A 56,925-nucleotide genomic window follows, 5' to 3' on the forward strand; every position below is an offset into this window, starting at 1 on the left:
GCGCAGGCCCGCACCCTCAGCCCGTCCGGTGTTTGAGGACGAGCCCTTCGGGCGAGGGCGGGGGTCCAGGGGGCGCAGCGCCCCTGGCGGGGGTCCGGGGGCGGAGCCCCAGGGAGGCCGAGGTCCAGCCCCCGCCCGGCACCTGAACCCCACCCCCCTGCCCAGACCCAGTGTCAACGCCCCCGTTTGGCCTCCATGGCCGCCCTCCCCTCCGCCCCCTTCCGCTTCCAGTCGCGCCGGATCTCCGCCCGCAACCGCGCGTCGGTCTTGGCGACGATGCGCTGGTTCTCCCGCAGGAGCTTGCGGTAGCTGTCGAGGCGTCGCTCGGGCAGGGCGCCGGACTCGACGGCGGTGAGCACGGCGCAGCCGGGCTCCGCGACGTGGGCGCAGTCGTGGAAACGGCAGTCCGCGGCGAGCTCCTCGATCTCCGAGAAAACCTGCCCGACCCCGGACTCGGCGTCCCAGAGGCCGACGCCGCGCAGACCGGGTGTGTCGATGAGGACGCCGCCGCCGGGGAGGGCGAGGAGGTTGCGGGTCGTCGTGGTGTGGCGACCCTTGCCGTCCACGTCACGCGCGGCCCGCACGTCCATCACGTCCTCGCCGATCAGGACGTTGGCGAGGGTCGACTTGCCCGCGCCGGACTGTCCGAGGAGCACGGTCGTGCCGCCGGAGAGGACGGCCGCCAGCACGTCGAGCCCGTCCCCCGTCTCGGCACTCACCGGGAGTACGGCGACCCCCGGCGCGGTGGTCTCGACGTCCTGGACGAGGTGACCGAGGGTGACACGGTCCGGTACCAGGTCGGCCTTGGTGAGGACGACGACCGGTTGCGCGCCGGACTCCCAGGCCAGCGCGAGGAAGCGTTCGATGCGGCCGAGTTCGAGTTCCACGGCGAGCGACACGGCGACGACGGCGTAGTCGACGTTCGCGGCGAGGATCTGTCCCTCGGAGCGCTTGGAGGAGGTGGAGCGCACGAAGGCGGTACGGCGCGGCAGATACGTGCGTACGTAGCGCGGGGTGCCCGCGGGTTCGACGGCGACCCAGTCACCGGTGCACACGACCCGCAACGGGTCGTGCGGGGTCACGAACGCGGTGTCCGCACGCACGACACCGTCGGCGGTGGCCACGTCGCACTGCCCGCGGTCGACGCGGACGACCCGGCCGGCCAGGAGCCCTTCGGCGTCGTACGGAGCGAACTCGTCCGCCCAGGCGTCGTCCCAGCCGTACGACTGGAGAGGGTGTGCGGAAGACAAAGCGGAGGAAGTCAAGGGAGACCCTTCACAAGGGTGGCCCCGGCACGCGCACTCGGGCGCGAAGAAGGTGGAAGGTCAGCCGGCGGCCACGGAGGTGGACTTGATGAACTTCTGGATGCGGGCAGCGCCCATCTCAGTGACAGCCATCGGTCACACCTCCTTCATCGCTCAGCCGGTGACGGCGGCCGACGGCCACCGCGTGAAGCGATCTTCACCCTACAAAGACCGGGTGCACCGGCGCCACCGGTTTTTCCGCTCCCGCGAAACCGGTCCCGGCCGGCGCACCGGCCCGCCACCCCGCGTCGGACGTCCGTCGCCCCGACCACCGCCGGACCGGTCGCCGCCGGACCGGTCGCCGCCGGCTCAACTGCCGTCGTCGCACCTGGCGTTGTTCAGGGTGAAGCCGTGCGGGGCCGAGTTGGCGCCGCCCCACGAGCCGAGGAAGCCGAAGGCGACGGTGCCGTGCGCGGCGACGGACCTGTTGTAGTCGGCGGCGGTGGCCGTGACCCTGGCGTCGTCCTGGGCGAAGGTGCCGTCCCACATCTGACCGACCCGCTGGCCGTCGTCGAAGGTCCAGCCGAGCCGCCAGCCGTCCAGGGCCCGGGCCGAGGTCACGGTGACGGTGGCCTGGAAGCCGTCCGGCCACTCGTTGACGATCTCGTACTTCACCTCGCAGGCCGCCGGGGCGCTCTTGGTGACGTCCGCCGGTCGCTCCGACTTGTTCGCGGGCTCGGAGGACTCTCCCTGGGCCTCCGGATCGGAGCTGACCTCCGGCCGTCTCGTCGAGGCCGCGGTCGCGGGCGAACCCGACGCGAGCACCGGGAGGGAGGGCACGGGCTCCGCCACCGGCTGCCGTTCGTCCGGCGCGCCGCTCGGGGGCGTACCCGCACCGCCGTCGTGGGAACCGCCGAAGGGCATCAGGGAGACCATGAGCGCCAGCGCCGACACGACGACGGCCGCCACCAGGATCCCGGTCCGGCCGATCCGGGGCCGGACCTGCCTGCCCTCGGCCAGGCCCGTGTCCACGGCCGCGTCCGTACGTCCGCCGGTCAGTCCCGCCTCCGCGGCGCGGCGCCGCCGTTCCAGATACGCGAGGCCGCCCCAGCCGATCACGCCGCCCGAGATCGCCGCGGGCAGCCCGCCGCCGTGCAGCCGCAGACAGGCGGCCGCCTCCGCGCACTGCACGCAGCGCGCGAGGTGGTGCGAGAGGTCCTCGGGGGTCTCGGCGCCGGGCGAGCGGGTGACCGCGTCCAGGAGCCGCGCGTAGCTGCGGCAGTCGGCGGCCATGGGCGTGTCGAGGTGGTTGCGATGGCAACGGTCCCGGAACAGCGCCCGCACCTGGGCGAGTTCGGTGGCCACGGCCGCCGGGTCCAGGCCCAGCCGCCGGGCCACGGCGGGCAGCGGCAGCGACTCGACCTCGGCCAGCCAGAGCAGGGCGGCGTCCGGCTCCTGCATGTCCTGCAGGCCGCGCAGCGCGACGGGACGGTTCAGCGGCGGCCCGGTGTAGCGCGCGGCCTTCTCGGAGTTGAGCCACAGCCGCAGATCGGGGTCGAGCCGGTGGCCCAGGCCGCCCGCCTCCCAGGCGGCGGCCGCGGCCCGGACCGAGCTCAGCAGCAGGGGGATGCGGGGCAGCCTGAGCGCTCTGCGCCCGGTGCCGGTGTTCTTCGACGCCGCGGTGGCGGCCCGCAGTTCGGTGATGCCGTGCGTGAAGGCCTCGGTCGCCAGTTGCGTGGCCGCGGCCGAACCGGACGTGCACAGATCGGCGTACGACAGGACCGCGTCCCAGCACTCCGAGAGCAGCGCGGCCTCGGCGGCGTCCTGAGGGGTCGGCAGGTCGGGCATGGGGGGCTCCTGCATCAACTGCTTCCATGTGCTACGTCAAAGAACGCAAATGCCAACTCGTCTTATGTACGGGAGAGTTGGTGACCATCTCAACGACGGGGCCCGAGCCTTTCACGGTTTCGACACAACTGACAAGCGAGGCATTCAATTCATCCGGCAAGCGGTTGCGGCGTCGCCGGGGCACGGCTCGGGGCACGGCTGGGGACACCACTCGGGACACCGGTCCCGGACGGCGGAAGGCCTCCCTCCCGTAGTACGGAAGGGAGGCCGGGACGTCTCGGTCTCAGCCGGCTCTCACGAGACCGCCGGGCCGCCCGCGTCCGCGACCGCGGGTTCCAGCGCCGGAAGGCTGTCCATGAAGGAGCTGACCGAGAAGACCGCGTTGCCCGGGCCGGGCGGGCCGTATCCGGGCGGGGAGGCCAGCCCGAAGTCGTCCATCGTGGAGCGGTACGCCTCCAGGAGGCGGATGTGGTACTCCAGCGGCGCGCCCTGCGGGTTGGCCTTGCCCAGGGGGGTCGTCGGCTCCGGGCACCAGGTGGTGAAGCGGGGCGTGATGCCGTGCGACATGAAGAAGCGCAGCCCCTCGGTGGTGGAGGCGATGGCCTCGTCGACCGTGGTGAAACCGAACGGCTCGGCCATCTCCACGCCCGCCACGAAGTTGGGGATGACGTTGCGCGCGCCGAAGATCTCCGCCGAGTCGAGGATCCGCCGGTGCCACTCGTCGCGGCCGACGTAACGCTCCTTGCCGGGGCAGTACAGCTCGAACAGACGGCGGTCCCACACCTCGTAGTTGGGGTGGTAGATCTGCACCCCGTGGTCCTTGAACCGCTGTACGTCGTCGCGCGGCAGCGCCTGCGCGACGACCTTGCCGATCCACCGCCCGGGGAAGCGCTCCTCGATGGCCTTGGCGTAGTGCCCGTAGAAGTCGGCCTCGTCGCGGCCGGCGACCTGCGAGGTGATGGCGCCGCCGGTGAGGGTGTACGCGGTGGACGCCTTGGCGGTGTCGTACCGGTCGATGATCTCCAGCGCCTCCAGGACCTCCTCCACGTCCTTGACACCGGTGTACGGGCGCCCGGCCGCCTTGTGCTGGCGCCAGTTGTGGTTGATGTCGCAGTACTGGCACTCCTCCTTGGCGCCGAAGTACTGGCAGACGCGGAAGACGGTGAGGTAGATCAGGTAGCCCCACTGGATGGTGGGGGCCACCTCCATCACGGACTTCCCGTTGGAGAGGGTGTGCCGGTAGTACTCGGGCATCGGCGGCACGCCGACGTCGGAGATCCGCTTCCCGTCGAGGTACAGCCCGAGCATCCCGTCCTCGTCGGCGGCCACCCGGTACGGCGAGGAGGGGTTGACGCGCACGGACACCACCGTGCGCCGCAGGTCGTACGGGCCGCCGGTGAGGATGATCTCCTCGGGCGGACGCCTCAGGGCCGCCTCGCCCAGTTCGGGCAGGGTGCCGTGGTCGAAGGAGAAGATGAAGTAGGACTTCGGCTTGACGTCACCGGCCGCCTCGTTGGTGGTGTCGCTCAGCGCCGAGGCGTCGAAGGCCACACCCCCGCGGAGCAGGTCCTCCTTGAAGACGGCTTCCCGTGGTACGTGCGGGAACCGCTCCATCAGATCCTCGACCAGCGCGGTGCGGCTGTCGCCCATCCCGTCCTCCTCGCTCCCGGCTCGTGCCGAGCCCTGTGGCTCGACTCCTCACGGTATGCCCCTGGTCGCGCGTCAGCCGTGCCGGGTCCCCTCGCGTCGCGCGACGTGCGCGGGCGGGGCCTGCCCGGGCGGCAGCAGGGGGTCGGGGGCGGGCGCGCCCCAGACCGCGGTGAGCGGCAGCGTCCCGGCCCAGAGCCCGAGCGCCGCGTCCGGGCCGTCCCCGTCGTCCGGGGCGCCCGTACGGATCTTCACCGAGGCCTCCTCCAGGGGAAGGGCGAGGAGGGTGGTCGCGGCCAGCTCCTTGCGGCTGGGGCGGCGGGCGTAGGCCCACTGGCCCGGCGCGGCGTGCTCGGTGAGCAGCCTCAGCCCTTCCGTCTTCTCCGCCGGGTCGGTCACCGTCCGCGGTACGCCGTGGATCATGGCGCTGCGGTAGTTCACCCCGTGCTCGAACACGGACCGCGCCAGGACGAGCCCGTCGACGTGGGTGACGGTCACACAGACCGGCGTCCCCGCCGCCAGGCTGCGGCTGGCGACGGACCCGTGCACGTACAGGGACTCCTCGCCCCGTCCGTAGACCGTCGGCACGACCATGGGCCTGCCCGCCACGACCACTCCCAGGTGGCAGACGAATCCCGCGTCGAGGATGGCGTGGAGCTCACCCCTGTCCAGGGAGCCCTGCTCACGCAGGCGGCGGTGGCGGGTGAGGTCGGTCTCGGGGAGCGGATGGTGGACCATGAGGCCGGATACTACTGATAGCGCAGCCGTTCAGCCAGCTTTCGACCGAATCAGCACCCTAGTGAGTCGATACCGACGAAATCCGTCGCGACTCGCTGATCCGTCACCGGCGTCGGCGGGAGACCCCGCCGCCGCGCACGCCGTCCGTCACGCCATCCGCCCGAGCTCCCGTTCGTCCACGCGGAACTCCGGCTCCCGGCCGGAGACCAGTCGCTCGGCCTCCCCGACCACCACCAGGCCGAGCCGGGCGAGTTCGTTGCCCTGGGAGCCCGCGAGGTGCGGGGTGACGAAGACGTTCGGAAGGTCGTACAGCGGGGAGTCCGCCGGGAGCGGCTCGGGCTCGGTCACGTCGAGAATCGCCCCGAGCCGTCCCGCCCGCAGTTCGTCGGTGAGCGCCTCGTGGTCGACGAGCGAGCCACGCGCGGTGTTGACGAGCACCGATCCGTCCGGCATCAGGGCGAGTTCGCGGCGCCCGAGCAGATGCCGCGTCTCGGCGGTCTGCGGTGCGTGCACGCTGACGATGTCGCTGCCGCCGAGCAGGGCGTCGAGCGGCAGCAGCGCGACCCCGAGCTCGGCGGCCCCCGCCTCGTCGACGTACGGGTCGGCCAGGCTCACCCGCAGATCGAAGGGGCGCAGCAGTTCGATGAGGCGACGCCCGGTGCGGGAGGCGCCGATGACGCCGACGCGGCGGCCGAAGTTGCCGATGCCGGGGAGGACCCCTCGATGGGGGAAGACCCGTTCGGCGCGCAGGCGGTCGCGGTACGTGAGGACGTCCTTGCCGGCGAGCAGGATCATGGCGAGCGTGTACTCGGCGACGGGCAGCGCGTTGGCCCCGGCCGCCGACGACACGACGAGCCCCCGCTCCCACACCGCGGGGGTCACGAAACCCTTCACGGAGCCCGCGGCGTGCAGCACCGCGCGCAGTTTCGGCGCCGCTTCCAGCACGGCCGCGTCCAGCGGCGGGCAACCCCAGCCACTGATGAGGATCTCCGTGTCGGCCAGCGCCTCCCGGACGGCGGGCCGGGTGAAGTCCTCGGCGGCCAGGACGGGATCGATGTCGACGAGGTCCCGCAGCCGGGCCAGCACCCCGGGCGGGAAGATCCGCGGCACGTTCCGCGCGGTCATGGCGAACAGGGCGACGGGGCGCTCGGACAAGGAGTCGGCCTTCCGGCTCGGCGACCTCGGGGGAAAGCGTTCTCTACGTTAGGCGTCGCCTCGTGAGAGGGTCAATGGACGGGCCGCTGGGACGCCCGGGACGACGAGGTAGTTTCCAGCAGTGGCCACCGCGCACCGCACGGCCACGCACGGCGACTTCCGTGGAGGGACGACAGGGATGACCAAGCCCCTGACCAACTGGGCCGGCAACATCACGTACACCGCCGGGGAACTGCACCGGCCACGGTCGGCCGACGCGCTCGCGGCCCTGGTCGCGCAGAGCGACCGGGTACGCGTGCTGGGCAGCGGGCACTCCTTCAACAAGATCGCCGACCCGGACCGCGGCGGCGTTCTGCTCTCGCTGTCCGAGCTGCCCCCGGTCGTGGACGTCGACACGACGGCCCGTACGGTCAGGGTCGCGGGCGGCGTCCGGTACGCGGAGCTGGCGCGCCGGGTCCACGAGCACGGACTCGCCCTGCACAACATGGCCTCGCTGCCGCACATCTCGGTGGCGGGGTCCGTGGCGACCGGCACGCACGGCTCGGGCACCGGCAACGGTTCGCTCGCCTCGGCCGTCCGCGAGGTGGAGCTGATCACGGCCGACGGTTCGGCCCTGACGATCGGCCGCGAGGACCCGGGCTTCGACGGGGCGGTGACCTCCCTCGGCGCGCTCGGTGTCGTCACCGCGCTCACCCTCGACCTGGAACCGGACTTCGAGGTGAGCCAGTACGTCTTCACCGAACTCCCCGAGGACGGGCTGGACTTCGAGACGGTGGCGGCGACGGCGTACAGCGTGAGTCTGTTCACCGACTGGGGACGGCCGGGCTTCCGGCAGGCGTGGCTCAAGCGGCGCACCGACCAGCCGCTGCCGGACTTCCCGTGGGGCACGCCCGCCACCGAGGCGACGCACCCGGTCCCTGGCATGCCCGCCGTGAACTGCACCCGGCAGTTCGGTGTCCCCGGCCCGTGGCACGAGCGACTGCCGCACTTCCGGGCGGAGTTCACCCCGAGCAGCGGGTCCGAGCTGCAGTCCGAGTACCTGCTGCCGCGCCGGGACGCGGCCCAGGCGCTGCGCGCACTCGACTCGATCCGCGGGAGCGTCGCCCCGCTGCTCCAGATCTGCGAGGTCCGCACGGTCGCCGCCGACCGGCAGTGGCTGAGCCCCGCCTACGGACGGGACACCGTGGCCCTGCACTTCACCTGGGTCGACGACACCGAGGCCGTGCTGCCGGTGGTAGGACTGGTCGAGGCGGCGCTGGAGCCGTTCGATCCGCGGCCGCACTGGGGCAAGGTGTTCACCGTGCCGCCGGAGGTGCTGCGCGGGCGCTATCCGCGCCTCGCCGACTTCCGGGCACTGGCCGGTGCGACGGACCCGGCGGGAAAGTTCGCCAACGCCTTCGTGTCGGACTTTCTCCACCCCCTTTCCTAACCCCTTGTCGAACGTCCTTCCCCGGCCGTAGCCTTGCTGCGCGCCGGGGCCCGCGGGACCCCGCCCGTGGTTCGGAGGACCGAGGTGGCAAGACCCGTGAAGCGCACGTCACGCGACATCCGCACCGCGAACCGCTACGAGGTGCTGCGCCAGATCATCGCCCGGTCCCCCACCTCCCGGCAGGAGTTGGCGACGGCCACCGGGCTGAGTCTGGCCACGGTCGCCACGCTCGTCGGTGAACTGCTCGACCTCGGGATGCTGACCGAGGTCGGGTTCGAGGACTCCGCGGGGGGCCGCCCGCGGGGTCTGGTGGCGGTCGACGCCTCGGGGGGCGCGCTGATCGGCGTCGACATCGCGGAGACCTACGTCCGTGTGGAGTTGTTCGACCTCGCGCTGAACGTGGTCGCCCGCGCCGCCGAGGACATGCGGCCCGGAGAGAGCCGCCCGGAACAGGTCGTCGGGCATGTCGCCTCGGCCGTCGACTCGGTGGTGGCGCGGGCCGGCCCCGGGGGCACCCGTGTCCTCGGCGTCGGGGTGAGCGTGCCAGGTCAGGTGGACCGCGACACCGGGATCGCGGAGTACGCCCCGAACTGGGACTGGCACGACGTCCCGCTGCTCGACCTGCTCTCCGAGCGCCTCGCCCACCCGCTCCACCTCGACAATCCCCTGCGCGCCTGCGCGGTGGCCGAGTTGTGGTTCGGTGCGGCCCGGGGGCGCGGGGACGCGGTCGTGGTCAATCTCGGCACCGGGGTCGGCGCCGGACTCGCGCTCGGCGGCGGACTGCACCGCGGGGTCAGCAACAGCGCGGGCGAGTGGGGCCACACGACGCTGGTCCTGGACGGACGGCCCTGCCACTGCGGCAATCGCGGCTGTGTGGAGACGTACGTCGGGGCGCCCGGCATCATGCTCAACCTGCGGGAGTCGCACCCGGACAGCCCGCTGTTGCGCCCCAGGGACCAGACCGCCACGATCGACGCGATCGCGCGCGGGGTCGCCGCAGGTGATCCGGTGGCGGTCGGGGTCGTCCGGGACACGGCCCGTTACCTCGGCGCGGGCATCGCGGTCCTCGTCAACCTGCTGAACCCGGAAGTCGTGGTGCTCAGCAGCTGGGTCGCCGCCGCGCTCGGTGAGCCGCTGCTGCGCGAGGTACGTGAGGCCGTCGCCCGGCACGCGCTCAGGCGGCCGCTGGCCGCCACCGAGATCGTCCTCTCCCCCGTTCCCGGCGACCCGGTCTGTCTGGGCGCCGCCGCCTTCGCCCTCGAAGGGGCACTGGACACCGTGGGGCTCAGGCCCCTGCCCGGGAGGACGGCCGTGCGCCGCCCGGTCCCCACGCGGCCGGTCCCCACGCCGGTCCCCGCGCGTTCCGCCCCTGCGGAATCCGTCCCCGAGGAATCCGCCCCTGCGAAGGGCCGTACCGCGCCGCTGTCATGACGCCGGAAGGGAGGCTCCCGCCGCACCGCACCGTCCGTCCCGCCCCTGGTGACCGTCGTCCGTGTGTCTCCGCCCACAGCACCAGCGGGTGCGCGGGCTCGCGCGAAACGGCGCCCAGGGCCGAACGAGGAGACTCATGTCCTTCCGTACCCCGCCCAGGCCCCCGGCCGCCCCCGGCCCGGAGGAGCTTCCGTCCACCGCCGACTACGTCGAGGACGTCACACCCAGCGGCGAAGCACTGCCGCCGCGCGCCCGGTACACGTCCTCCGACGCCATGACCCTCTCCCTGAACGGCAGTTGGCGCTTCCGCCTGTCCCCCACCGCCGACGCGCAGGACGACTCCTTCGCGGCGCGGGGCTACGACGCCGGCGACTGGGACCGGGTGGCCGTGCCCGGTCACTGGGTGCTTCAGGGACACGGCGCGCCGATCTACACCAACCACCGCTACCCGTTCCCGGTCGACCCGCCGCGTGTGCCGACCGAGAATCCGACCGGCGACCATCTGCACACCTTCGACCTGCCGTCCGGGTGGCCCTCCGACGGCGGGGCGGTGCTGCGCTTCGACGGCGTCGAGTCCTGCGCCCGGGTCTGGCTGAACGGCACGGACGTAGGGGAGTTCAAGGGCTCACGGCTGCCGCACGAGTTCGCGGTGGGCCCGCTGCTGGAACCCACGGGCAACGTGCTGGCCGTCCGGGTCCACCAGTGGTCGGCGGGCTCGTACCTGGAGGACCAGGACCAGTGGTGGCTGCCCGGCGTCTTCCGTGACGTCACGCTGCTGCACCGTCCGGCGGGCGCGGTGCTCGACTTCTTCGTGCACGCCTCGTACGACCACGCCACCGGCGCCGGGACCCTGCGCGTCGACTCCGACGTGGACGGGCGGGTGACCGTGCCCGCCCTCGGCATCGACATGGCGACCGGCGGGTCCGTGACCGTGCCGGTCCGGCCGTGGACCGCCGAGACACCCCGGTTGTACGACGGGGTGCTGGCGACCGAGGGCGAGCGCGTCCGGCTGCGGATCGGCTTCCGCACGGTGGCGCTGGAGGACGGCCTGATCAAGGTCAACGGCAGGGCGATCCTCTTCAAGGGCGTCAACCGGCACGAGTGGCATCCGGAGCGGGGCCGGGCCCTGGACCTGGAGACCATGCGCGCGGACGTGCTGCTCATGAAGCGGCACAACATCAACGCCGTCCGCACCTCGCACTACCCGCCGCACCCCGCCTTCCTCGACCTGTGCGACGAGTTGGGCCTGTGGGTGATCGACGAGTGCGACCTGGAGACCCACGGTTTCGGCGCGCAGGCCTGGCGCGGCAACCCGGCGGACGACGACCGCTGGACCCCGGCGCTGCTCGACCGCGCGGCCCGCATGGTCGAGCGGGACAAGAACCACCCCTGCGTCGTCGTCTGGTCGCTCGGCAACGAGGCGGGCACCGGACGTGGGCTCTCCGCGATGGCCGGGTGGATCCGCGGCCGGGACCGCTCGCGGCTCATCCACTACGAGGGCGACCACGACTGCCGTGACACGGACGTGTATTCACGGATGTACACCGTCCACGACGAGGTCGAGCGGATCGGCCGCGGCCAGGACGGCGGACCGCCCGAACGGCGCGGACTCCCGTTCATCCTCTGCGAGTACGGCCACGCCATGGGCAACGGCCCCGGCGGACTGGCCGACTACCAGCGCCTGTTCACCTCCCACGACCGCGTCCAGGGCGGCTTCGTCTGGGAGTGGATCGACCACGGCGTCAAGGACGAGCGGTACGGGTTCGCGTACGGTGGCGACTTCGGCGAGGAAATGCACGACGGGAACTTCGTCTGCGACGGGCTGGTCTTCCCGGACCGGACGCCCTCGCCCGGACTGGTCGAGTACAAGAAGGTGATCGAGCCGGTCCTGATCGACGGCCGCGCCGCGGACGGCACCGTACGGATCACCAACGCCCACGACTTCGCGGACCTCTCCGCGCTGGCCTTCACCTGGTCGTTCCAGGTCGACGGCGAGACCGTCGGGGCCGGCCCGCTGGCCGTGCCCGCCCTGGCCCCGGGCGAGTCGGCCGTGCTGGGACTGCCGGAGCCGCCCGTCGGCGGAGGAGGCGCCGAGACGGGGTGGACGGTACGGGCGCTGCTGGCCGCGGACACGGCGTGGGGACCGAAGGACCACGAGGTGGCCTGGGCCCAGATCCCGGTCGCCGCGCGTACGCCGATCGCCATGACCCCCGGCGCTCGGCCCGTTCCCGGCGACGGCCTGATCGCCCTCGGCCCGGCCGTCTTCGACGCCCGTACGGGAGCGCTGCGTTCGGTCGGCGGGGTCGGCGTCACGGGCCCGCGTCTGAACGTGTGGCGTGCGCCGACCGACAACGACGACGGCGCCTCCTGGCAGGCCGATCCGCGCCTCGGCCCGCTCTGGCGGAAACTGGGTCTGCACCGGATGCGGCACCGTCTGGAGGCGGTGGAGCGGGGCGACGACGCGCTGACGGTACGGACCAGGGTGGCGCCCGCGGCGTCCGCGCTGGCCCTGCGCGCGGTGTACCGGTGGACGTCCGACGGGACCCGGCTGCGGCTGACCGTGTCCGTGGCTCCGGAGGGCGACTGGACGCTGCCGCTGCCCCGGCTCGGGGTGCGGCTGGGGCTCGCGGGCACGGCCGACCGGGTGAGGTGGTTCGGCGGCGGCCCCGGCGAGGGCTACCCGGACACCAAGTCGGCTTCGGTGGTGGCTCGTTGGGGGTCGACGGTCGACGCGCTCCAGACACCGTACGTCCGTCCGCAGGAGAACGGTGCCCGCCCCGACGTCCGCTGGGCGGAGATCGGCGGACTGCGGGTCGACGGCGAGCCGGAGTTCTGGTTCACGGCGCGCCGCTGGACGTCGGAGCAGCTCGACGCCGCCGGGCACCTCACGGATCTGTCGGCGGGCGACACGGTGTGGGTCGACCTCGACCACGGCCAGCAGGGCATCGGCTCCCAGTCGTGCGGACCCGGGGTGCTGCCGCGGTACCAACTGCGGGCCACGCCCGCGGAGTTCACCTTCGTCTTCGCGGAGACGGATGACTGACCGACGGGGACCGCGGCGGGGCGGGCCGGCGTGCACGCGTGGACGGAGCCGGCGTCAGCGGGTCCGGGTGAGCGCCGGCTCCAGGACCTCCGCCAGGGGGATCGTGGGCCGTCCGAGGAGGTGGCCGAGCGTGGGGTCGGCGGGCGCGAATCCGCCCTGACGGCTCGCCGCGAACAGGCCCACGAGCAGGTCGGCCGTCGGCTCGGGGAGCCCGTGGGCGATCAGGCCCCCGCGATAGTCGGCGTCGGAGACGACGACCCGGCGGACCGGGCGGCCCGTCAGCCGCGAGGCGAGCTCCGCGACACCGGCCAGGTCCAGCGCCTCGGAGCCGGTGAGGGCGGGCGTCACCCCGTCGAGGCCCTCCCCGGTGAGCGCGAGGGCCGCCGCCGCGGCGAGGTCGGCGTGGGCGGTCCAGGCGACCGGCCCGTCCTCCGGCGCGACCAGTTCACCCGTCCTGGCCGCCGCGCCGAGCAGCATCACGGCCGACGTGGCGTAGAAACCGTTGCGCAGCGCGGTGAAGGCGACTCCGCAGTCCCGCAGAACCGCCTCGGTGGCGGCGTGGTCGGGCATCGGCGGGAAGGGCGAGGACGGGTTCGCGCCCATGTGGCTCGTGTAGAGGACGTGCTCGGCGCCGGCCGCCACCGCGGCCTCGACGGCCGTGCGGTGGTGGCGGACGGCCGCCTCGCCGGTGGCGTCCGTCGACACGACGAGGACCTTGGCGGCGCCCTCGAAGGCGTGGGCCAGGCTCGCGGGGTCGGCGAAGTCACCGCGGCGCACGCGCACACCCCGGTCCCTGAGGCCGCGCGCCCGCTCCGGGTCGCGCACACTGACGCCGATCCGCCCGGCGGGCACGCGCTCCAGCAGTTCCCCGACGACGGCCCGGCCGAGTTCGCCTCCGGCCCCGGTGACGATGATCATGATGCCCTCCACACTGTTTCCACTGATAACGGAATGACGTTTTCACCGTTAAGCCAGGACCGTATCACCGGAAGCAGATAAGCGCTAACGTGATTCTGTTATCGTCGGAAACATGGAGAACGTCGACGTCACGGCCCCGGACGGGCACCGCGAACGCATCGTCACCGCCGCGGGCCGGCTGCTGGCCGAGGGCGGGCCCGAGGCGGTCTCGACCCGGGCGGTGAGCGCGGCGGCCGGCGTGCAGCCGCCGACCATCTACCGGCTCTTCGGCGACAAGGAGGGCCTGCTCGACGCGGTCGTGGCCCACGGCTTCACGGCCTACCTGACCACGAAGACCGCGCGGGAACCCACGGACGATCCGGTCGAGGACCTGCGCGCCGGCTGGGACCTGCACGTCGGCCTCGGCCTGTCCAACCCGGCGCTGTACACACTGATGTACGGCCGCTACCGTCCCGGCACGTCCTCGCCCGCGTCCGTCGCCGCCTTCGCGGTGCTGGCCCGGCACATCCGGCGCGTCGCCGAGGCCGGCCGGCTGGCCGTCCCCGAGGAGCGCGCCGCCGCCCTCGTCCACGCGGCCGGGTCCGGCACGACGCTGACGCTCATCGCCACCCCCGAGGACCGCCGTGACCCGGAGCTCTCCCGGACCGCCCGCGAGGCGGTGATCGCGGCGATCACCACGGACACTCCCGCCGTCGCGGCCCCTGGCCCCGTCGCGGCCGCCGTCACCCTGCGCGCCGTGCTCCCCCGGACCGACGCCCTGACCGCACCGGAACGCGGCCTCATGGAGGCCTGGCTCGACCGCATCGCCGACGCCGGCGACTGAGCGCGGCCTCGGGAGCGGCCGGAGTCCGGCGCCCGGCCTTCAGCTGTTGGCCCCCCGCGCGGCCACCCGCCACCGGTCCAGCTCCACTCCCCCGCGGGCGATCAGCAGTTCGTCCGCGAGGTTCACCGGCGTACAGACGTGGTTGGGGACGAGGGCGAGGACCGAACCGAGGGCGGGGGCGGGGTCGCCCTCGGGGAGGCGCACCACCGCGTGGTGCTCCCAGAGGGCGGTGACCGTGGCGTCCGGATACCGCGGCAGGTGACCGTGGCCCGTCACCCACGGCGAGCGGTCGGTACCGAGGACCTTGCTGCCCGCGTCCAGGACGAAACGGTCGGGGGCCGGTCTGCTGACGACGGTCGTGGCGACGCAGAGGGCCAGGTCGTCAGCGGTACAGGTGCCGATGGCCAGTTGCTGCGCGTCGTTGAAGACGTAGACACCCGGGCGGAGTTCACCGACCCGGCCGGGCCGGTGGCGGGCCGCCGTCGGGGTGGACCCGCCGCTCAGCACCTCGGCCTCGACGCCCCGCTCCCGCAGGGACTCCGCGGCCTCCACGAGCGCCTGTTCCTCGTCGCGGGCCGCCCGTTCGCGGGCTCCGGGATCATGGTCGTACCCGTGGCCGGGGAAGGTGAACGCGCCCACCACACGCAGACCGGCGTCGGCGGCGGCCTCGGCCACCCGGCCCGCGTCGGCGGCCCGCACCCCCGTCCGGCCGGTCCCGCAGTCCACCTCCACCAGCACCTCCACCCGGCGGTCGCTGCCCCGCACCGCGTCCGCGAGCCGCCGCACCGCCTGCACCGAGTCCGTGCCGACCCGCAGCGCGACCTTGTCGGCCAGCCGGTGCAGCCGGCGCGCCTTGCCCGCGTCCAGCCAGAGCGGATAGGCCACGAAGAGGTCGTCGACGCCGGCCGCCGCGAGCGCCTCCGCCTCGCTCAGGGTCGCCACCGACAACCCGCGTGCTCCTGCCCGTAGTTGACGCCCCGCTATCTCCGCGCACTTGTGGCTCTTGGCGTGCGGCCGCAGGGCGAACCCACCGGTCCTGGCCGCCTGGGCCATCCGTGCGATGTTCCGGTCCAGCACGTCCGCGTCGACGACCAGGACCGGCGTGACAAGCCCCTCGGGCAACTGTTCCACCACCACACCAGCCTCCCACTCCCCACACGACTGTGGGCATGTGGCGAAGACCGGGACCGTCCAGGAGGCCGGTCACCGGCCGGTACGCGGTCGGCCGCGACCTCCTCGGCACCGCTCCCGTCGCGAACTCCCGTCCTCCGCCGCGCCATCGGGACCCGCTACGGCATGCTCGGCACGTACGGGCCGTCCGGGCCCGGTCTCGACGACACCACGGAGGACGACTTCCATGCCTGAACGCCGATCCCGTCACGACGTGCGGGGCAGCGGGCCCGTGCTGCTGGTCCTTCCGGGCGGAGCCGGTCACCCCATGGGGCTGGAGGGCGCCACCGCGCGCCTCGCCGAACGGTTCACCGTGGTGACGTTCGACCCGCTCGGGCTCGCCCTCGACCCACTCGACGGGCCGGTCGGCGACCAGCGCGTGGAGGCGTGGAGCGACAACGCCCACCGCCTCCTCGACTCCCTGGTTCCCGACGGCGAGAGCGCCTACGTCTTCGGCAGCAGCTCCGGCGGCATCGTCGCCCTGGACCTGCTGGCCCGGCACCCCGGGCGGTTGCGGCACGTGGTCGCGCACGAGCCGCCCAGCCTGGCCGTGCTGCCCGACGCCGTGGAGCAGCGGGCGATGATCGCCGAGGTCGACGAGATCGGCCGCGCACGGGGCCTCGGCGCCGCGGCGGCCCGCCTCCAGGCCGGACTCGTGGGCCGGGCGTGGGACGGTCCGCCCGCGTCGGTGCCCGACGTCGACCCGAACACCCCGATGGGTGTCTTCCTCACCCGGGTGCTGCGGCCCTTCACCACCCACACCCCGGACCTGCCCGCGCTGACCTCCCGGTCCGCCCGGCTCACCCTCGGTGCCGGACACGACTCGAAGGGCCAGCTCCCGCACCGTGCGGCGGCCCTGCTCGCCGAGCTCAGCGGCGGCGGCTTCGCCGAGTTCCCCGGCGGTCACCTCGGCGTCGTCGAGCACCCCGTCCCGTTCGCGGACCGGCTCACGGCCCTCCTCACCGGGGCGGCCGGGACCACCCGGGCGGACTGACCCGCGGGGTTGCCGATCCGGTCACCGCACGGTGCCCGGCACGTCCTCCGGGCGGACGACGGGACGTCCGCCCCGCGCCCTACCGGCCCCCGGGAGGCCGGCCGGCGGCTCCCCGGGCGAACGCCTGGACCGTGTCGTACGTCGGCGCCGTGCCCCGCGCCGGACGGCCTGCCCGGATGTCCCCCACCGCGTCGAGGACCGCGCCCAGCGCCCGCCGGTAGAGGAACGAGCCGAGACTGACCCTGCGTACACCGAGGTCGGCGAGGTGCGCGACGGACGGCCCGGACGGCGAGTACAGGATGTTGAGCGGCACGTCGAGGCTCTTCACGAGGGCGGAGATCCGGCTGGGATCGGTCAGGCCCGGGACGAACACACCGTCGGCGCCTGCCTGTCGGTAGAGGTCGAGCCGGCGGTGCGTCTCCCGGTCGTCCGTGCCGTCACCGAGCCAGTGGGTGTCGGTACGGGCGTTGACGAAGAGGTCCGGCACGGCGGCCTTGACCGCCGCGATCTTCGCCGCGTGCGACGCGGCGGGACCGAGCCCGTCCTCCAGGTTGACACCGGCGGCCCCCGCGGCGGCCAGTTCACGTGCCAACTCCGCCACCTCGTCGGGGTCCTGCCCGAAGCCGTCCTCGGCGTCCACGGACAGCAGGTACGGGCCGGCGCCGAGCTGCCGGGCCAGCCGCACCGTCAGGTCCCGGGTCGCCGCGGCGCCGTCCGGCAGCCCCGCCGCGGCGGCCACACCGAGGCTCGTCGTCCCGATCGCCCCGAAGCCCTCGCCGGCGAGGAGGGCCGCGGAGGCGTGGTCCCAGGCGTTGGGCAGGAGCAGCGGGTCGCCGGTGCGGTGGAGCGCGGCGAAGGGGGTCGGGTGGGAGCCGGGGCGCCGGACCCCCGCGGTGGGGTGCGCCGGTGCCCCGGTGCGCGGGACCGGCGGACGGGACGGGCGCCCCTGGTCGGCGTTCATGTCCGCCACGCTAACGGCACGGCCCTTCGGCCGCCGCCGAACCGTGGCCGCCCGCGCGGGCGGACGGTCGCAGCGGCGCCACCGACCACGACGGCGCCGAGCGCCCGTCCGCGGCACTGAAGCGGAACCGCGCCGACGGACCGGAGGTCCAGCTCACGCGGACGTCGTAGGTCCCTTCCACCGCTGCCACCGTCACGGACACCAGCTCGGCGAGGGGCCGGGGATCCGGTTCGGCGGTGAGACGGGCGAGCGCGACGAAGAGGGTCGCGTCGGCCCCCACCGCACCGGTCCCGGTCCCCTCCGACAGCCCGTGCAGGGAGTGGAGTTCGGACCGCGCCGCGCGACCGTGCGGCCGGTCCGTCGCGCGGCCGTGCGGCCAGCCCGTCACCCGTACCGGCGTTCCGGGAGCCGCTCCCGCCACCAGGTGCGCCCGGACCTCGGCGGCGCCGTGCGCGAGGACCAGGCTGGTGACCCGGACGCCGTCCCCGTTCGTGTGCCGGGACGCCACCCAGCCGCTCCCGGCACCCAGCGGTTCGATGTGCGTACGGCTCGGGTCACCGCCGACGATCACACTGTTGTTGCAGTGGGCAAGGCCATCGGTCGGGGCACTGCCGTCGTCCGGGGCGCCGCCGCCGGTCGGAGCCGTGGGACGCGTCACCGTCGAGTAGGCGAGCCGTGTGTAGTGGGGGTCGTAGCGGACGTCCTCGCTGCCGTGGTTGTGCAGACGGACCAGGCCGTCCGAAGCGGTCGTCTGGAGAAGCCAGTTGGGCGGTCCGACGGGGATGACGGCGTCGGCGCGGTCGGCCGGGCCGGGCTCCTCGCGTGCCGTCCACACCTCGTGGTCGGGCGGCAGGAGCAGACCGAGGAACCCCTTGCTCGCCCAGTACGGGGACGCGGGACCCGAATAGCCCTGTAGGACCGACTCGTCGGGGCCGTGCCAGCCGAGGGTGAGCAGTCCCCGGCCGTCGACCGCGCCGTGGTCGAGGAAGTGGCGCAGGGCGCCGGACGCGAGGCGCCGGGTCTCTCCCGGTGCCAGAGGCGTGCGTCCCGCCAGGGCGCCCAGCCACAGCGGCGCGGCGGTCGCGAAACGGTAGGTCAGGGAGCGGCCCTGGTGCACCGGGGCACCGTCGGCGCCGAACAGCCGCGCGTAGTCCTCGAGATGACGTGCCAGCCGGCCGCCGTACAGGTCGAGCAGCCGCTCGTCGCCGGACAACCGGGCGTGCAGCACCGGGTACAGGTGCATCGCCCAGCCGTTGTAGTAGTCGAAGGCGCGGCCGGGACCGTCGCTGTACCAGCCGTCGCCGAGGTACCACTGCTCGATGCGGTCCAGGCCCCGGTCGACCGCGGCACGCGAGGCCTGCGGCTCGTGGCCGATCTCGGCCAGGAACGCGCCTACCGTCACCGGGAACAACTCCCAGTTGCAGGGCCAGGGTTCGGCCGTGAGCGCGTCGCCGAGCCACCCCGCCGCGCGCTGTCGTACGGCGTCGTCCAGGCGGTCCCACAGCAGCGGGCGGGTCAGCCGCAGGGCCAGGGCGACGGACGCCGCCTCGACGAGCGGCTGACTGCGGTCCCGGACCCGCGGCCAGACACCGGCCGTTCCGGCGGCGAGGCCGTCCGCGTAGCGTTCCAGGACCTTCTCGTCGCGGCGGAAGGCGGCCAGGAGCAGGGTGCGGGCGTAGCCCTCCAGACCGTCGGAGAGCCTGCCGGACCAGCTCGCACGGCCTCCGGGCAGGTGGTAGAGCGCGCCGTCGGCGGTGGCGTACGGGACGACCGACGCGAGCAGGGAGTCGGCGGCCGCCTCCCAGTGGGCTCGCGTGCAGCCGGTGAACGGGCTGAGGTCGCGGTCCTCGGGGAGTGCGAGGAACGACGGCGGTGAAAGGGGCGGCACCGGCGGACTTCCTTTCTGTGCCGTGGGATCTGCGGCATCGCGGCCGTGTCCTCGGAGCTGTGCCGGGGAACCCCGAAAACGTAGAGGTGGGGTACGGGGAGGTCAACGGGGCCGGCGCAGGTCGCCCGGCGGATCGGCTAGCGTCGTGACATGACCAGTGACGTCTCCCGCGGCGACGGGCCCCGTACTCTCGCCGACGCCCTCGCGTCGGGAACGGTCGTGCTGGACGGCGGGATGTCCAACCAGCTCGAGTCCGCCGGACACGACCTGAGCGACGAGCTGTGGTCGGCGCGGCTGCTCGCGGAGCGGCCGGAGGCCGTCACCGAGGCCCATCTCGCGTACTTCGAGGCCGGCGCGGACGTGGCGATCACCTCCAGCTACCAGGCCACCTTCGAGGGCTTCGCGCGGCGCGGCATCCCGCACGACCGGGCGGCCGGACTGCTGCGTCTGAGCGTCGGAGCGGCGCGCGAGGCCGCCCGGCGCGCGCGGGCGAAGGGGATCGCGCGCCCCCTGTGGGTGGCCGCGTCGGCCGGCCCGTACGGGGCGATGCTCGCGGACGGTTCGGAGTACCGGGGCCGGTACGGGCTGAGCGTGGCCGAGCTGGAGCGCTTCCACCGCCCGCGCCTGGAGGTGCTGGCCGCCGCCGCGCCCGACGTGCTGGCACTGGAGACCGTGCCGGACACCGACGAGGCCCACGCGCTGGTGCGGGCGGTGCGCGGGCTCGGCGTACCGGCATGGCTGTCGTACAGCGTCGCGGGTGACCGCACCCGGGCCGGGCAGCCCCTGGAGGAGGCCTTCGCCGTGGCCGCCGACGCGGACGAGATCATCGCGGTCGGCGTGAACTGCTGCGCGCCCGAGGACGTGGAGGCCGCGGTCGCGACGGCGGCGCGGGTGACCGGCAAGCCGGTGGTGGCCTATCCGAACAGCGGCGAGGTGTGGGACGCGGGGGCCCGTGCGTGGACCGGACGCTCGACGTTCACCGACGCGCAGGTGACCGGCTGGCGGCGGGGCGGGGGCCGGCTGATCGGCGGTTGCTGCCGGGTCGGTCCCGGGGCGATCACGAGGGTCAGGGAGTCGCTGGCCTCCGGGCGGTGACGGCCGCAGGCCACGGGTGGGTGAGCCGGTCCCCCGGGTCCGTCCGCCGCTCTCTGCCGCTCGTGGGGGCCGGCGGGGGCGATTCCGCCGGCGGCCGTCCGGGCCTGGCAGGCGGACCCGGGGGCCGGCGTCAGGGCATCGGGTCACCGCCGGAGCGCCGCAGCCGGCGTACGGCCGACAGCGGCGCGGCGCTCCGTGCGGGCGAGCCGGCGCGCGGGCGTGGGGCGGGCGTGGACCCCGGAGAGCCGAACGGACCGCGGGCGCTCGCCGGCTTGACCGACTCGGCTGTCCACAGCGCGAGTTCGCGGTCGCGTGGCCCATGGACGAGGTGCGGTCGCCCCGCGTCGAACACCTGGACCGGATGGGTGGTGTCCCAGACCGGCCAGCCGGGGTCGCCCTCGGCCGCGAACCGCGTCCAGGCCCCGTGCATCGCGTCGGCGAGTTCCCGCGGGGCGCCCTCACCGGCGAGCTGCGCCGACTCCGGCCCCTCGGCGGTGTCGAAGACGAAACCGAGCTCCAGGGCGTGGCAGGCGCCGAGCCGGGGCACGTTCGAGGGCCAGGCGAACTCGAAGACGTACGAGCGGGAGTGTGCACGGCGGGCGTCCGCGAGCCGGTGCAGCGGGACCCTCAGGAGGTGGTCGGTGACCATCTGGCCGACGAGTTCGCCGGTGCTCGCCGTCGGGTGGATCGCGCGGTAGCCGCGCGGCACGTCGGGGCCGCAACGGCAGCGGGCCATGGCACCGGCGAGGGCGACCGGACCGAGCCGGTCGAGGCGTTCCAGCAGGCCGCCGGGGACCAGCCACAGCCGGTACTCCTCGCTGGTCCAGCCGAGAAGCAGGTCGACGCCCGGTGCGGCGCCCTCCAGGAGTGCCTCCAGCGGATCGCGCGGGACCAGGTCGCCGTCGACGACGATGCCGAAGGAGGGACCGCCGAGCACCGGGCTGCTGAGCCGGCTCACCTCGGCCTGGGTGCGCAGCAGCAGGCCCCGGTCGACGGCGGCGAGCGCCTCGGCCGTCGCGGGGACCTTCAGCCGGGCGGCCATCCTGCGGACCATCCGGCGCACCTTGTCCCGGTCGGCCGTCTCCGGCGGCCCGCTCTGCAGGGCGGCCCGGCGGAAGAGTCCCCGGGCACGCGGGGCGGCGAGCAGCGCCCCGACGCTGATGGCGCCCGCCGACTCCCCGAAGACGGTGACCCGGTCGGGGTCGCCGCCGAAGCGCGCGATCGACGCGCGCACCCACTCCAGGGCCGCGAGCTGGTCGCGCAGGCCCGGGTTGGCCGGCCGGTCCGGGAAGAGGCCGTAACCCTCCACTCCGAGGCGGTAGTTGAAGGAGACCAGGACGACTCCGTCCCGGGCGAAGGCGCGGCCGTCGTAGACGGGTACGGCCGACGAACCGCGGGTCAGCGCCCCGCCGTGGATCCACACCAGTACGGGGAGCCGGGCACCGGGGCCCGGTTCCGGCGTCCACACGTTCAGGTTGAGGCAGTCGTCGCCGGGCACGACCGGGTCGGCGAGCAGCCGCGCGAACGCCTCCGAGTAGGGCGGTTTGGGCGGCGTCGGCCCGAAGGCGCCCGCGTCGCGCACCCCGTCCCAGGGTTCGGGGGGCACCGGCGGCCGGAAGCGGAGCGCGCCGAACGGCGGGGCCGCGTACGGGATGCCGCGGAAGACGGCGATGCCGTTCTCGTACCGGCCGCGCACCGCTCCGTACGGGGTGGTGACCACCGGATCCGTCTGCCGTACCGCGTCCGCCGCCATCCGACCACCAGCTCCTCGCCGCTCGCGCACCTTCCCGGCAGAGCATCACATCACTCCCGGCCGTTCCCGCGAAGGCCTTCGCCGGCCGTCCGGCGCGAGGTCCCCGAACGGCGCACACGGACACGGCGTCCGGCACCGCGCACCGACGTCCGGCCGACCGGCCCCGACTGTGCCGTGGCAGGCGCCGTCGGTCCCGTCGCCTGCCGTGGTGCTAGCGCCTGTCGCGGGCGGCCCAGGTGATGCCGCCGAGCAGGTGCGCACGGAAGTCCGGGTCCCCGTAGGCCTGTGCGGCATGGCCCAGCGCGGTGTAGAAGACCCGGCCGGCGCCCTGCTCGCGGCACCACGCGAGCGGGTGGTCGTCGCCCATGCCGCCGCCCTGATAGGAGGTTTCGTCGGCGTGGACGAGGACGCGCGCCGAACCGTCGGGTCCGGGGCGGAAGTCGTACCACTCGTCGGTGAACTCCCAGACGGGAGGCAGGTGTCGGGTCGCCGGATGCGTACGGTCGCCGACGAGGGCCCGGCCCGGCTGGAGGTCGGGGTGCCGGTCGAAGCGCGCGCCGAGCAGTTCCCCGTAGTACGGCCAGTCGTACTCGGTGCAGGCGGCCGCGTGCACACCGACGAACCCGCCGCCGCCCTCGACGTACGCCGCGAGCCGGGTCCGGCCCGCCGGTGTCAGCACGTCGCCGCTGGTGGAGAGGAAGACCACGGCGGCGTACGCGTCGAGCGGCCGCTCGAAGAGGGCGGGGTCCTCGGTGGCGACGACGCCGAACCCGTGGGCGGCGCCGAGGGAGCGTACGGCGGCCACGGCCGCCGGGATGGAATCGTGCCGGTAGTCGGTGGTGCGGGTGTGGACGAGCACGCGGTAGGCCATGGTGGCGAGACTATTCCGCCGCGGCCCGGCGCTCCGGCTGTCCGATTCCTTCAAGACCCGCCCCCCGCCGGCCGCCTACCGTGCCCTCATGACTCCACGATTCGATGTGATCGGCCTGGTCGCCTCCGACATGGCCGCCACGCTCGCCTTCTACCGCCGTCTCGGTCTCGTCTTCCCCGAGGGCGCCGAGGACCAGCCGCATGTCGAGGCCGCGCTGCCCGGCGGCGCGCGGCTGGCGATCGACACCGAGGAGACGATCCGGTCGTTCCATCCGGCATGGCGGCCGGGGGCCTCCGGGGGCGGCCGCACGTCGCTCGCCTTCCTCTGCGACGGCCCGGCGGAGGTCGACTCCGTGTACGAGGATCTCGTGGGCGCCGGTCATCACGGTGAGCTCAAGCCGTGGGACGCCGTCTGGGGCATGCGGTACGCGGTCGTGCACGACCCGGACGGCAACGGCGTGGACCTCTTCGCGCGGCTCCCGGAGGAGTGACCCGCGTCCGGCGGCGATCGTCCGTTCAGGGGCTCTCAGGAGCGCGCGAGCAGTTCGCTCAACGGCATGCCCGCCAACTCCTTGACGTCCCGGGCCAGATGAGGCTGGTCGGCGAAGCCGGACCGGGCGGCGACCTCCGCGAAGGGAACACCGTCCCAGGCGAGGGCGAGGGCCCGTTGCAGCCTCAGGACCCGGGTCAGCGTCCTGGGTCCGTAACCGAAGGCCGTCAGGGAGCGGCGGTGCAACTGGCGTGTGCTCAGGCCCAGTCGGGCGGCCGTGGCCGCCGCCGGCCGTCCGGCGTCGAGGGCGGCCACGATCGCGCGCAGCAGTGGATCGGGCGGCTCGGTGTCCGCCGACCGGTCCAGCGCGACCTCCTCGAGCGCGGTGACGGGGTCGGCCGCCGCGTCGATCCGTGCGGCCAGGCGCCGTACCTCGGCGGCGGGCCAGAGGTCGGCCAGGTCCACCCGCAGGTCACGGAGTTCGTCCGCGGGGACCCCGAGGAGGGCGGGCGCCGTGCCGGGGAAGAAGCGGATCCCCGCCCAGTCGGCCGGGGCACCGCCGGGAACGTGGGCGCGGGTGTCGGGGCCGGCCACCAGCAGCCGGCCCTCGGTCCACAGCAGGTCCATGCAGCCGTCCGGGAGCACGGGCCGTACGGCCTCGGCCCGCGTGGACACCGTACGGCTCCACACGACCGCGCCGGGCAACCGGGACGCGCGCTCGACGTACATGCGGGCCAGGCTACGCCGCCCGGGTCCGGTGCTCCTGCGGGCTGATCCCGTACACCCGTTTGAAGGCGCTGGACAGGGCGAACGCGCTGCCGTAGCCGACCCGGCGGGCGATCGCTTCGAGGGTGTCGTCCGTCTCGCGCAGCCGGTCGGCGGCGAGCGCGAGGCGCCAGCCGGTGAGGTACGTCATCGGGGGCTCGCCCACCAGTCCGCCGAAGCGCCGGGCCAGCGCGGCCCGCGAGACCCCGGCCTTCGCGGCGAGCGCCGCCACCGTCCAGGGGTGCGCCGGGTCGTCCTGGAGGAGCCGCAGCACCCGTCCGACGACGGGGTCCGCGAGCGCCCGGTACCAGGCCGGTGCCGCCGCCTGCGGACGGGAGAACCAGGCGCGCAGCGCGGCGATCATCAGCAGGTCGAGCAGCCGGTCGAGGACGACCTCCTGGCCCGGCTCGTCGCGCGCCATCTCCTCGGCGAGGATCGGTGTGAGCGGGCAGTCCCACACGTCCTGGGTGAGGGAGAGCAGCGGCGGCAGCGCGTCGAGCAGCCTGCCGCTGATCTCGCCCCGCATCATGTACGTCCCGATCAGCAGCACCGTGGAGGCGTCCGGGCGCTCGCCCCAGCTGCGCACACCGAGGTCCCAGTGCCCCTGGAGCGGGCGTCCGTCGGGGTAGCTGCACTCCCCGCCCGGCAGGATCACCGCCTGGGGCGCGGTCGCGGGGTCGTCTGCACAGGTGTACGGGTCCGGGCCGCGGGCGATGGCGAGGTCGCCGGCGCGCAGCACGACCCGTTCCCCCTCGCTCGGTGTGACGCAGGCCCGGCCGCGGACCACGAGCATGATCGTCAGTGGTGCGCGGTCCTCGACGCGCACGCACCAGGGCGGGTCGAAGGACGCCCGGATCATGAAGGCGCCGCGTGCCCGGGGGCCCTCCAGCAGGCCGGCGAGTGCGTCCATGGCGTCAGCGTAGACGGCCCCGCCGCGCCGTCGTGGACGTCCGCTTATGGGAATGAGCCCTTCAGCGATGGGACCCCGAGGCGCGCGGCACTTGACTGACGGCATGACGGATCACAAGGCACATGATCAGGACATCCGGGGCACCCGGGACATGACCGTGGTGGTGACGGGGGCCTCGGGGCGCACCGGGCGCCGGGTCGCGGCGGCCGCCCGGGCGGCCGGGCTCACGGTGCGGGCGGCCTCCCGCGCCCGGGGTTTCGACTGGACGGACGGGTCGACGTGGGCGGAGGTCCTGCGCGGCGCCGACGCCGCGTATCTCGCCTACCCGACCGACATCGGCTCGCCCGCCGCGGCCGGGGCGGTCGGCGCCCTGGCCCGGGAGGCGGTCGCGCTCGGCGTACGGCGGCTGGTGCTGCTGTCGTCGCGGGGCGAGGAGCAGGCCGGCCCGGCCGAGGAGGCGCTCAGGGCGTCGGGCGCGGACTGGACGGTGGTCCGGGCCGCCTGGTTCGCGCAGAACTTCAGCGAGGGCCCGCTGGTGGACGGGCTCCGGCACGGCGAGCTGGTGTTCCCGGCCGGCGAGGTGCGCGAGCCGTTCATCGACGTGCGGGACGTCGCGGACGTCGTGGTGGCCGCGCTGACGGCGGGCGACCGGTACGTGGGCCGGGATGTCGAGGTCTCGGGGCCCCGGCTGCTGACCTTCCGCGAGGCGGTCGCGGAGATCGCCGGGGCGACCGGCGGTGCACTGGTCTATGTCCCGGTGACGGCGCGGGAGTACGGGGACAGCCTGGCCGGTTTCGGGGTGCCGCCGGAGGAGGCCGAGTTTCTCGTCGGGCTCTTCGGGAGCCTCCTGGACGGCCGCAACGCGCATCTGTCGAACGGTGTGCGGCAGGTCCTGGGGCGCGAGCCGCGCGACTTCACGGACTTCGCCCGGGAGGCCGCGGCGGCCGGCGTGTGGAAGGTCTGAGGACGACGGGGCCCGCGTCGTCCGCGCAAGTGGGGGGCGGGGTCGGCCGGAAAGCGGCCGGGGCCGGCCGGGGCGGGGGCCGGCCGGGGCCGGGTCACTCGGCCGGCGGGCCGTCCTCGCCGTCGTGGTTCCTCTGGGGGTGGTGCGTGCTCCTCACATGACCCCGGAGCCGGGACGTCAGGTCCTCCGGGGGCAGGAAGCGCGACCAGCGCTCGGGGAACTCGGAGGGCATGTCCGGGTCGTCGGGGTCGGGGTCGGCGGCGAAGGAGGCGGCCGCGCGGGCCACGTACTCGGCGGCCTGCTCGTGCCGCAGCCGTTCGTTGGCGGCGCGGGCCGCGGCCGTGGCGGCGGCCGGCCAGACCCGGTCGATCGCGGCGTTGACGGCGGCGCCCACCAGCACCGCGAACGCGGACACGCCGATCCAGAGAAGCACGGCGACCGGCGCCGCCAGCGAACCGTAGATCGTCGGTCCCTCGACCGTGCTGGTCAGGTAGATCCGGAGCAGGAAGCTGCCGAGGACCCACATGGCGAGGGCGACCAGGGCGCCCGGCACGTCCTCGACCCAGGGTGACCGCACCGGCACCGAGACGTGGTAGAGCGTGGTGAGGAAGACGACCGAGAGCACGATGACGACGGGCCAGTACAGCACCTGTACGAGCGTCGCCGACCACGGCACGATCTGCACCACCGCGTCCGGACCCGCGACCATCAGCGGCAGGGCGATCGAACCGATCAGCAGCGCCACGACGAAGAGCAGGAACGACATCATCCTGGTCTTCACGATCCCGCGGGTGCCGTCGAGGCCGTACATCACGGTGATGGTGTCGACGAAGACGTTCACCGCGCGCGAGCCCGACCACAGGGCGAACAGGAAGCCGATGGAGATGACGTCGGGGCGGCCGCCCTTCATGACGTCGTGGAGGATCGGTTCGGCGATCTGGTGCACGCCCTTGTCGGTCAGGACCGTCCGGGACGCCTCCAGGATGTTGGACTCCAGGCTCGCGATCGAGTGCGCGCCGGTCCAGTCGTCCACGTAACCGAGCAGCCCGATCAGGCTGAGCAGCAGGGGCGGCACGGACAGCAGTGTGAAGAAGGCGGACTCGGCCGCCAGCCCCAGGATCCGGTACTCCATGCAGGAGTTGACGGTGTCCTTGAGCAGCAGCCAGGCGGTCCTGCGCTTCGACACGTTCCTGTACAGCGCGCGAGCGCGGTGGAAGCGGCCCGAGGGAGGCCGTTCAGGTGTTTCTTTTGCCTGGTGCACATCCTTACCGTATCCGTATGGCAGCCAGCACCCACACCGTGACCAACCAGGCTCCGCCCCTGGTCGGATATGACGTCTTTGCCGCCGACCGGGCCCTCGTGGAGGCGGTCGAGCGGCACCTTGATCCACAGCTTCTCGACGAGGCGCGCGACGAGCTGACGACACTCGGCCGCACCACCGGTTCCGCGCAGGTGCAGGAGTGGGGGGTGCTCGCCAACGAGAACCCGCCGAAGCTGCGCACCCACGACCGCTACGGCAACCGCGTCGACGAGGTCGAGTTCCATCCCTCCTGGCACCGGCTCCTCGGCAAGGGGGTCTCGGCCGGACTGACGGCCGCCTGGTCGCGGCCCGGCGGGCACCTGAGGCGGGCTGCCGGGTTCATCGTCTGGACGCAGGCCGAGGCGGGCCACGGCTGCCCGCTGTCGATGACCCACGCGGCGGTGCCCGCGCTGCGCACCGATCCCGCGCTCGCCGCCGAGTGGGAGCCGCGCCTCACCTCCACCGTCTACGACCAGGGGCTGCGGCCCGCCGCCCAGAAGGCCGGAGTGCTCTTCGGGATGGGCATGACGGAGAAGCAGGGCGGCAGCGACGTACGGGCCAACACCACGGAGGCACGGCCGCTGGCCGAGGACGGCACCTATGAACTGACCGGGCACAAGTGGTTCTGCTCGGCGCCCATGTCGGACGGCTTCCTGGTGCTGGCGCAGGCTCCGGGCGGTCTGACGTGCTTCCTGGTGCCGCGGGTGCTGGAGGACGGGACCCGCAACGTGTTCCGCGTCCAGCGGCTCAAGGACAAGCTCGGCAACAGGTCGAACGCGTCCAGCGAGGTCGAGTTCGACGGGACCTGGGGACGCCGGGTCGGCGACGAGGGCCGCGGGGTGCGCACGATCATCGAGATGGTCTCGGCGACCCGCCTCGACTGTGTGCTCGGCGCCGCCTCGCTGATGCGGCAGGCCGTCGCGCAGGCCGTGCACCACAGCGCCCACCGGGAGGCCTTCGGCGGGAAGCTGATCGACAAGCCGCTGATGCGCAACGTGCTGGCGGACCTGGCGCTGGAGTCGGAGGCGGCCACGACGCTGGCGATGCGGCTGGCGGCCGCGTACGACGACGGCGGCGAGGAGGAACGGGCGTTCCTGAGGCTCGCGGTGCCGGCCGCCAAGTACTGGGTGACCAAGCGGTGCACGCCGGTGGCGGTGGAGGCGCTGGAGTGCCTGGGCGGCAACGGGTACGTGGAGGAGTCCGGCATGCCGAGGCTGCTGCGCGAGTCGCCGCTCAACTCCATCTGGGAGGGCGCCGGCAACGTACAGGCCCTCGACGTGCTGCGCGCGCTCCAGCGTGAGCCGCAGGCGCTCAACGCGTTCCTGCGGGAGGTGGGCCTGGCCCGCGGCGTCGACCACCGGCTGGACGGCGCGATCAAGAACCTGCTGGCCGAACTCGCCGATCTGGACGGCATCGAGGCCCGTGCCCGCCGGCTGGTGGAGCGCATCGCCCTGGTGCTCCAGGGGTCCCTGCTCGTCCGGTACGCGCCCCCGGAGGTCGCCGACGCGTTCTGCGCCTCACGTCTGGGCGGCGACTGGGGCTCGGCCTTCGGCACCCTGCCGCACAGTCTGGATCTGGCCACGGTGGTGGAGCGGGCCCGTCCGGTGTCCTGAACCGGCGGCGCGGGGGTGGTGCTGCGCCGACACGGCACCACCCCCGCTCTCTGGCCCCGTGGCGGGGAGCACGAACGCCGCACGGGCGGCGTTGCTCAAGTTTCGGCCCCCGTACGGCTGTTCGCCAGGGTTGCAGAGGGTTGCAACTTTCCTGCGGAGTGTGTCCCGGACTGTGTCCCTCCGTCGCCGCCGGGCGGCACTATGAGAGCCGCAGTCAGTACGGGGCGGATCCCTCTTGGCCGAAAAGAGCCGAGCGTCCGGTCGTCCGCCACCGTGCGCCGTCCGCCCGGGGAGGAACAGTGCCGCACCCGCCGATCGACGTGACACGGCTCGCCGCCCTGGACGCCGCGCAGGCGGCCCGTGTGCTCGGCGAGGTGCGCGAGGCCACGCTGGCCGGGCATCCGGCCCGTATCGCGCCGCGCCCGGTGATCGGGCAGTCCTGGGAGCGCATGCTGCGCGACGGCGTCGACCCCGACCACGACGTCCGCTCGGGGCTGCTCGTCCGCGACGAGGTGGAGCGGCGGCGGCAGACCTCGGAACTGCGGCAGGTGCTGCCGGTGCTGCGCGAGGGGCTGCTCTCGGTCGCGGACGCGGCCCACCACATCGTGGTGGTCGCGGACCAGGAGGGCCGGGTGCTGTGGCGCGAGGGCTGCGCGTCGGTGCTGCGCAAGGCCGACGGGTTCGGTCTCGAACTCGGCGCGGACTGGCGCGAGAGCGTCGTCGGCACCAACGGCGTGGGCACCCCGCTGGTCGCCCGCCAGCCCGTACAGGTGTTCTCCGCCGAGCACTTCGTGCGCACCCATCACTCATGGACCTGCGCGGGCGCCCCGGTCACCGACCCGCGCGACGGCAGTCTGCTCGGCGTGGTGGACGTGAGCGGCCCCCTGGACACCCTGCACCCGGCCACGCTGGCGCTGGTCGGCTCCGTGGCCCGGCTCGCCGAGGCGCGGCTGCGCGAGCTGCACCTGACCTCGCTGGAGCGGCTGCGCGCGGTGGCGGCGCCGGTACTGGCCCGGCTCGGCGGACGCGCGATGGCCGTCGACCGGGACGGCTGGACCGCCGCGGTCACCGGGATGCCGTACACGAACCGGCTCGCGCTGCCCAAGGAGCCGAGCGCCGGGCGGGGTTGGCTGCCGGCGGTCGGGACGTGCGTGGTGGAACCGCTGCCCGGCGGCTGGCTGGTCCGGGCCGCCGACGAACCGGCGCCCCGGCGGCCCGCGCGGATCGTGCTGGACCTGGCACATCCGCGGCGCTGGTCGGTGACGGTCGCCTCGGACGCGGGGACCTGGTGCCAGGAACTGACCCCCCGCCACGCCGAACTGCTCTATCTGCTGGCGGCGCGCCCGGCCGGCCGCAGCGCCGCGGGTCTCGCCGAGGACCTGTTCGGCGACTCCGGCCGCACCGTGACGGTACGGGCGGAGATGTCGCGCGTACGGCGGTACCTCGGGGCCTTCCTGGAACACCGGCCGTATCGTTTCTGCGACGACATCGAGGTGGAGTTGGCCCTCCCCGACGATCCCCGGGACCTGCTCGCCCACTCGACGGCACCGGCGGTGCGCAGGGCGCGCGCCGCGGGACCCCCTTGTACCGCACCGGGGGCCGCCGCGTCCCCGGTGAACCACAAGGAGCGTATTTCGGGACCGTCTTCCGGGGTCCTCGACCAGGTACGCCGCTCCCTGCCGTAGCATCCCCTCACAGGCCACCCCACCCGTCTCTCCGTCAACGTACTGATCATGAGAGGCAGTTGGCCTACCCGGGAGGACGCATGAAGTACCGCGGCAGGCACCGCCGACAACGGAGGGGACAGGCGCTGCGCGCCACGCTGGCCGGCACCGCCCTGGCACTCACCGCGGCCGCCACGCTGATCAGCACCTCCCAGGCCACCAACAGCAACAGCCCCGGGGCCCTGACCCCGCTCAGCTCCGCGGCGGCGACCGGGGGCTTCCGGCTGCACGAGAACCTGGTCGCCCCGGACACCCTCGCCACGCTCACCACGAGCATGGGCGGGAACGTCGGTGTCGCGGGCGTCCTGGCGGACACCGACCACGTGATGCGCGACCGGGCGGAGTGCTCCGGCGCCGAGCGGGCCGCGCTGCCCCTCCGGCCCGTCGCCACGCGGGCGTACTGCTGGGCCGGGGACGACGCCCGGACCCGGCAGTGGCGGCCCGGCTCCGTCACCACCTCGGGCGACGCCGACGACGACGGCCGGTGGGGCGGACAGCGCGTCATCATGGCGGGCTGGACGCACGACGACCGGGCCGCGGGCTCGACGGCCGGGGACCGCGGCCTGGCCCGGATCGCCCTCATCGACGCGAGCGACCCACGGGCCCTCACCTACCGCTGGGTGCTGCTGGTCGCCCCGCGCGACGGGGGCAGGGACTTCGACGCCGTCCGCTCCCGGATGGGCGGCATGGTCTGGTACCAGGGCAAGCTGATCGTCACCGGACGGGGCGGCACCGGCCGCGACGACGCGCTGCTCGTCTTCGACCTGCACCACCTCCTCAGGGCCGGGGTGAACAGCGGCGCGGTCGGCAGGGTCAGGGACGGCTACTCCGCGCACGGCTACCAGTACGTACTGCCTGCCGTCGGCTCGTACACCCCGGCGGGCGGCACCTGCGGCCCGGCCGCCGGGACGGTCCCCTGCTTCGGTTCGCTCTCGCTGGACCGCACGTCGACGCCCGACAGCCTGGTCGCCACGGAGGCGTCCGGCGCGGAGGGCGGCGAGCGCACCCGCATCTGGCGCTACTCCTACAGCGCCGTCGCGGGCCGCGAGGGCCTGCTCCGCAGCGACTCCCTGGGCCGGGTCGACGCGGACGAGGCCTACACGACCAAGGCCGCCGGTCTGTCCGGCGTCCTGTCGCACACTCCCGCCGGGGCGCGCGGGGCCGACTGGTACGTCGGCCACACCCCCGACAGCGGCGGCCGGCACGGCACGCTGTGGAGGCAGGACCGAAGCGGCACCGAGGCGGTGCGGTGCAGCGGCGACCAGTCGTACGCCTGCTGGGGTCAGCACGCCGCCTCCCTGTCGTACTGGCAGGAGACCGGCGAGCTGTGGACCCTGAGCGGCGCGGGCGCGGACACGACGCCGGAGCGGACGCTCTACGCGGTCCCGCTGTCGTCGGTGGACGGCTCCCTGGACTGAGGACCGTCCCCGCCCGGGCGCCCGAGGCCCGGACGCCCGGGGGCGGCGAGGTCCGGGGGCCGTGAGGTCCGCTTTGGAGCGGGCCGAGCGGCCATGGTTCCCTGACCTCATGAGCAACGTCACTGTGACCACCTGGTCCCTGGAGCAGACGGCCCCGGCCGACCTGCTCCCCGCGGTCGCGCCCGACGGGGACGTCCGGATCGTGCGCGCCGAGGTCCCCTCGCCCGAGTTCAGCCGCTTCCTGTACGCCTCGGTCGGCGCCGACGTCCGCTGGACCGACCGGCTGGGCTGGACGTACGCGCAGTGGGAAGAGTTCCTGGACCGGCCGGGAGTGGAGACCTGGGTCGCCTACGACCGGGGGACGCCCGCCGGCTACGCCGAGCTGGAACCGCAGGACGACGGCGTCGTGGAGATCGTCTACTTCGGTCTGATCCCCGCCTTCCGCGGCCGGCGCATCGGCGGCCACCTCCTCTCGTACGCGGTCGCGCGGGCCTGGGACCTGGCGGAGCGCGTGCCCGGGCGGGCCGAGACCAAGCGGGTCTGGCTGCACACCTGCAACCAGGACGGTGAGCACGCCATGGACAACTACCTGCGGCGCGGGTTCAGGCTCTTCGACACCAAGGTCGAGGAGGAGCCGGACGTCACCGCCCCCGGCCCCTGGCCCGGGGCGCGGCCGGTCTGACCCGCCGCGGCACGGCCCGGCGGGCCCGCCGGGTGACCGAAACCGCTCTCGTCTCACCGATCGGGACAAGGGTGTCCACATGACGGATGACGGTGGACTCCCCCGAGATGCCCGTGACACGCTTCCGTCATGTCTGGAACTGGAATTGCCTTGGTGAGTCGGCGGCACGTCGACCTCGGCCGCATGTCCAGCGCCATCTGTCCGCTGAGCTGACAGCCCCGGCCGAGCCGGCATTCCTCTCTCTTCGCCTCTCCCCCGCGCAATGGCGCGCACGTACTCCCGTGTGTGCCGCTTCGCGCGCCCAAGAGTGCTCTCTTTCCCGTCCCGCAGTCCCGAAGGACGTATCAACCATGGCCGCCACCCCCCAGAATCCCGACGCCGCGCCCCGCCGCAAGGTGAGCCGTCACCGCGGTGAGGGGCAGTGGGCCGTGGGTCACTTCACGCCGCTCAACGGAAACGAGCAGTTCAAGAAGGACGACGACGGTCTCAACGTGCGGACACGCATTGAGACGATCTACTCCAAGCGGGGCTTCGACTCGATCGACCCCAACGACCTCCGCGGGCGGATGCGCTGGTGGGGGCTCTACACCCAGCGCAAGCCCGGGATCGACGGCGGCAAGACCGCGATCCTGGAGCCGGAGGAGCTGGACGACAAGTACTTCATGCTGCGCGTCCGTATCGACGGCGGCCGGCTCACCACCGAGCAGCTGCGCGTCATCGGCGAGATCTCGCAGGAGTTCGCGCGCGGCACCGCCGACCTCACCGACCGGCAGAACGTGCAGTACCACTGGATCCGCATCGAGGACGTCCCGGAGATCTGGAACCGTCTGGAGGCCGTGGGCCTGTCCACGACCGAGGCCTGTGGTGACACCCCGCGCGTCATCCTCGGTTCGCCCGTCGCCGGCATCGCCGAGGACGAGATCATCGACGGCACCCCCGCGCTGGACGAGATCCACCGCCGGATCATCGGCAACAAGGACTTCTCGAACCTGCCCCGCAAGTTCAAGTCCGCGATCTCGGGCTCGCCGCTGCTGGACGTGGCGCACGAGATCAACGACATCGCGTTCGTCGGCGTGAACCACCCGGACCACGGTCCCGGCTTCGACCTCTGGGTCGGCGGCGGTCTCTCCACCAACCCGAAGATCGGCCAGCGCCTCGGCGCCTGGGTCCCGCTGGACGAGGTCCCGGACGTCTACGAGGGCGTCATCTCGATCTTCCGCGACTACGGCTACCGCCGGCTGCGCACCCGCGCCCGCCTGAAGTTCCTGGTCGCCGACTGGGGCGTGGAGAAGTTCCGCCAGATCCTCGAGGACGACTACCTGGAGCGCAAGCTGGTCGACGGCCCCGCGCCCGAGCAGCCCGTCGCCCGCTGGCGCGACCACGTCGGGGTGCACCGGCAGAAGGACGGCAACTTCTACGTCGGCTTCGCCCCGCGCGTCGGCCGGGTGGACGGCACCACCCTCACCAAGATCGCCGAGCTGGCGGGGGCCCACGGCTCCGGCCGGCTGCGCACCACCGTCGAGCAGAAGATGATCGTGCTCGACGTCGAGGAGAGCCGGGTCGACTCGCTGGTGGAGGGTCTCGAGGCACTCGACCTGACCGTCCGGCCGTCCTCCTTCCGGCGCGGCACCATGGCCTGCACCGGGATCGAGTACTGCAAGCTCGCGATCGTCGAGACCAAGGCACGCGGCGCCTCCCTCATCGACGAGCTCGAACGGCGTCTCCCCGGGTTCGAGGAGCCGATCACCATCAACGTCAACGGCTGCCCGAACGCCTGCGCCCGCATCCAGGTCGCGGACATCGGTCTCAAGGGCCAGCTGGTCCTCGACGACCAGGGCCGGCAGGTCGAGGGCTTCCAGGTGCACCTGGGCGGCGCGCTCGGTCTGGAGGCCGGCTTCGGCCGCAAGGTCCGCGGCCTCAAGGTCACCTCGGACGAGCTGCCCGACTACGTGGAGCGGGTCCTCAAGCGCTTCCAGGCGGGCCGCGCCGACGGCGAGCGCTTCGCCGCCTGGGCCGCCCGGGCCTCCGAGGAGGACCTGTCGTGAGCACGGACGCCGATGCCCCGAAGACCGACCCGGCCCCGGCCCCGAGGAGAAGGGCGATCAGGTCATGAGCGAGCGCGCCGCACCGTTCTACTGCCCGTACTGCGGAGACGAGGATCTGCGCCCCAGCGAACAGGGTCACGGCGCGTGGGAATGCGCGGCGTGCAACCGAGCCTTCCAGCTGAAGTTCCTCGGGCTGCTGGCCCGTGGGGTCCGGCGCGACGAAGGCGGAGGGGACGAGATATGACGGCCATTCAAGAAGACCGCACGACCGGGGACTTGAGGAGTATCGCCGAACAGGCCGGGCGCGACCTCGAAGACGCGTCCGCGCTGGAGATCCTCCAGTGGGCCGTGGACACCTTCGGCCGCAAGTTCTGCGTGACCTCCTCCATGGAGGACGCGGTCGTCGCCCACCTCGCCTCCCGTGCCCGGCCCGCCGCCGGTCCCGTCGACGTGGTCTTCCTCGACACCGGCTACCACTTCCCCGAGACCATCGGCACCCGGGACGCGGTCGAGGCGGTGATGGACGTCAACGTCATCACCCTCACCCCCCGGCAGACGGTCGCCGAACAGGACGCCGAGTACGGGCCCGCGCTGCACGACCGCGACCCGGACCTGTGCTGCGCCCTGCGCAAGGTCAAGCCCCTCGAAGAGGGTCTGACGTCGTACGACGCCTGGGCGACGGGGTTGCGCCGGGACGAGTCGCCGAGCCGGGCGGACACCCCGGTCGTGGGCTGGGACGAGAAGCGGCAGAAGGTCAAGATCTCACCGATCGCCCGCTGGACACAGGACGACGTGGACGCCTACGTCGCCGAGCACGGCGTACTCACCAACCCGCTGCTGACGGACGGTTACGCCTCCGTGGGCTGCGCGCCCTGCACCCGCCGCGTCCTGGAGGGCGAGGACGCGCGCGCCGGCCGTTGGGCGGGACGCTCCAAGACCGAGTGCGGGCTGCACGGCTGACCATGACCGAGATCGCGGAGAACCAGGAGAACCAAGTGACCGGAGCCACGATCTGGCTCACGGGTCTGCCGAGTGCCGGCAAGACCACCATCGCGTACGAGCTGGCCGGCCGGCTGCGCGAGGAGGGCCACCGCGTCGAGGTGCTCGACGGCGACGAGATCCGCGAGTTCCTCTCGTCGGGCCTCGGCTTCTCGCGCGCCGACCGCGACACGAACGTGCGGCGCATCGGTTTCCTCGCCGAACTCCTCTCCCGCAACGGCGTCAAGGCGCTGGTGCCGGTGATCGCGCCGTACGCGGACAGCCGCGAGGCGGTGCGGGGCCGTCACCGGGCCGGTGGCACCACGTATCTGGAGGTGCACGTGGCGACCCCGGTCGAGGTGTGCTCGGTACGGGACGTGAAGGGGCTGTACGCCAAGCAGGCGGCGGGCGAGATCTCGGGGCTGACCGGCGTCGACGACCCCTACGAGGAGCCCGAGTCACCCGATCTGCGCATCGAGTCGCACACCCAGTCCGTGCAGGAGTCCGCGGCCGCGCTGCATGCGCTGCTCACCGAAAGGGGTCTCGCATGACGACCGCAGCCACTGTGTCCGAGGCGGCCGGCGGGTCGGGGGACGCCGGGCCGTACGCGCTGTCCCACCTGGACGCGCTGGAGTCCGAGGCGGTGCACATCTTCCGCGAGGTCGCCGGCGAGTTCGAGCGGCCGGTGGTCCTCTTCTCCGGCGGCAAGGACTCCATCGTCATGCTGCACCTGGCGTTGAAGGCCTTCGCCCCCGCACCCGTCCCCTTCTCGCTGCTGCACGTCGACACCGGGCACAACTTCCCGGAGGTCCTGGAGTACCGCGACCGCACGGTGGCCGCGCACGGCCTGCGCCTGCACGTCGCCTCCGTGCAGGACTACATCGACCGCGGCGTCCTCAAGGAGCGTCCGGACGGCACCCGCAACCCCCTGCAGACCGTGCCGCTGACCGAGAAGATCCAGTCGGAGCGCTTCGACGCGGTGTTCGGCGGCGGACGCCGCGACGAGGAGAAGGCCCGCGCGAAGGAACGTGTCTTCTCCCTGCGCGACGAGTTCTCCCAGTGGGACCCGCGCCGCCAGCGTCCCGAACTGTGGCAGCTCTACAACGGGCGCCACGCGCCCGGCGAGCACGTCCGCGTCTTCCCGCTCTCCAACTGGACCGAGCTGGACGTCTGGCAGTACATCGCCCGCGAGCACATCGAACTCCCGGAGATCTACTTCGCCCACGAGCGCGAGGTCTTCCAGCGCGCCGGCATGTGGCTGACCGCCGGCGAGTGGGGCGGCCCGAAGGAGAGCGAGACGGTCGAGAAGCGGCGGGTCCGCTACCGCACCGTCGGCGACATGTCCTGCACGGGCGCCGTCGACTCCGACGCGACCACGCTGGACGCCGTGATCACCGAGATCGCCGCCTCCCGGCTCACCGAGCGGGGCGCCACCCGCGCCGACGACAAGATGTCCGAAGCCGCGATGGAAGACCGCAAGCGCGAGGGGTACTTCTAGCCATGACGAGCGCCACCGAACCCACCGAGCCCCTGTCGGTCGAGCAGTTGTCGGCGACCACACTGCTGCGCTTCGCCACCGCGGGCTCCGTCGACGACGGCAAGTCCACGCTCGTGGGCCGACTGCTGCACGACTCCAAGTCGGTGCTGACGGACCAACTGGAGGCCGTGGAACGGGTCTCGGCCGACCGTGGCCAGGACACCCCCGACCTCGCGCTGCTCACCGACGGCCTGCGCGCCGAGCGGGAGCAGGGCATCACGATCGACGTGGCCTACCGGTACTTCGCCACCGCGCGCCGCCGGTTCATCCTGGCCGACACCCCGGGCCATGTGCAGTACACCCGGAACATGGTCACCGGCGCCTCCACCGCCGACCTGGCCGTCGTCCTGGTCGACGCCCGCAACGGCGTCATCGAGCAGACCCGGCGCCACGCAGCCGTCGCCGCGCTCCTTCGGGTCCCGCACGTCGTCCTCGCCGTCAACAAGATGGACCTCGTCGACTACCGGGAGACCGTCTTCGCGGCGATCGCCGAGGAGTTCACGGCGTACGCCTCCGAGCTGGGCGTTCCCGAGATCACCGCGATCCCGATCTCGGCGCTCGCCGGTGACAACGTGGTGGAACCGTCCGCGAACATGGACTGGTACGGGGGCCCGACGGTCCTGGAGCACCTGGAGACGGTGCCGGTCAGCCACGACCTCGCGCACTGCCACGCACGGCTGCCCGTGCAGTACGTGATCCGCCCGCAGACCGCCGAGCACCCCGACTACCGGGGGTACGCGGGTCAGATCGCGGCCGGAACCTTCCGCGTCGGGGAGAGCGTGACCGTGCTGCCCTCCGGGCGTACCACGAAGGTCGCCGGAATCGATCTGCTCGGCACGCCGGTCGACGTCGCGTGGACCCCGCAGTCGGTGACCCTCCTGCTGGCGGACGACATCGACGTCTCGCGCGGTGACCTGCTCGTACCGAGCAAGGACGCGCCCCCGACCACGCAGGACGTGGAGGCGACGGTGTGCCACGTCGCGGACCAGCCGCTCACGGTCGGCCACCGGGTCCTGCTCAAGCACGGCACCCGCACGGTCAAGGCGATCGTCAAGGACATCCCGTCCCGGCTCACGCTGGACGACCTCTCCCTGCACCCGCACCCGGGCCGGCTCGCCGCCAACGACATCGGCCGCGTCAAGATCCGTACCGCCGAGCCGCTTCCGCTCGACTCGTACGCCGACTCCCGGCGCACCGGCGCGTTCATCCTGATCGACCCCTCGGACGGCACCACGCTCACCGCGGGCATGGTCGGCGAGTCCTTCGCCGCGCCGCAGCCGGTCAAGGACGACGGCGACGACGACGGGTGGGACTTCTGACATGACGTCCACCGACTTCTACTCCACGTTCGCCAAGGAGGGCGGCCGCGTCGGCAGCGGCGCCCTCGGCAGCGGGCAGGGCGGAGTGGCGCGATGTGTGAGGTGACGTACGCGCACTGCCTGCGCGCCCCGTCCCCCCACAGCCTGAGCGTCCGAAGACCTGCCGACCTCCCGGCCACGGACTGACACCGTGACCGCCGGGCCAACGAGAGGAAAGCCTCCCGTGCCTGCCATCCGCTCCACCCTCGCACGCCGTGGCGCAGCCACCGCCGTCGTACTCCCGCTGCTCGCCCTCGCCGCGTGCAGCTACGGCTCCGAGTCCAAGAGCGACAACTCGAAGGCGAAGGTCGCCGCCGGGTCCAAGAAGATCGACGGCCTCGACTCCGTGAAGATCGGTTACTTCGGCAACCTGACGCACGCGACCGCGCTGGTGGCCAATCAGAAGGGCTACTTCCAGAAGGAGCTCGGCGCCACGCAGCCCAAGTACCAGATCTTCAACGCCGGTCCCTCCGAGATCGAGGCACTGAACTCGGGCTCGATCGACATCGGCTGGATCGGTCCCTCGCCGGCCATCAACGGCTACACCAAGTCCGCGGGGAAGAACCTGCGCATCATCGGCGGATCGGCGTCCGGCGGCGTGAAGCTGGTGGTCGACCCGAAGAAGATCAAGACCCTGAAGGACGTCAAGGGCAAGAAGATCGCGACCCCGCAGCTCGGCAACACGCAGGACGTCGCGTTCCTCAACTGGGCGGCGGAGCAGGGCTACAAGGTCGACCCGCAGAGCGGCAAGGGCGACGTCTCGGTCGTCCGCACCGACAACAAGATCACCCCGGACGCCTACAAGTCCGGCTCCATCGACGGCGCCTGGGTGCCGGAGCCGACCGCGTCCAAGCTGGTCGCCGAGGGGGGCAAGGTGCTGCTCGACGAGCGGGACCTGTGGCCCGACAAGAAGTTCGTGATCACGAACATCATCGTGTCGCAGAAGTTCCTCAAGGAGCACCCGAAGGCCGTCGAGGCCGTGCTGAAGGCCTCGGTCGAGACCAACAAGTGGATCAACGCCAACCCGGACGAGGCGAAGGCGGCGGCGAACAAGCAGCTGGAGGCCGACTCCGGCAAGGCGCTGCCCGCCGATGTCCTCGACCCGGCCTGGAAGTCCATCCAGGTCACCGATGACCCGCTGGCGTCCACCCTCAACACCGAGGCGGACCACGCGGTGAAGGCGGGCCTGCTGAAGAAGCCCACCCTGACCGGCATCTACGACCTCACCCTGCTGAACAAGGTCCTCCAGGCAGCGGGCGAGAGCACCGTCGACGACGCCGGCCTCGGCGCCAAGTAGGCCCGGATCCCGATGAGTTCCCAGGAGGTGACGACCATGGCCACGACCTTCGCCAGGACCGCAGGCAGCGTCGGCAGCGCCGAAGCAGTCGACCACGCCGCCAGGATCGAGCACGTCTCGAAGTCCTTCGCCGGACCGGCGGGCCCCCAGCTCGTCCTCGACGACATCACCTTCGATGTCGCGCCGGGCGAGTTCGTCACCCTCCTGGGGGCCTCGGGGTGCGGGAAGTCGACGCTGCTCAATCTGGTGGCGGGGCTCGACGCCCCGAGCGCGGGCAGCATCACGACCGCCGGGCGCCCGGCCCTGATGTTCCAGGAGCACGCCCTCTTCCCGTGGCTGACCGCGGGCAAGAACATCGAACTCGCCCTGCGTCTGCGGGGCGTCGCGAAGTCCGAGCGCCGCGAGCGGGCGGAGGAACTGCTCGAACTCGTGCGGCTGAAGGGCGCGTACGGCAAGCGGGTGCACGAGCTGTCCGGCGGTATGCGTCAGCGCGTCGCGATGGCGCGCGCGCTCGCGCAGGACAGCCAACTCCTGCTGATGGACGAGCCGTTCGCGGCGCTGGACGCCATCACCCGGGACGTCCTGCACGACGAGCTGACCCGGATCTGGCGGGAGACGCGGGTGTCGGTCCTCTTCGTCACGCACAACGTGCGCGAGGCGGTTCGGCTCGCGCAGCGCGTCGTGCTCCTCTCCTCGCGCCCCGGACGGGTCGCGCACGAGTGGACCGTGGACATTCCGCAGCCGCGCCGCATCGAGGACACCGCCGTGGCGGAGCTGTCCGTCGAGATCACCGAAGAACTGCGTGGGGAGATCCGCCGTCATGGCCAGCACTGAGACCAAGGACGACGCGGCCGTCAGGCAGGACAACGACCTGGCGGGACTCGACGCCCTGGAGACCGCGGTCCACACCGACCGGGCCTCCTTCGGGCAGGTCTTCGTCGCGAAGGTCCTGCCGCCCCTCGTCGCCGTCGCGCTGGTGCTGGTGGTCTGGCAGTCGCTGATCTCGTTCGACGTCGTCACCGACCCCAGCAAGCTGCCCTCCCCCTCGGCCGTCTGGGGTGAGGTGAAGGACGCCTGGCTGCAGGGAACACTGGTCGGCTACGTCTGGACCAGCGTCTCCCGGGGCCTGCTCGGCTTCCTTCTGGCGCTGGCGATCGGCACGCCGCTGGGTCTGCTGGTGGCGCGGGTGAGGTTCGTACGCGCCGCGATCGGACCGGTCCTGTCCGGTCTGCAGTCCCTGCCGTCGGTGGCCTGGGTGCCGCCGGCCGTGATCTGGCTGGGCCTGAACAACTCGATGATGTACGCCGTGATCCTGCTCGGCGCGGTCCCCTCGATCGCCAACGGCCTGGTCTCGGGCGTCGACCAGGTCTCCCCGCTCTTCCTGCGGGCGGGCCGGACGCTGGGGGCCACCGGGCTGCGCGGGACCTGGCACATCGTCATGCCCGCGGCGCTGCCGGGTTATCTGGCGGGTCTGAAGCAGGGCTGGGCGTTCTCCTGGCGTTCGCTGATGGCCGCCGAGATCATCGCGTCCTCGCCCGATCTGGGCGTCGGACTCGGCCAGTTGCTGGAGAACGGGCGCAACGCCAGTTCCATGTCGATGGTGTTCCTCGCCATCTTCCTCATCCTGTTCGTCGGTATCGCGATCGACCTGCTCATCTTCAGTCCCCTGGAACGACGGGTGCTGCGCGGTCGCGGTCTCCTCGTGAGGAGCTGAGTCCCCATGCACCGTCCGGTCCTCCTCGTCATCGCCCACGGCAGCCGCGACCCGCGCCATGCCGCGACGGTCCACGCCCTCGTCCGGCGGGTCCGGGCGCGGCGGCCCGGCCTGCGCGTGGAGACCGGCTTCCTGGACTTCAACGTCCCCTCGGTGGAGGCGGTCCTGGAGTCCCTGGCGGCGGAGGGCGTACGGGACGTGGTGGCCCTGCCGCTGCTGCTCACCCGCGCCTTCCACGCGAAGGCGGACATCCCGGCGGTGCTGCGGCGGGCCCCGGCGCGGCTGCGCATCCGCCAGGCCGCGGTGCTCGGCCCGTCGCCCCTGCTGACGGACGCGCTCGAACGGCGTCTGTACGAGGCGGGAGTGACCCCCGCCGACAAGCCCTCGACCGGGGTCGTACTGGCCTCGGCGGGGTCCACGGACCCGGAGGCGATCGCGGTGATCGCGGACATCGCGCGGGAGTGGCGGCGCACCGGCTGGTGCGCCGTGCGGCCCGCGTTCGCCTCCGCCTCCCTCCCCCGCACCGAGGACGCGGTGCGCGAGCTGCGCGAGCTCGGCTGCGCGCGGGTGGCCGTCGCGCCCTATGTCCTGGCACCGGGCTTCCTCCCGGACCGTATCGCCCGGGGCGCGGCCGGGGCGGACGTACTGGCGGGCGTGCTGGGCCCGGCGCCGGAGGTGGCGCGGGTGCTGCTGGAGCGCTACGACCAGGCACGGATGCCGGCGCTGGCCGCGATCGGCGCGTAGGCCGGGCCCGGCGGCGTCTCACCCCGGCGAGGACACGTCGCGGTCGGGGGTCCGATGACGAAGTCCGCTCGACAGCCACACCCCACAGAGGAGTTCAGGCGAACCCCGGTCCTCCCGTGCGAACCCGGTCCTTCCGTGCGGGCGCGCGTTCCTGTCGGCGCCGTCCGCGCAGCCCGTACTAGGGACGCGGTGGCCCCTCCGCGCCGGCCGCCCCGACGGCCTCCGCGGCCAGTCGCACCAGCTCGGCGACCGGCATCGAACCCGCGGCCCTGCGCTCGCGCGCGAAGCCGTTCGCGAGTCGCTGGAGCAGGTCGTTGAGCGGGGTCGGTACGCCGTGCAGCCGGCCCAGGAGGGCGATCTCGCCGTTGAGGTAGTCGGCCTCGATGGTGCCGGTGGCACGGTCGAGGGACTGCCAAGAGGAGCCGCCACGGCGAGGGGTGCCGTCGAAGGGCCGGAGACGGATCCTGTCGCCGCGGACCCGCCGCTGTTCCTCCTCGCTCGCGTACGGGATCCCGGCGGCGGCGAGCACCGCCTCGCCCTCCGCGCGGACCCGGCCGAAGAGTTCCGGCCCCTCCTCACCGGTCAGGGCGCCGCTGACGGCCTCGATCGCGTTCCCGAGGTTGCGGAGCAGCTTGGCGTACTGCCAGCGGGCCACGTCCGGGACGACCGGCGCCTCGAAGCGGGACTTCTCCAGGTCGGCGGCGATCCGGCGGGCCGTCTCGTCCGTGCCGTGCGGATACCGGCCGAGGTGCAGGATGCCGGTGAGGGGGGTGCCGGCCGCCGACACGACCCCGGGCTCCACGAGGGTGGCGGGCAGCCAGACGCAGACCCCGTACACCCGCCGGAACCGGCGCAGCGCCAGGCGCTGGCCCTCCACGCCGTTCTGCGCGCAGACCAGCGGCAGCCGCTCGGCGGCCGTGCCTCCGCCCGCCACGGGGGCGGGACCCCAGTCCGCCAGGGCCGCCTCGCCGTCCTGCGTCTTGACGGCGAGCACCAGGACGTCGTCGGCCCGCAGGGCGCCGAGTGCCCCGGGCCCGTCGACCACGGGCAGCCGGTGGGTGGTGATGCCCTCCGCGGTCATGAGGCGCAGTCCGAAATCGCGCAGCGCGTCGTGGTGCGCGCCCCGCGCGACCAGGACGACCTCGTGTCCCGCTTCGGCGAGCCGGCCCCCGACGGCCCCGCCGACGGCTCCCGCTCCGATGATGATGTAACGCATGGGGACGAGCCTCGCACAGTCCTCCCGGACCGGTGTATGTAGCCTCCGTCAGATGGTTTCGCAACGATTCACGCTCGGCGGGGAGCTGTCGGTACGCAGGCTCGGTTACGGCACCGCGCAGCTGACGGGACCGGGCTACTGGGGCCCGCGCGGCGACGCCCGGAAGGCGGTGGCCGTACTGCGGCGGGCCGTCGAGCGCGGGGTCACGCTGGTCGACACCGCCGACAACTACGGTCCTTCGGTGGCGGAGGAGCTGGTCGCCGAGGCCCTCAGCCCCTACCCCGGAGATCTGCTGATCGCCACGAAGGGCGGCGTCGTCCGTACCGGTGCCGACGCGTGGCACGTGTCCGGGCGGCCGGAGAGGCTGCGGGCGATGTGCGAGGCGAGCCTGCGGCGACTGCGGCTCGACACCATCGGCCTGTACCAGCTGCACCGACTGGACCCTCAGGTGCCGATGGCCGAACAGCTGGGCACGCTCGACGAGTTGCGCGCCGAGGGGAAGATCCGGCATGTCGGGCTCGACACCGTGACCGCCGAACAGCTGCGGGCGGCACTGGAGTTGACCGACATCGCCGCGGTCCAGAACCGCTACAACCTGCTCGACCGTGCCTCGGATCCGCTGCTGGAGCTGTGCGAGGCGCGCGGGATCGCCTTCCTGCCGTGGTTCCCCCTCGGCAACGGCTCCCTCACCACCGGACGGGTCCACGCGGAGATCGCCGCCGCGCGCGGGGCGACGCCGGGCCAGATCGCGCTCGCCTGGCTGCTGCACCGCTCCCCGGTGCTCTGCCCGACGCCGGGCACGGGCTCTCTCGTCCACCTGGAGGAGAACCTCGACGCGGCCTCGGTACGGCTGACCGACGAGGACATGCGGGCCCTGGGTTGACCTTGCCCCTGGGGCGGGGTGATGTCTACGGACATGGAACCCGACCTGACACAGAGCCCGTACACCGACCCCGGTGACCTGTGCCGTGCTGCGCCGACCTCGCCGCCCGCAGCGGGGTCGAGGGACCCGCGCCTCACCGTGCCGGACGAGGTCGTCTCGTACACCACCTACGCCGGCGTAGGGAGGGTCACTCTGGGTCCGAGGGCTCCGCGCTGAACGGCGTGCCCTGGTGGAAGTAGAGCCGCCAGCCGTCGGCCGTCCGCCACCACAGCGAACTCCGGTGCACCTGGCGCCCGTCGTCCCCCTCCGTGTCGAAGGTGACGTGGACCAGATCCGGTGCCAGCTGGACCCCCTTCATGCGGGAGGCGGTGATGGGCCGTGACCCGGGCCCCGGCGCCGAGGTCAGATGCACGAGGATCGAGGCGCGGTCCCACAGCCGGCCCGAGGACCCGAACTCGCGGAAGCCGGGGTGCAGCAGGGCTCCCAGCCGCTCCGGCGAGCGGCGGACCTCCGCGTCGAGCAGGCTCAGCTCGCCCTCGATGGCCGCCTCCACGGCGGGATTGTGGTCAGGCACCTGTCAGCTCCTCAAGTTTGACGACGGTGTTCCAGTTGCGGGAGGTGGCGGTGACGCCCTTGAGGAGCCTGGGCCTGGCCAGCGCCTCGGCCAGCTTGGAGCGTCCGAGACCGTCGGGGGCGTACAGGTACAGGACGCGGTCGCCGAGCCGGAACTCCTCCGGCAGGAAGCCCGCCGGGTCGACCGACGCGAAACGTCCGGGGTCGACCGGGGTGGAGAAGTAGGTGACGTGCACCTGCTTGGCCTCCAGCTCGGCGGCCGGGAACGGGCACGCCTCCCGTACCGCCCTCAGGTAGGCGTGGTCGCGGACCAGCACCTCGACGGTGAAGCCGAACCGCTTCTCGACGGCGTCGGTCAACTCGGCCGCGAGGGAGTCCTCGTCACCCCGGTCGGAGGAGAAGAAGGCGTTGCCGCTCTGGAGATAGGTGCCCACGCGACCGTGGCCGAGCCCCTCCAGGAGGGTACGGAGCTCGGCCATGGGCACCTTCTTGCTGCCGCCCACGTTGATCCCGCGCAGCAGTGCCGCGTACGTCGTCGTCATCCGTTCACCATAGGGCGGCCGTCCCGCGCATCCGCACCAACACCCGCACCCTGACCCGTATCCCCGAGAACCCTCCCTGTATGTAAGGGGCTTCTATCCTCCCCAGTGCGGAGACGGCGGGGTCCGCGGGGAGGAGCCGGGGGCCGGACGGTTCACCGGGCAGTACGAGGAGACGGTCCCGTCCGGGCCATACCTTCATAACGAAAGGTGACGGCAGGGGGCTGTCACCGCGCACAAAGGGGCTGGCCCGTCATGGGGAACGGAGACATACGGGTGCGGGGCATCGCCGCGCGGGCAGGCGGCTGGAGCGCCCGGCACCGATGGGCCGCCGTCGGAATCTGGGTGCTGTTCGTCGTGCTGGCGATGGGGCTCGGCTCGGCGGCGGGCCGCGTGGACGTCAACGAGAGCGATCAGCTCAAGGGCGAGACCCACACCGCCGCGAAGATCATCGAGGACTCGGGGATCAAGGAACCCTCCAGTGAGAGCGTCCTGATCCAGGCGAAGGACGGGAACGTCACCTCCACGGACGCCGAGTTCCGCAGCGCTGTCACCGCCGTCGTCGAGGCCGTCGGCGCGACCGGCAAGGTCACCGGCGTGACCTCGCCCTACGACACGAAGACGATCTCCAAGGACGGCCGCAGCGCCCTCGTGCAGTTCGACATGCGGGGCGACTCGGAGACCGCGGGAGATCGCGTCGCGCCGGTGCTGGACGCCGTCAAGGGGGTGCAGAAGGAGCACGCCGGGCTGCGGATCGAGGAGATCGGCGGCGCCAGCATGCAGAAGACCTTCGACGACGCGTTCGGCGACGACTTCCAGAAGGCCGAGCTCTCCGCCGTGCCCGTCGCTCTCGGCATCCTGCTGATCGCCTTCGGCGCGCTGGTGGCGGCGCTGCTCCCGGTGGCGCTCGCGGTCACCGCGATCGTGGCGACGATGGGCCTGATGGGCATCGTCAGTCATCTTCAGCCGATGAGTGACACCGCCAACTCCGTGATGCTGCTGGTGGGTCTGGCCGTCGGGGTCGACTACTGCCTGTTCTATCTGCGCCGTGAGCGCGAGGAGCGCGAGGCCGGCCGGGACGCGCAGACCGCGCTGCGGATCGCCGCCGCGACCAGCGGCCGGGCCATCGTCGTCTCCGGTGTCACGGTCTGCGTGGCGATGGCCGGCATGCTCTTCACCGGACTCGCCGAGTTCGAGGCGATGGGCCTTGCCTCGCTGATGGTCGTGGCGGTCGCCATGGTCGGCTCGGTCACCGTGCTGCCCGCGCTGCTGTCGCTGCTCGGGGAGCGGGTGGAGAAGGGCCGCATCCCGTTCCTGCACCCGGACAAGCGGGGCGGCGGCCGCCGGGGCGACCGCGGGCCGGAGCAGGAGGGCAGCCGCTTCTGGGGTGCCGTGCTGCGGGTCGTACTCGTCAGGCCCGGCCTCTCCCTGGTCGTGGCGGCCGGGGTGCTGCTCGCCATCGCCTCCCCCGCCCTCGGCATGAAGACCCAGCAGCTCACGCTGGACAAGGAGTTCGGGAACTCGCTGCCGATCGTGGGGACGTACAACCGGGTCAACGACGCCTTCCCGGGCGGTTCCGAGCCGGCCGAGGTGGTCGTCAAGGCGCACGACATCAACGCCGCCGACGTGCGGTCCGCACTCGCCGACTTCCGTACCCGGGCGATCTCCTCGGGTGCCTCGCGCGGCCCGGTCGACATCAAGGTGCACGCGGCGCAGAACGTCGCCTTCGTCTACGTCCCGCTCGTGGGCGGCTCCGACCAGGACAAGGCGGAGAAGAGCCTGACGCTGCTGCGCGACACGGTGCGGCCCGCCACCCTCGGCAAGGTGGACGGGGTCCAGGCGCCGATCACCGGACAGGTCGCCGGATCACGCGACTTCAACGACCAGTTGGTGGGCTCGGTGACCCCGGTCTTCGCGTTCGTGGTCGTCTTCGCCTTCCTGCTGATGCTGCTCTCGTTCCGCTCGCTGACGATCGCGATCACCTCGATCGTGCTCAACCTCCTGTCGGTCGCGGCCGCCTACGGCATCCTCGTGGCCGTCTTCCAGCACGGCTGGGGTGCCTCGCTGGTGGGCGCGGAGGGGGTGGGCGCCATCGTCACCTGGCTGCCGCTGTTCCTCTTCGTGATCCTCTTCGGGCTCTCGATGGACTACCACGTGTTCGTGGTCTCGCGGATCCGTGAGGCGCGTATGCGGGGGCGTGACACCAAGGACGCGATCCGGCACGGGGTGGTCACCACGGCCGGTGTCGTCACCAGCGCCGCCGTCATCATGGTCGCCGTCTTCGCGATCTTCGGAACACTGTCCATGCAGTCCATGAAGCAGATGGGCGTGGGCCTCGCGGCCGCGGTGCTCATCGACGCGACGATCATCCGCGGGGTGCTGCTGCCGGCCGTGATGGCACTGCTCGGCGAGCGCAACTGGTACTTCCCGAAGTGGCTGAACCGCCTGCCGGACCTCACCCACGACGAGTCGCCGGAGGCCGTGCTGCCGGCCGCCCGGCAGGACGAGCGGGCCGGGGTGTAACTCCGCCCGCGACAGGGCCCGTCGGTCCCCACCGGGGAGGGACCGACGGGCCCTTCGCGGTGGGCGGCCCCGAACGCACGGGCGGCCGGGGGCGATCCGCGCGGACCGTGCGGCACACGGTCAGTGCGGCACGCGCCTCGCGCCGTGGAGGACGTCGGCGGTCACGGGCACACTGGCGGACATGCCTGTCTCGCTGCATCACATCGTCATCGACGCCCATGACCTGCCCGCGCTGTCCCGGTTCTGGGCCGAGGTGCTGGGCTGGCGGATCCTTTCCGAACGGGAGCGCGAGGTCGTGATCGGACCGGACGAAACCGCACCGGTCGGCCTCTGCTTCATGCCGGTGTCGAACCGTAAGGTCACGAAGAACCGTCTGCATCTCGATCTGACGTCCGCCGCGGAGGACCGGGAGGCCGAGATCGAACGCATCCTCGCGCTCGGCGCGCGCAGGGCGGACGTCGGGCAGAGCGGCGATGAGTCGTGGACCGTGCTGTGCGATCCGGAGGGCAACGAGTTCTGCGTGGTCCGCCCGAAGACGACGCTCATCGGCTGAGGGCTGTCCCGCCGTTGCCGGCGCGGCCGACCGGGGGTTGGTGCGGGGGCGCCCCGGACCGACGCCGCCCCCGCACACCGGTACGCGTCCGGTGCGGGACTCCTCAGTCCCGTGCGGACGTGGGCAGTTCGGCCTCGATGAGGTCGGCCGCCCGCTGTGTTCCGCCCTCCTTCGCCATCTCTTCGCGGATGTCCCGCAGCCGGCGCGCCACCTCGGGGTCCGCGACGAGGCCGAGGACCGCCTCGCGCAGCGTGCCGGCCGTCGCCTCCGCCATCGGTACATGGCGGGCGACTCCGAGCGCCTGGAGCATGTCGGCGTTGCCGAACTGGTCGACGGCCTGCGGTACGGCGACCATCGGCGTGCCGGTGGCCAGGCCTTCCTGGCTGCCGCCCGCACCGGCGTGCGTGATGAAGGCGTCGGCCTGGCGCAGGACGGCCAACTGGGGTACCCATGGGCGCACTTCCACGTTGCCCGGTACGTCACCCAGTTCGGCCGGGTCGACGAATCTGCCGATCTGGAGCACGACGTGCCAGCCCGGCAGATCCCCGAAGGCCTTCACGCACTCGCGGTAGAAACCGGGCTGCTTGGTGAAGCTGGAGCCCAGGGAGACGAGCAGCACCTTCCCGGCGTCCGCGGGCCGCCGCCAGTCCCCCTGGGCGGCACGGTCGCCCTGGCAGCCGCCGACGAAGGTGTACCGCCCCTCGTCGACACGGTCGGCGTTCGGCTGGAGGGCGCGGGGGATGAGGACGAGGCAGCGGTCGGGGCGGCCCATGAAGTCCTCGACGCTCAGGTCCATGCCGTTTACCGCGATCCAGCGGGCGAAGGTCTCGTAGAAGGCCCGGCCGCGCGGCGTCCGCTTGAGCGGTTCGAAGACCGCTCTGCCGACCTCCTCCTCGTACCCCTCCCAGGCGACCATGCTCGGGGACAGCTGCACGATCGGGACCCCCCAGCGGTGGGCGAGGACCCGGGCCGGGTAGGCCGTGATGTCGTACAGCACGAGGTCCGGCTCGTCCCCCTCGTACGCGGCCGCGAGCTGGGGCTCGGCCTGTAGGGCGTCCGTCAGGAACGGTTCGACGTGGTCGATCGTCTCGGTCCCCCACGCGTCCGGGTCGTCGTCGGTCGGCAGCGTCGAATGCCATGTCCTGGGCTCCGCCCCCGTCGCGGCGACCTGTTCGGCGAAGGCGGGCGGCACCGCGTACGTGACCCGGTGCCCGCGTGCCACGAGCTCCCGGATCACTTCGATGCTCGGGTTCACGTGCCCGTGGGCGGCGATGGAGAACATGGCGATGTGGGCGCGTCGGTCGGTCATGCCTCGACCGTAGGCGAGACGATACGTCTCGTGCAACCTCAATCCCGTACGCCCCTGCCGCCCGGTTCCGGCCGGTCGCTCAGCGCTGGTAGCGGGCCAGCACCAGGTTTCCGTCCCTGACCAGCCGTCTGCGGAGCGCCGCCAGGCCGATCGCTCCGCTGTAGTACTCCTGGAAGGCGGGCGTCGCGACCTTGTCCTTCCACTCGGGATAGCCGCGCACGGACTGGGCGGGCGCCGGGACCAGGTGGGAGGCGAGGGCGGTGCCCGTCGCCCAGCCGTTCTCGGCGGTGTGCAGGGCCGGGTCCTCCAGGGCCCGCGTCCCCGTGGGCAGCATCCAGTCCCCGAGCGCGAGCCGGACCATGTTCTTCGGCCGGAGCAGGAAGTCGACGAACGCGGCGGCCTCCTTCTTGTGCGGGCTGTCCGCCGCGACGGACAGGGTCTGCGGGCTCACCCCCTGGGTGAGGCCGTCCGCGCCGGCCGGGGCGGGCAGCACCTGCCAGCGGAAGCCCTTCGGCGCCTGCTGCGCGATCTGCTGACGGTAGGAGAACCCGAGCGGCACCATCGCGTACCTGCCGCCGAAGAACCCGGGCAGTGTGTCCGAGCCGCCCATGCCGAGCGTCGCTCCCGACGCGCTCCCGTCCGTGTTCACCTCGTCGTGCACGGTCCTCGGGACCACGGCGTCGGCCTCGTCGAAGCGCACGGTCACCTTGCCGTCCGGGCCCCGGTGGAACAGCCGGCCACCCGCGGAGAGGGAGAGGTTGAGCGTCGCGGAGACCGGCTCCTTGAGCGGCCAGGCCACACCGTAGGTGCCCTTGCCGCTCAGCCGCTTCACGATCGTGCGGAACTCGCCCCAGCTCCAGGGCCTTTCGGGGGTCGGGACGCGGACGCCCGACTTCTTCAGCCGCTCGGCGTCGGCGATCAGGACGCGCGGCTCCTGGAGGAACGGCACGCCGTAGACCCCTCCCCCGAAGGTCGCCGCCTCCCAGCTCCGCCGCGGGATGTCGGACGTGAGCCGATCGGACAGCAGACCGCGCAGATCCGCGAGATAGCCGCCGTACGCGAAGTCCGCGAGGTCGTCCGAGGCGTCGTGGATGATGTCCGGTGCCTCACCGCCCTCGAAGGAGGTGAGCAGCTGATCGTGGACGCTGTCCCAACTCCCCTGCACGTACTCGACCTTGACGTCCGGATGGTCGGCATTCCACTCCTTCACCAGCTCCTTGTTGGCGGCGACGGACTCCTGTTGCCAGGCGAGCGACTGGAACCGGAGGGTGATCACTCCGCGCGGTCCGCCCCCGCCGTCCGTGCACGAGGCGAGCAACAGGCCGAGGACGGCCAGGAGGACCAGCGGTCTCGTCCGCGACAACCCCCTCGCCCCCATCAGCTCTTCACCGCCCCGGCGAACATGCCGCCCGTGATCCGCTTCTGGATGACCGCGAAGACGACCAGCGACGGCAGGGTCGCGAGGAACGACGCGGCGGCGAGCGGGCCGAGGTCCGCGACCCCCTCCGCCCCGATGAAGTGCGTCAGGACGACCGGCAGCGTCTGTTTCTGCGGCGTCTTGAGCAGCACGAGCGCGAAGAAGAACTCGTTCCACGCGCTGACGAAGGCGAACAGCGCCGTGGCCACGATGCCGGGCGCGAGCAGCGGCGCGGTGACGGAGACCAGGGTGCGCACCCGCCCCGCCCCGTCGACCGCGGCGGCCTCCTCCAGTTCGGTGGGCACCGCCCGTACGTGGCCCACCAGCATCCACAGCGCGAACGGCAGCGCCCACACGACGTACACCATGATCAGCCCGGCGCGGGAGTCGATCAGGTGGAGGTTCTTGAGGATCAGGAAGAGCGGGATGATCACGAGGACGAACGGGAACGCCTGGCTGACCACGACCCAGCCGGTGGCGGCCCTCGCGAGCGCGGTACGCCGGCGCGCCATGACGTAGGCCATCGGGGTCGCGACCAGTACGGCGATCACCGCCGCGCCGAGCGCGGCGAGCAGGGAGTTGAGCGCGGCGTGCAGCAGGGGCTGCTCGTCGAAGGCCTGCCGGAAGTTGTCGAGGGTGGGGTGCCGGGGGATCCAGGTGGGGTGGAGGCCGGCCAGCTCGCGGGCCGGTTTGAAGGCGGTGGAGATCAGCCACAGGAAGGGGAAGCCCAGGAAGACGAGGTAGCCCAGCAGCGCGAGGTACTGGCCCGCGCGGGCCGCTCCGCGGGTCCTCACGCGTCCTCACCTCCGCCCAGCCGGACCGCCAGCCGGATCGCGAGGATCACCGAGATCGCGGCGACCAGCACACAGCCCATCGCCGCCGCGTAGCCGAACTGCCCGTAACGGAAGGCCTCTTCGTACGCGAAGAGCATCGGCAGCCGGGTACGGCCGCCGGGGCCGCCGTTGGTCAGCACATAGACCAGGGCGAAGGAGTTGAAGTTCCAGATCAGGTTGAGCGCCGTGATGGCGAGCGCGACCGGTCTCAGGGCGGGCCAGGTGACGGTCAGGAAGCGGCGCCAGGCACTCGCGCCGTCCACCGCGGCCGCCTCGTGGAGTTCGCGCGGGGTGTTCTGAAGTCCGGCGAGCAGCGCGACCGTGGTCTGCGGCATGCCCGCCCAGACACCGACGACGATCACCGCGGGCAGCGCGGTGCCGAGGCCGCTGAGCCAGTCGCGGCCGTCGCCGAGGCCGACGTCGCGCAGCGTCTGGTTGAGGACGCCCGCGTCGGGGTTGTAGACGAGCCGCCAGATGATGCCGACGACCACTTCGGGCATGGCCCACGGGACGATCGCCAGGGCGCGGGCGAGCCGGCGGAAGCGGAGCTCCTGGTTGAGCAGGAGGGCGAGTCCGAGCGCGAGGAGGAACTGCGGCACGGTCACCCCGACCGCCCACAGCAGACCGATCCGGAACGAGTCCCAGAACAGGGTGTCGTGCAGCAGGTCCTGGAAGTTGAGGCTCCCGATCCACCGGGTGGGGGCGGTGCGGCCCGACTGGGAGTCGGTGAACGCCAGCGCGATCCCGTAGAGCAGCGGTCCGACGCTGAGCACCAGGATCGGGATGAGCGCGGGCAGCACCAGGAACCAGGCTCCGTGGCCGAGGGGACGCCGGTCCCCGCCCCGGCGGTACGTGTGCCCGGCCGGTCGGCTCGTCGCGCTCGCCAAGGTCATGGACACGGCTCCTTCGGGCGGTCGTGCGGATCCGGCCGTCCCGGCGGCCCCCGTCATGGTCGTGAAGGCGGCGGGCACCGTCAAGACACCGTGCACACGGCCCGACCTGTGCGAATGCGAGACTGGCGGCGGATGGCGTGAACGCGACGCCGTGCGCGAGGGACCTGTGCGGACCGCGCCACGCGGACGCGAGGACCGCGCGGGCACCGCGCGAGGAGACGGAGGCGACGGATGGACGAGGCACGGGCGCGGGACGTACTGGCCGCGGCGGGCGTACTGCCGGGGCCGGCGGCCGGGGAGGCCGCCCTTCTCGCGCTGGGTGAGAACGCGGTGTTCGCCGCCGGTGACCTGGTGGTCAAGGTGGGGCGGGACGCCGAACTCCTCGACCGCGCCCGGCGGGAGCTGGCCGTCGCGGGCTGGCTCGCCGAGGCGGGCGTTCCCGCGGTGCGGGCGGCCGAGGCCGAGGCGCTGCTGGTGGACGGTCACCCGGTGACGGTGTGGCACCGGCTGCCCGCCCCCGTACGCCCGGCCGAACCGCGCGATCTGGCCGAACTGCTCCGGGTGGTGCACGCGCTGCCCTCGCCCCCCTTCTCCCTGCCGCCCCGCGAGTTGCTGGGCGGTGTGGAGCGCTGGCTGCGTCTCGCGGGTGAGGCGATCGACCCGCGGGACGCGTCCTATTTGCGCGCCCGGCGCGACGGCTTCGCGGCCGCCGCCGCCGCGCTGACACCGCACCTGCCCCCGGGCCCGATCCACGGGGACGCGCTGCCCCGCAACGTCCATGTCGGTCCCGACGGCCCGGTCCTGGTCGATCTGGAGACCTTCTCCGCCGATCTGCGCGAGCACGATCTGGTGGTCATGGCGCTCTCCCGGGACCGCTACGGGCTGCCCGCCGACGCGTACGACTCCTTCACCCGGGGCTACGGTTGGGACGTGCGCGGCTGGGAGGGCTGTTCCGTGCTGCGGGGTGCGCGGGAGACCGCAAGCTGCGCGTGGGTGGCTCAGCACGCGCCGGCCAACCCCAAGGCACTGGCCGAGTTCGAGCGGCGGGTGGCGTCGCTGCGGGACGGGGACGAATCGGTGCGGTGGTATCCGTTCTGAACCGGTGGTAGCCCACTCGGCCCGGCGTACCCGGGCCGGCACCCGTGCCGAGCACCGCGGGTTCCTGTCCGGGCGGTCCCGCCGGAGTCGCACCCCGTTCCGAACTCGGCGGGTCCCCGCTCGGGCCTCCCGGCCCGTCTGAACCGGGGCCCGCGCCAAGTGCCGCGGGTCCCTGTGTTCCGGCCGTCCCGCCTGCCCGAGTCACCACCAGTACTGACCGGCGGGTCCCGGGTCCGGGCCTCCCGGCCGGCCTGACCCCACACCCGTGCCGAGAACAACGGGTTGCGTCCCTGCCGTCCTGCCCGCCCGAGTTGCCACCGGTACCGAGCACCGCGGCTCCCGACCCCGGGCCCTCAGGCCCGCCTGAGCCCACACCCTTGCCGAGCACCGCAGACACCCCACTCCGGCCCTCCGGCCCACCAAAGATGCCACCCGCGCCGAGCACCGCAGCTCCCGACCCCGGGCCCTCAGGCCCGCCTGAGCCGGCATGCGTGCCGGGCACCGCGGGTCCCGGGCGCGGATTGGCACCCCGCCTCAGCCGACCCCCTGTCGAGCACCGCGGGTCCCCGCCCCGGGCGGGTCGTCAGACTCGCTCGTCGGCCAGGTCCCGGAGGGGCCACGTGCCGTCGACCACCGCGTCCGCGTCGCCCTTGCGGCGCAGGAAGCTCTGGAAGTCCGCCGCCCATTCGGCGTACCACTCGATCTGGCGGCGGTGCAGCTCCGCCGGGCCGAGGGCCGCGACCTTCGGGTGGCGGCCGGCTATCGCCCCGGCGAGCCGGGCCGCGGCGAGGGCGTCGGCCGAGGCGTCGTGGGCCGCGCGCAACTCCACCCCGTACTCCGTGCAGACCGCTTCGAGGTTGCGCTTGCCCCGGCGGTAGCGGTCGACGGAGCGGTCGATCGTGTACGGGTCGATGACCGGGGCGGGGTCGCTCCCGCCGAGCCGCTCGCGCAGCGAGGGCAGTCCGTGCCTGCGCAGTTCGGCGGAGAGCAGGGTCAGGTCGAAGGCGGCGTTGTACGCGACCACCGGGACGCCCGTCTTCCAGTACCCGACGAGGACCTCCGCGATCGCGTCGGCGACCTGGTCGGCGGGGCGGCCCTCCGCGGTCGCGCGCTCGTTCGAGATCCCGTGCACCGCGACCGCGTCCGCCGGGATCCGCACGCCCGGATCGGCCAGCCACTCCCTGCGTCCCAGCGGTTCTCCGCCCCTGACCTCGATCACGGCACCCGTGACGATGCGCGCCTCGCGCGGATCGGTCCCGGTCGTCTCCAGGTCGAAGCCGATCAGCAGCTCCTGGTGCCAGCCCATCGGTGGCCCCCCTTCTTCGTGGTGCTTTCCCCCAGTGGTCCCCACGATCGCACGGCCCACTGACAACCCGAGGACCGCGTTCCGCTTCCGGGGGAGGGCGACACCTCAGGACACCGGCCGCGAATCGGCCCAGGCCACTTCGAACTCCTCACGGTATGTCGGGAAGAGTCCCTCTTCGCCGATCTCATCCGGTTTGACCACTCGGCCCCCGCCGCGCAGCACCAGGACCGGTGCCTCCATGCCGCGTGCGCGACGCAGATACGACTGCACGACCGCGATGCCGTCGGAGCCGTCCCCGTCGACGAGATACGCCGTGAAGCGCGGCGTCTCGTCGTAGACCTGGATCTCGAAGGCGCCCGGATCCCGCAGCCGGGCCCGCACCCTGCGCATGTGCAGGATGTTCATCTCGACCGCCCGGCTCAGCTCGCCCCGCTTGATGGCGAGTTCGCGCTCGCGGCGCTTGACCGCGCTGGAGGCCGGGTTGAGGAACAGCAGCCTGACCCGGCAGCCGGACTCGGCGAGCCGCACCAGCCGCCGCCCGGAGAAGTTCTGCACCAGCAGGTTCAGGCCGATGCCGATGGCGTCGAGGCGGCGCGCTCCGCCGAACAGGTCCTCCGCGGGGAACTGCCGCAGCAGCCTCACCCGGTCGGAGTGGACTCCGACCACGTCCGCGTACCGGTCGCCGACCAGGTCCTCGACGGCGTCCACGGGCAGCCGCCGCGCGGAGGGCGTGTCGCTGCCTGCGCCGAGTATCGCCAGGAGCTTCGCGGCGGCCCGCTCGGCCTGGCCCAGCACCGCCTCGGACAGGGCCCGGTTGCGGGAGACCACGTTCCGGGTGACCTCCAGCTCGTCCAGGGCGAGTTCGACGTCCCGGCGCTCGTCGAAGTACGGCTCGAAGCACGGCCAGTGCTGCACCATCAGCTCGCGCAGCTGCGGCAGGGTGAGGAAGCTGAGCACGTTGTCGTCGGCGGGGTCGAGCAGATAGCCCTTTCGCCGGCTGACCTCGCGCACGGCGACCGCGCGCTGCACCCACTCCTGTCCGGCGGGTCCGGCCGCGGCGACCACCCAGTCGTCCCCGTGGACGGGTTCGTAGATGGGGCGCAGAACAGCGGCCACGACCGCGCGCAGCCGCTGTTCGACCAGGTTCAGCCAGATGTAGGCGCGCCCGGCCCGCTGGGCGCGCGTACGCACCTCGCGCCAGGCGTCGGCGCCCCAGTCCAGTTCCGGTCCGATGGA

50 protein-coding genes (1 of these 50 only partly in view) are annotated in these 56,925 nt (G+C 73.0%); 27 read left to right on the plus strand and 23 right to left on the minus strand.

Annotated elements, in window-relative coordinates; all coding sequences use genetic code 11:
- Positions 1-173 precede the first annotated feature (173 nt).
- The 5 genes from rsgA to ACFV2J_RS11155 form a co-directional block, all read right to left on the minus strand.
- Complete coding sequence (gene rsgA / locus ACFV2J_RS11135) at positions 174-1,265, minus strand: ribosome small subunit-dependent GTPase A (protein ID WP_385087418.1); 1,092 nt, start codon at positions 1,263-1,265, stop codon at positions 174-176.
- Between the two features lie 348 nt (positions 1,266-1,613).
- Positions 1,614-3,092 (minus strand): cellulose-binding domain-containing protein, encoded by a 1,479-nt coding sequence (locus ACFV2J_RS11140; RefSeq protein ID WP_385087420.1) that lies wholly within the window; start codon positions 3,090-3,092, stop codon positions 1,614-1,616.
- A 294-nt stretch (positions 3,093-3,386) separates the two neighbouring features.
- A complete protein-coding gene (locus ACFV2J_RS11145; RefSeq protein ID WP_385087422.1) occupies positions 3,387-4,742 on the minus strand; it encodes a radical SAM protein in 1,356 nt (451 codons plus the stop codon).
- Between the two features lie 72 nt (positions 4,743-4,814).
- The gene (locus ACFV2J_RS11150; RefSeq protein ID WP_385087424.1) at positions 4,815-5,477 is read right to left on the minus strand and encodes a pyridoxamine 5'-phosphate oxidase family protein; all 663 of its coding nucleotides are present in this window, start codon (positions 5,475-5,477) and stop codon (positions 4,815-4,817) included.
- Between the two features lie 147 nt (positions 5,478-5,624).
- Positions 5,625-6,632 (minus strand): hydroxyacid dehydrogenase, encoded by a 1,008-nt coding sequence (locus ACFV2J_RS11155; RefSeq protein WP_385438237.1) that lies wholly within the window; start codon positions 6,630-6,632, stop codon positions 5,625-5,627.
- A 178-nt stretch (positions 6,633-6,810) separates the two neighbouring features.
- Here ACFV2J_RS11155 and ACFV2J_RS11160 point away from each other — a divergent pair, with 178 nt between their 5' ends.
- The 3 genes from ACFV2J_RS11160 (at position 6,811) to ACFV2J_RS11170 (ending at position 12,535) form a co-directional block, all read left to right on the plus strand.
- Complete coding sequence (locus tag ACFV2J_RS11160) at positions 6,811-8,061, plus strand: FAD-binding protein (RefSeq protein WP_385087426.1); 1,251 nt, start codon at positions 6,811-6,813, stop codon at positions 8,059-8,061.
- A gap of 96 nt (positions 8,062-8,157) precedes the next feature.
- Positions 8,158-9,492, plus strand: coding sequence for an ROK family transcriptional regulator (locus ACFV2J_RS11165; protein WP_385087428.1), 1,335 nt, complete (start codon positions 8,158-8,160; stop codon positions 9,490-9,492).
- A 136-nt stretch (positions 9,493-9,628) separates the two neighbouring features.
- Positions 9,629-12,535: a glycoside hydrolase family 2 TIM barrel-domain containing protein gene (locus tag ACFV2J_RS11170; protein WP_385087430.1), complete on the plus strand. Its 2,907-nt coding sequence runs from the start codon at positions 9,629-9,631 to the stop codon at positions 12,533-12,535.
- Positions 12,536-12,589: 54 nt separating this feature from the next.
- Here the strand turns inward: ACFV2J_RS11170 and ACFV2J_RS11175 are convergent, their stop codons facing one another.
- On the minus strand, positions 12,590-13,453 hold the full coding sequence (locus ACFV2J_RS11175; RefSeq protein ID WP_385087431.1) for an NAD(P)H-binding protein: 864 nt from the start codon (positions 13,451-13,453) through the stop codon (positions 12,590-12,592).
- 112 nt (positions 13,454-13,565) lie between these two features.
- Between ACFV2J_RS11175 and ACFV2J_RS11180 the strand changes: the two genes are divergently transcribed.
- Positions 13,566-14,276 (plus strand): TetR/AcrR family transcriptional regulator, encoded by a 711-nt coding sequence (locus ACFV2J_RS11180; protein ID WP_385087433.1) that lies wholly within the window; start codon positions 13,566-13,568, stop codon positions 14,274-14,276.
- 39 nt (positions 14,277-14,315) lie between these two features.
- Here ACFV2J_RS11180 and ACFV2J_RS11185 read toward each other — a convergent pair whose 3' ends face one another.
- On the minus strand, positions 14,316-15,410 hold the full coding sequence (locus ACFV2J_RS11185; protein ID WP_385087435.1) for an alanine racemase: 1,095 nt from the start codon (positions 15,408-15,410) through the stop codon (positions 14,316-14,318).
- A 223-nt stretch (positions 15,411-15,633) separates the two neighbouring features.
- Between ACFV2J_RS11185 and ACFV2J_RS11190 the strand changes: the two genes are divergently transcribed.
- Positions 15,634-16,440, plus strand: coding sequence for an alpha/beta fold hydrolase (locus tag ACFV2J_RS11190; RefSeq protein ID WP_385087437.1), 807 nt, complete (start codon positions 15,634-15,636; stop codon positions 16,438-16,440).
- Positions 16,441-16,519: 79 nt separating this feature from the next.
- On the opposite strand, the gene ACFV2J_RS11195 is transcribed toward ACFV2J_RS11190, so the two are convergent.
- Together ACFV2J_RS11195 and ACFV2J_RS11200 are read right to left on the minus strand one after the other, a co-directional pair.
- Positions 16,520-17,401: an isocitrate lyase/phosphoenolpyruvate mutase family protein gene (locus ACFV2J_RS11195; protein WP_385438244.1), complete on the minus strand. Its 882-nt coding sequence runs from the start codon at positions 17,399-17,401 to the stop codon at positions 16,520-16,522.
- A gap of 10 nt (positions 17,402-17,411) precedes the next feature.
- Positions 17,412-19,289 carry a DUF2264 domain-containing protein gene (locus tag ACFV2J_RS11200; RefSeq protein ID WP_385095777.1) on the minus strand — a complete coding sequence of 626 codons (1,878 nt, stop codon included), beginning with the start codon at positions 19,287-19,289 and terminating at the stop codon, positions 17,412-17,414.
- A 150-nt stretch (positions 19,290-19,439) separates the two neighbouring features.
- Here ACFV2J_RS11200 and mmuM point away from each other — a divergent pair, with 150 nt between their 5' ends.
- Entirely contained in the window at positions 19,440-20,384 is a 945-nt protein-coding gene (mmuM, locus tag ACFV2J_RS11205; RefSeq protein ID WP_385095774.1) for a homocysteine S-methyltransferase, read from the plus strand.
- Positions 20,385-20,514: 130 nt separating this feature from the next.
- Here the strand turns inward: mmuM and ACFV2J_RS11210 are convergent, their stop codons facing one another.
- Positions 20,515-22,137: a carboxylesterase/lipase family protein gene (locus tag ACFV2J_RS11210; protein WP_385095771.1), complete on the minus strand. Its 1,623-nt coding sequence runs from the start codon at positions 22,135-22,137 to the stop codon at positions 20,515-20,517.
- Between the two features lie 211 nt (positions 22,138-22,348).
- Complete coding sequence (locus ACFV2J_RS11215) at positions 22,349-23,008, minus strand: ThuA domain-containing protein (RefSeq protein ID WP_385438249.1); 660 nt, start codon at positions 23,006-23,008, stop codon at positions 22,349-22,351.
- An 88-nt stretch (positions 23,009-23,096) separates the two neighbouring features.
- On the opposite strand from ACFV2J_RS11215, the gene ACFV2J_RS11220 reads away from it, so the two are divergent.
- Positions 23,097-23,498 carry a VOC family protein gene (locus tag ACFV2J_RS11220; protein WP_385082576.1) on the plus strand — a complete coding sequence of 134 codons (402 nt, stop codon included), beginning with the start codon at positions 23,097-23,099 and terminating at the stop codon, positions 23,496-23,498.
- Between the two features lie 35 nt (positions 23,499-23,533).
- Here ACFV2J_RS11220 and ACFV2J_RS11225 read toward each other — a convergent pair whose 3' ends face one another.
- Together ACFV2J_RS11225 and ACFV2J_RS11230 are read right to left on the minus strand one after the other, a co-directional pair.
- On the minus strand, positions 23,534-24,226 hold the full coding sequence (locus ACFV2J_RS11225) for a helix-turn-helix domain-containing protein (RefSeq protein WP_385082574.1): 693 nt from the start codon (positions 24,224-24,226) through the stop codon (positions 23,534-23,536).
- Between the two features lie 10 nt (positions 24,227-24,236).
- Positions 24,237-25,172, minus strand: a complete 936-nt coding sequence (locus ACFV2J_RS11230) for a cupin domain-containing protein (protein ID WP_385082572.1) — start codon at positions 25,170-25,172, stop codon at positions 24,237-24,239.
- Positions 25,173-25,275: 103 nt separating this feature from the next.
- On the opposite strand from ACFV2J_RS11230, the gene ACFV2J_RS11235 reads away from it, so the two are divergent.
- Positions 25,276-26,136 carry an NAD(P)H-binding protein gene (locus tag ACFV2J_RS11235; RefSeq protein WP_385082570.1) on the plus strand — a complete coding sequence of 287 codons (861 nt, stop codon included), beginning with the start codon at positions 25,276-25,278 and terminating at the stop codon, positions 26,134-26,136.
- 94 nt (positions 26,137-26,230) lie between these two features.
- Here ACFV2J_RS11235 and ACFV2J_RS11240 read toward each other — a convergent pair whose 3' ends face one another.
- Complete coding sequence (locus ACFV2J_RS11240) at positions 26,231-27,397, minus strand: YihY/virulence factor BrkB family protein (protein ID WP_385082568.1); 1,167 nt, start codon at positions 27,395-27,397, stop codon at positions 26,231-26,233.
- A 17-nt stretch (positions 27,398-27,414) separates the two neighbouring features.
- On the opposite strand from ACFV2J_RS11240, the gene ACFV2J_RS11245 reads away from it, so the two are divergent.
- The 15 genes from ACFV2J_RS11245 to ACFV2J_RS11315 all read left to right on the plus strand — a co-directional run bounded on the left by ACFV2J_RS11245 (position 27,415) and on the right by ACFV2J_RS11315 (position 42,546).
- Positions 27,415-29,049 (plus strand): acyl-CoA dehydrogenase family protein, encoded by a 1,635-nt coding sequence (locus tag ACFV2J_RS11245; protein WP_385082566.1) that lies wholly within the window; start codon positions 27,415-27,417, stop codon positions 29,047-29,049.
- 299 nt (positions 29,050-29,348) lie between these two features.
- Entirely contained in the window at positions 29,349-30,734 is a 1,386-nt protein-coding gene (locus ACFV2J_RS11250; RefSeq protein WP_385082565.1) for a GAF domain-containing protein, read from the plus strand.
- Positions 30,735-30,814: 80 nt separating this feature from the next.
- Positions 30,815-32,191, plus strand: a complete 1,377-nt coding sequence (locus ACFV2J_RS11255) for a hypothetical protein (RefSeq protein ID WP_385082564.1) — start codon at positions 30,815-30,817, stop codon at positions 32,189-32,191.
- Positions 32,192-32,300: 109 nt separating this feature from the next.
- Entirely contained in the window at positions 32,301-32,873 is a 573-nt protein-coding gene (locus ACFV2J_RS11260) for a GNAT family N-acetyltransferase (protein ID WP_385082562.1), read from the plus strand.
- Between the two features lie 129 nt (positions 32,874-33,002).
- Positions 33,003-33,086, plus strand: a complete 84-nt coding sequence (locus tag ACFV2J_RS11265; RefSeq protein ID WP_351952163.1) for a putative leader peptide — start codon at positions 33,003-33,005, stop codon at positions 33,084-33,086.
- A gap of 137 nt (positions 33,087-33,223) precedes the next feature.
- Positions 33,224-34,918: a nitrite/sulfite reductase gene (locus ACFV2J_RS11270; RefSeq protein ID WP_385082561.1), complete on the plus strand. Its 1,695-nt coding sequence runs from the start codon at positions 33,224-33,226 to the stop codon at positions 34,916-34,918.
- Positions 34,919-34,982: 64 nt separating this feature from the next.
- Positions 34,983-35,162 carry a hypothetical protein gene (locus ACFV2J_RS11275; protein ID WP_385082560.1) on the plus strand — a complete coding sequence of 60 codons (180 nt, stop codon included), beginning with the start codon at positions 34,983-34,985 and terminating at the stop codon, positions 35,160-35,162.
- Complete coding sequence (locus ACFV2J_RS11280; protein ID WP_385082559.1) at positions 35,159-35,878, plus strand: phosphoadenylyl-sulfate reductase; 720 nt, start codon at positions 35,159-35,161, stop codon at positions 35,876-35,878. Before ACFV2J_RS11275 ends, ACFV2J_RS11280 begins: the two co-directional genes overlap by 4 nt.
- 2 nt (positions 35,879-35,880) lie before the next feature.
- A complete protein-coding gene (cysC, locus tag ACFV2J_RS11285) occupies positions 35,881-36,447 on the plus strand; it encodes an adenylyl-sulfate kinase (protein ID WP_266702637.1) in 567 nt (188 codons plus the stop codon).
- Entirely contained in the window at positions 36,444-37,394 is a 951-nt protein-coding gene (gene cysD, locus ACFV2J_RS11290; protein ID WP_385082558.1) for a sulfate adenylyltransferase subunit CysD, read from the plus strand. Before cysC ends, cysD begins: the two co-directional genes overlap by 4 nt.
- 2 nt (positions 37,395-37,396) lie before the next feature.
- Positions 37,397-38,752, plus strand: coding sequence for a sulfate adenylyltransferase subunit 1 (locus ACFV2J_RS11295; protein ID WP_385082557.1), 1,356 nt, complete (start codon positions 37,397-37,399; stop codon positions 38,750-38,752).
- 223 nt (positions 38,753-38,975) lie between these two features.
- A complete protein-coding gene (locus tag ACFV2J_RS11300) occupies positions 38,976-40,088 on the plus strand; it encodes an aliphatic sulfonate ABC transporter substrate-binding protein (protein WP_385082554.1) in 1,113 nt (370 codons plus the stop codon).
- A gap of 36 nt (positions 40,089-40,124) precedes the next feature.
- The gene (locus tag ACFV2J_RS11305; RefSeq protein WP_385082552.1) at positions 40,125-40,922 is read left to right on the plus strand and encodes an ABC transporter ATP-binding protein; all 798 of its coding nucleotides are present in this window, start codon (positions 40,125-40,127) and stop codon (positions 40,920-40,922) included.
- On the plus strand, positions 40,909-41,802 hold the full coding sequence (locus ACFV2J_RS11310; RefSeq protein WP_385082551.1) for an ABC transporter permease: 894 nt from the start codon (positions 40,909-40,911) through the stop codon (positions 41,800-41,802). Before ACFV2J_RS11305 ends, ACFV2J_RS11310 begins: the two co-directional genes overlap by 14 nt.
- Before the next feature lie 6 nt (positions 41,803-41,808).
- A complete protein-coding gene (locus ACFV2J_RS11315; protein WP_385082549.1) occupies positions 41,809-42,546 on the plus strand; it encodes a sirohydrochlorin chelatase in 738 nt (245 codons plus the stop codon).
- 178 nt (positions 42,547-42,724) lie between these two features.
- On the opposite strand, the gene ACFV2J_RS11320 is transcribed toward ACFV2J_RS11315, so the two are convergent.
- A complete protein-coding gene (locus tag ACFV2J_RS11320; RefSeq protein WP_385082548.1) occupies positions 42,725-43,762 on the minus strand; it encodes a ketopantoate reductase family protein in 1,038 nt (345 codons plus the stop codon).
- Between the two features lie 52 nt (positions 43,763-43,814).
- Between ACFV2J_RS11320 and ACFV2J_RS11325 the strand changes: the two genes are divergently transcribed.
- A complete protein-coding gene (locus ACFV2J_RS11325; protein ID WP_385082546.1) occupies positions 43,815-44,645 on the plus strand; it encodes an aldo/keto reductase in 831 nt (276 codons plus the stop codon).
- A 187-nt stretch (positions 44,646-44,832) separates the two neighbouring features.
- On the opposite strand, the gene ACFV2J_RS11330 is transcribed toward ACFV2J_RS11325, so the two are convergent.
- Entirely contained in the window at positions 44,833-45,219 is a 387-nt protein-coding gene (locus ACFV2J_RS11330) for a DUF4440 domain-containing protein (RefSeq protein WP_385082544.1), read from the minus strand.
- On the minus strand, positions 45,212-45,760 hold the full coding sequence (locus ACFV2J_RS11335; RefSeq protein WP_385082543.1) for a DUF1697 domain-containing protein: 549 nt from the start codon (positions 45,758-45,760) through the stop codon (positions 45,212-45,214). Before ACFV2J_RS11335 ends, ACFV2J_RS11330 begins: the two co-directional genes overlap by 8 nt.
- Before the next feature lie 252 nt (positions 45,761-46,012).
- Here ACFV2J_RS11335 and ACFV2J_RS11340 point away from each other — a divergent pair, with 252 nt between their 5' ends.
- Both ACFV2J_RS11340 and ACFV2J_RS11345 read left to right on the plus strand, forming a co-directional pair.
- Positions 46,013-48,280 carry an MMPL family transporter gene (locus ACFV2J_RS11340; protein WP_385082542.1) on the plus strand — a complete coding sequence of 756 codons (2,268 nt, stop codon included), beginning with the start codon at positions 46,013-46,015 and terminating at the stop codon, positions 48,278-48,280.
- A gap of 181 nt (positions 48,281-48,461) precedes the next feature.
- The gene (locus ACFV2J_RS11345) at positions 48,462-48,833 is read left to right on the plus strand and encodes a VOC family protein (protein WP_385082540.1); all 372 of its coding nucleotides are present in this window, start codon (positions 48,462-48,464) and stop codon (positions 48,831-48,833) included.
- Positions 48,834-48,936: 103 nt separating this feature from the next.
- On the opposite strand, the gene mgt is transcribed toward ACFV2J_RS11345, so the two are convergent.
- From mgt to ACFV2J_RS11365, 4 genes are all read right to left on the minus strand, one after another.
- Positions 48,937-50,142 carry a macrolide-inactivating glycosyltransferase gene (mgt, locus tag ACFV2J_RS11350; RefSeq protein WP_385082539.1) on the minus strand — a complete coding sequence of 402 codons (1,206 nt, stop codon included), beginning with the start codon at positions 50,140-50,142 and terminating at the stop codon, positions 48,937-48,939.
- A gap of 79 nt (positions 50,143-50,221) precedes the next feature.
- Positions 50,222-51,520, minus strand: coding sequence for an ABC transporter substrate-binding protein (locus ACFV2J_RS11355; RefSeq protein ID WP_385082538.1), 1,299 nt, complete (start codon positions 51,518-51,520; stop codon positions 50,222-50,224).
- Positions 51,520-52,353 carry a carbohydrate ABC transporter permease gene (locus tag ACFV2J_RS11360; protein WP_385082537.1) on the minus strand — a complete coding sequence of 278 codons (834 nt, stop codon included), beginning with the start codon at positions 52,351-52,353 and terminating at the stop codon, positions 51,520-51,522. Before ACFV2J_RS11360 ends, ACFV2J_RS11355 begins: the two co-directional genes overlap by 1 nt.
- A complete protein-coding gene (locus ACFV2J_RS11365; RefSeq protein ID WP_385082535.1) occupies positions 52,350-53,285 on the minus strand; it encodes a carbohydrate ABC transporter permease in 936 nt (311 codons plus the stop codon). The genes ACFV2J_RS11360 and ACFV2J_RS11365 overlap by 4 nt, the downstream gene beginning before the upstream one ends.
- Before the next feature lie 231 nt (positions 53,286-53,516).
- Between ACFV2J_RS11365 and ACFV2J_RS11370 the strand changes: the two genes are divergently transcribed.
- Complete coding sequence (locus ACFV2J_RS11370; RefSeq protein ID WP_385082534.1) at positions 53,517-54,383, plus strand: phosphotransferase; 867 nt, start codon at positions 53,517-53,519, stop codon at positions 54,381-54,383.
- A gap of 583 nt (positions 54,384-54,966) precedes the next feature.
- On the opposite strand, the gene ACFV2J_RS11375 is transcribed toward ACFV2J_RS11370, so the two are convergent.
- Positions 54,967-55,689 (minus strand): 3'-5' exonuclease, encoded by a 723-nt coding sequence (locus tag ACFV2J_RS11375; RefSeq protein WP_385082532.1) that lies wholly within the window; start codon positions 55,687-55,689, stop codon positions 54,967-54,969.
- Positions 55,690-55,794: 105 nt separating this feature from the next.
- Positions 55,795-56,925, minus strand: partial view of an SAV2148 family HEPN domain-containing protein gene (locus tag ACFV2J_RS11380; protein ID WP_385082529.1) — the 3' portion only. 108 nt of this gene lie beyond the right edge of the window; the window shows 1,131 of its 1,239 coding nt (coding positions 109-1,239); its start codon lies beyond the right edge, outside the window; the stop codon is at positions 55,795-55,797.

It is taken from the genome of Streptomyces sp. NPDC059668 (genome assembly GCF_042734135.1).
Classification (GTDB): Bacteria; Actinomycetota; Actinomycetes; order Streptomycetales; family Streptomycetaceae; genus Streptomyces.

Coding starts and splice junctions, on each gene's coding strand:
- ACFV2J_RS11140 (WP_385087420.1), bottom strand. CDS start 3,092: ATGCCCGACCTGCCGACCCCTCAGGACGCCGCCGAGGCCGCGCTGCTC.
- ACFV2J_RS11145 (WP_385087422.1), bottom strand. CDS start 4,742: ATGGGCGACAGCCGCACCGCGCTGGTCGAGGATCTGATGGAGCGGTTC.
- ACFV2J_RS11150 (WP_385087424.1), bottom strand. CDS start 5,477: ATGGTCCACCATCCGCTCCCCGAGACCGACCTCACCCGCCACCGCCGC.
- ACFV2J_RS11160 (WP_385087426.1), top strand. CDS start 6,811: ATGACCAAGCCCCTGACCAACTGGGCCGGCAACATCACGTACACCGCC.
- ACFV2J_RS11170 (WP_385087430.1), top strand. CDS start 9,629: ATGTCCTTCCGTACCCCGCCCAGGCCCCCGGCCGCCCCCGGCCCGGAG.
- ACFV2J_RS11175 (WP_385087431.1), bottom strand. CDS start 13,453: ATGATCATCGTCACCGGGGCCGGAGGCGAACTCGGCCGGGCCGTCGTC.
- ACFV2J_RS11180 (WP_385087433.1), top strand. CDS start 13,566: ATGGAGAACGTCGACGTCACGGCCCCGGACGGGCACCGCGAACGCATC.
- ACFV2J_RS11190 (WP_385087437.1), top strand. CDS start 15,634: ATGCCTGAACGCCGATCCCGTCACGACGTGCGGGGCAGCGGGCCCGTG.
- ACFV2J_RS11195 (WP_385438244.1), bottom strand. CDS start 17,401: ATGAACGCCGACCAGGGGCGCCCGTCCCGTCCGCCGGTCCCGCGCACC.
- mmuM (WP_385095774.1), top strand. CDS start 19,440: ATGACCAGTGACGTCTCCCGCGGCGACGGGCCCCGTACTCTCGCCGAC.
- ACFV2J_RS11210 (WP_385095771.1), bottom strand. CDS start 22,137: ATGGCGGCGGACGCGGTACGGCAGACGGATCCGGTGGTCACCACCCCG.
- ACFV2J_RS11215 (WP_385438249.1), bottom strand. CDS start 23,008: ATGGCCTACCGCGTGCTCGTCCACACCCGCACCACCGACTACCGGCAC.
- ACFV2J_RS11220 (WP_385082576.1), top strand. CDS start 23,097: ATGACTCCACGATTCGATGTGATCGGCCTGGTCGCCTCCGACATGGCC.
- ACFV2J_RS11225 (WP_385082574.1), bottom strand. CDS start 24,226: ATGTACGTCGAGCGCGCGTCCCGGTTGCCCGGCGCGGTCGTGTGGAGC.
- ACFV2J_RS11230 (WP_385082572.1), bottom strand. CDS start 25,172: ATGGACGCACTCGCCGGCCTGCTGGAGGGCCCCCGGGCACGCGGCGCC.
- ACFV2J_RS11235 (WP_385082570.1), top strand. CDS start 25,276: ATGACGGATCACAAGGCACATGATCAGGACATCCGGGGCACCCGGGAC.
- ACFV2J_RS11245 (WP_385082566.1), top strand. CDS start 27,415: ATGGCAGCCAGCACCCACACCGTGACCAACCAGGCTCCGCCCCTGGTC.
- ACFV2J_RS11255 (WP_385082564.1), top strand. CDS start 30,815: ATGAAGTACCGCGGCAGGCACCGCCGACAACGGAGGGGACAGGCGCTG.
- ACFV2J_RS11260 (WP_385082562.1), top strand. CDS start 32,301: ATGAGCAACGTCACTGTGACCACCTGGTCCCTGGAGCAGACGGCCCCG.
- ACFV2J_RS11265 (WP_351952163.1), top strand. CDS start 33,003: ATGTCTGGAACTGGAATTGCCTTGGTGAGTCGGCGGCACGTCGACCTC.
- ACFV2J_RS11270 (WP_385082561.1), top strand. CDS start 33,224: ATGGCCGCCACCCCCCAGAATCCCGACGCCGCGCCCCGCCGCAAGGTG.
- ACFV2J_RS11275 (WP_385082560.1), top strand. CDS start 34,983: ATGAGCGAGCGCGCCGCACCGTTCTACTGCCCGTACTGCGGAGACGAG.
- ACFV2J_RS11280 (WP_385082559.1), top strand. CDS start 35,159: ATGACGGCCATTCAAGAAGACCGCACGACCGGGGACTTGAGGAGTATC.
- cysC (WP_266702637.1), top strand. CDS start 35,881: ATGACCGAGATCGCGGAGAACCAGGAGAACCAAGTGACCGGAGCCACG.
- cysD (WP_385082558.1), top strand. CDS start 36,444: ATGACGACCGCAGCCACTGTGTCCGAGGCGGCCGGCGGGTCGGGGGAC.
- ACFV2J_RS11295 (WP_385082557.1), top strand. CDS start 37,397: ATGACGAGCGCCACCGAACCCACCGAGCCCCTGTCGGTCGAGCAGTTG.
- ACFV2J_RS11305 (WP_385082552.1), top strand. CDS start 40,125: ATGGCCACGACCTTCGCCAGGACCGCAGGCAGCGTCGGCAGCGCCGAA.
- ACFV2J_RS11310 (WP_385082551.1), top strand. CDS start 40,909: ATGGCCAGCACTGAGACCAAGGACGACGCGGCCGTCAGGCAGGACAAC.
- ACFV2J_RS11315 (WP_385082549.1), top strand. CDS start 41,809: ATGCACCGTCCGGTCCTCCTCGTCATCGCCCACGGCAGCCGCGACCCG.
- ACFV2J_RS11320 (WP_385082548.1), bottom strand. CDS start 43,762: ATGCGTTACATCATCATCGGAGCGGGAGCCGTCGGCGGGGCCGTCGGG.
- ACFV2J_RS11325 (WP_385082546.1), top strand. CDS start 43,815: ATGGTTTCGCAACGATTCACGCTCGGCGGGGAGCTGTCGGTACGCAGG.
- ACFV2J_RS11335 (WP_385082543.1), bottom strand. CDS start 45,760: ATGACGACGACGTACGCGGCACTGCTGCGCGGGATCAACGTGGGCGGC.
- ACFV2J_RS11340 (WP_385082542.1), top strand. CDS start 46,013: ATGGGGAACGGAGACATACGGGTGCGGGGCATCGCCGCGCGGGCAGGC.
- ACFV2J_RS11345 (WP_385082540.1), top strand. CDS start 48,462: ATGCCTGTCTCGCTGCATCACATCGTCATCGACGCCCATGACCTGCCC.
- mgt (WP_385082539.1), bottom strand. CDS start 50,142: ATGACCGACCGACGCGCCCACATCGCCATGTTCTCCATCGCCGCCCAC.
- ACFV2J_RS11355 (WP_385082538.1), bottom strand. CDS start 51,520: ATGGGGGCGAGGGGGTTGTCGCGGACGAGACCGCTGGTCCTCCTGGCC.
- ACFV2J_RS11365 (WP_385082535.1), bottom strand. CDS start 53,285: ATGACCTTGGCGAGCGCGACGAGCCGACCGGCCGGGCACACGTACCGC.
- ACFV2J_RS11370 (WP_385082534.1), top strand. CDS start 53,517: ATGGACGAGGCACGGGCGCGGGACGTACTGGCCGCGGCGGGCGTACTG.
- ACFV2J_RS11375 (WP_385082532.1), bottom strand. CDS start 55,689: ATGGGCTGGCACCAGGAGCTGCTGATCGGCTTCGACCTGGAGACGACC.